We start from the raw sequence: 56,015 nt of genomic DNA, 5'->3' as shown, positions 1-56,015 counted from the left end.
AAATTCTGCAAGTACGCCCAAAAAAGGACAAACAGAATATTTGTAAACCAAAGATACAAAATACCCCAATTTATTTGGGTTTCTTTTAAAACTCTTTTTAATAAAAATCTAATTTTGCAAAACTCTCTATTAAAAAGACTCACAATCTTCACTTATTTTATTTTGTGAAAAGAAAAAATCCTTTATAATGGATAAGTCAGGTGGTAACCCGTCCAAATCCACTAAAAAGGACCAAACTCATGGACAAGATTACACGAAAAACTTCATTTGGACAATGGTTTTCGCCAATAAATCTTCAATTATTTGAAGAACAGGTGAAAACGATGAAATTAGATTACTATACGAAAAAATTAACGACAGAGTCATTTCTAAAATTACTGCTTTTTGCGCAATTGGAAGAAATCGAAAGTCTCCATGTGCTAAGCGATTGCCTTTTTGATGACCAACTTCAAAAAGGGGTCGACCTTCATTCTATTAGTATTTCACAGTTGTCACGGCGATTAAATGGTATAAACCCAGATCTATTTCAAAAACTTTTTCTTGATTTAGTCGCAAAAATTCATGCCAAAACACAATACACAAAACGGGTCATGCCTTTAAAAATCATTGATTCAAGCACGCTGCCACTTAATTTGACCAATCATAAATGGGCGAAGTTTCGCAAAACAAAGGCTGGTGTAAAGCTGCATTTGCGCCTTGTGTTTATGGAAAAGGGGATATCCTATCCTGAAAAAGCTTTGATGACAACGGCAAGAGAACATGACCGTGGACAGCTTGAAATCATGGTGGATGACAAGGAATGCATGTATGTGTTTGACCGTGGCTATCTAGACTATGAGCGCTTTGATCGTATGACGGATGACGGCTACTTCTTTCTTTCCAGACTACGGAAAAACGCTGTTATACGGGAAGTTTATGATTTTAAACTACCCGAAGATACGAGTGTTTTGTCGGATCAAATGGTATTGATTGGCACCACTCAAAACCGTGCTGAAAATGACTTTCGCCTTCTAACAGTGATGGATTCAAAAGGAAATGAACGCCATTTAATCACAAATCGTTTTGATTTAAGCGCCGAAGAAATTTCCGAGATGTACCAATCACGATGGGCTATTGAACTGTTTTTTAAATGGATCAAACAACATCTCAGCATCAAAAAATTCTATGGTCAAAGTGAATGGGCGATTCAACATCAAGTATTTATCGCACTTATTGTTTTTTGCCTACATGTTCTGGCACAAATCGAAACAAATAGTACGCGAAAAACCTTACAAATTAGCCGTTATTTAAGGGCTGCATTGTGGAAACCAGCACATATCTGGCTTCGAAAAATTGAAGGAAAAGCCATCCCTTAATAAGTAAATTGTCGTCGTCGCACAGGTCTAATTGTCAATAAATTTCCAAATAGATGGAGTCACCTTTAATTGGGTATTTACCTTTTTGGCTCTAAACAGGAAAAATAATAAAACTGAAAATTACGACAATATTTATGCAACACTAGTGGTTCCGTTTCCAATATGGAAAACTACCCGCCTAAACAGTCATCATAGTATTCAGGAAAGATATAAGGGGCGCAAAAGAAATGATCCAATTTTGCCGTGATGCCAACTTGCCCATCAGCGAAGATTCAACGTATTATGCCATTATTGAAAAACTGGAAGAAAACGAAAAAAACGCAATGAACCAGATGATTCGTCTTTATTTCCAAAACAATGGATTCCCCAAATCATAAAAAACCGGTTGATTTTATAAAATTCCAGGAATTTATGGAACGATATTACAAAAGCCTTTCCCTGACGTCGGATTTTTATCACAAATGGCTATTCGGAGACGTCAAAATCTTGTGGGAGATTTTGACGTCTGTTGTTTGATTATGGGGGAATGCCAATTAATCCTCCGCAGCCGGTGTAAATACCCGTATATGGTGGTCCGCAATGTCCATAAATAAGTAATCGTGGCGGTGGAAAATGGCTCTTGTATGATTATTCCATTGAAAATCATATTCTTTCACTTGATTGGTTTGGAATTTCCATATCCGCATCCGCTCTTCTTCCAGAAAGACACCGCTTTGATACGTTAAAGCAAAGGCAAGGACATTTCCCGTATGAAAAGGAATCTTGATTGATTTTTCCATTTTCAATTGGTGATTGAAGAAAATCAACTCATCCTTTGACGGATCGATGCAGGCATAAGGCTTGAACCGAGCAAATAGGGCATCGTACAAAAGATGATGGCGTAAAGCGAAATCTTCCAGTGAAGTGACGCCTTTCCCCGGTTCCGCATAGTTTAATATATGTTTGCCCATCCCTTCGCCGAAAACCCCTTGGTCGCTGTAGGTACAGATAACCCCATTTTTAAAAGGGAATAAATCCGAAATGCAAGGGCCTGCTTCCATTTCATCCATTAATTCTCCGGTTGGCGTATAGAAGGAAAGTATTGGACCCCGCAAAAGGCAAAAATGGTTTTCCGTCCATCGGATCATGGAATGTCCGGTTGGCAGGCGCAGGATGGTTTCGCCATTGAGCCGGACAAGATTTTCCCCTTTTCCTTTCAATAGCGCAATCACATCCCCTTTTTTGCAATCCGCATCGAGAATTTCGTAATTGGTTGTGAAAACGATTTCTTCCATTATTTGCATAAACTCAACCATCCTTTTTATGAAAAAATGAGTATTTAGTTTGATGAATCGAACAGAAAGATGCCGAAAAAAAAAATAACAATTTGTATAATGTGTAAGTTCCGACAATCTTTTCGGTTAAACGGGTTTTGGAAATATCTTAGATATTCCATATTTTGTTGTTTTTGTATTATCGTAGTTATACATAGTTTTGCATAAAAAGAAGAATTAAACTACCCTTTAATCTGAAACCGCATCGTACACAATCAATAACACTAATACAAAAAATAGATGTAGAGATGAATCAATACAAAGATATACTAGATGCGTGGATCACGATTGAGCGATTATCCGAAGCTCAATCAATAAGAAGGACCGGTCTTTTCAGCTGTTATTCCAACAATGCAGCCGTTCAAAATATTGTAAATGAAATACCTAAAACAGAAGAAATAAGTAATGAATTTCTGGAAGAACTGATTAAAGCTGATTATTTCACTGATATTGCAAATAGCCAATTAGAAAAGAATTTTTTGAAGGGAACCGGTTTAAAATCAAACAAACGAAAATTAATGATGACAATTGTTGCGCGTGTTTAGAGAAATTTAGTGTTGATTCCCCCCTTCCTCAATTAAAAAAGTAAGCGCCAGATATCCCGGGGAGGGCCTGGCGCTTTGTGTAAAGAAGATCCGTTTTCAGTTTTGTCCTTAATCATCCACATCCACTTTCAAAATTTCTCCGGTTTTTGCGTCGATTTTCACATCGATTTCTGCGGCTTTTGTTCTAAATTCTACTTTATAAATTTGCATTCCATATTCTGCGTCAAGGGACCAGCCGATTGGAGAAAGTCCTTGCACATCCCGGACTTGCGAAGCGATCGCGATGGCTTCGCTTGGATCCATAACGTTTGACAAATCCAATATTTCATCTGTTCCTTTGGTTCTTTCAAATTCTTTTTTGTCAATTTCTTTCGTCATGGGATCGATTTTGAGTTCATACTCTTTCGATTGATCAAAACCTTCGATATCGTAATACAATCTTCCATAGCCGGTTTCCAAATCAACGGATTCAATGTTGGCATTTGGATAAATATCATTAAAAATCTTCAATGCCTCTGAGAATGTTACTTTTGGATTTACGACATCAAAGTCGACGGATATACTTCCTTGCGTTGGATTTTGAATTGGATTTGTTTGGTAATTATTGTTGGGAATATTGGTATTATTCGCTCCGTTTCCAATTCCTTCCTGATTTGAGTTGCATGCGGCCAATAAAAGCAATGTGCATCCTAATACCGCGATTTTTTTAAACATAAACATCCGCTCCTTAATTTTTTATATTTTTTCAACTAGAAAACCTTTTACAACCATCATCATTAGAACCTTGTCAAAATAAAGTTTTTTACCTATCCTCCCCGGGTTCGGATTCCGTTACTGAGATGTAACTTTAACCGCTACATGTCAGTGTTTCAAAGGTTCAAACCGATACCTTTTCTCTTTGATTATCAAGATAACATTGGTTTCTGAAAATAATATGAAATATCAGGGAAACGGATCAGATAAGAGGGGATGGGACAAGCAAGCGGAACGAAAGCCGTCAATTGAGGCTGTTTTTCTTGCGCAAATCGGGTTTTTGCTCATGCGTGTTTTCATCCCGGCATGGTTTCCTGATAATACCGGATTTCTTTTTGGAGATGATTGCCTTTCTGTTTTATAATGATAAAAAAAGGAAAGAAGCGGGGGAAAATCGATGAAGTATCTGGTAACCAGTGCAACAGGCGATTTGGCGGGGAGAGCCGTAAAACATTTAAAAAATTTCGTTCCGGTTTCTGATATTGTGGTAACGGTGCGGTCGGAGGAAAAAGCCAAAGCTTTCAGGGATCAAGGGTTGGAAGTGCGGATTGCGGACTTTTTGGACAAGCCGTCATTGGTCGAAGCCTTCCAAGGAATCAATCGCGTCCTTTTTGTATCGTCCAACGATTTGGCGACACGAAAACAGCAGCATCAAAACGTGGTGGAAGCCTTAAAAGAAGCCGGGGTTGAGTATGTGGTGTATATGAGCGCTCCAAATGCGCAAAACAGCACGCTTGTGGTAGCGCCCGACCACAAGTTTACGGAACAACTCATCATGGAATCCGGCATGGATTACGGATTTGCCCGCAACAATTGGTACCTCGAAAATGAAGTGTTCATGTTGAAAGCCGTGAAAAATGGCGCTCCGCTCACTTATTCCGCCGGTGATGGCAGGGTTTGCTACGCGTTGAAGGAAGATTATGCGGAAGCGGCTGCGCGGATTTTGGCCGGAGTCGCTCCAAAACAATCCATTTATGAGCTTGGCGGCGAACCGATCACTTATGAGCAATTGGCGCAGATTGCAGAAAGAGCCCTTGGCCGGGAAGTGAAAACCAATCCGGTTTCCGATGAGGAATTTGTGAACACATTGGTGGAATTGGGCTTGCCGAAAGAAGCGGCGCAATTCTCCGTCATCGTCCAAAAGGATATCCGCAACGGATTGCTGGATGTGCCAAGCGATGATTTGGAAAAGGTGTTGGGAAGAAAGCCTGCGCCGTTTGATGAGTTTATTCGTTCAATATAATCCATCCATATAGGAATCAAAACCACGAAATGCCAAAATTTCGAGGTTTTATTAATAGCAAACTCAACCTTTTATTAAATTAATATATCTTAAGAAACAAGAATGTTTTTGAACATAAATAATCAGATGAGAATCGAAATAAATGATGGAAATCGAATATATTTAAAATGGCATCGGGAAAACGTCTTCAAGCAGAATAAAAAAGATAAGTGATGTTTGATAGCCAAAAAACTGGCCCATCCATTCCGCATTCGTAAAATTCATGAGAAATGGATGGGGCCGTCATTAATTAAATATAACTAGGAAAGATTATTCAATTTCATAACAACGCAGAATGATAATTTTAGTTTACAGCGGTTGTATTCTTTTTTCTTTCCTCTTTCCCCTCTTCCAGCTTAAATTCTTCCGCCACATCCTCGACAATGGCGTTTGTCGAGGATTTGAATTCCCTCAATGTTTCCCCGACAGCTCTTCCAAGCTGCGGCAGTTTTTTTGGGCCGAAGATGATCAAGGCGATGACCAAAATAATGATTAATCCTGGAACACCGATATTCATCATTGTTAAATCCCTCCAACATTATGAATCGTTTTGATGTATCATGTGTCCTTTCAAGTTTTTTGCATGTTTTCTCTTCATGGACCAACTAGAAATCCAGATGCTGATTTCAAACAGAAGCAATAAAGGAATGATAATCAAAAAATCCGAAATGAAATCGGGAGGAGAGATGGAGACTCCCGTCACCACCAAGATAAAATAAGCAACTTTTCTCATGTGCTTCAATTTTTCAGGGGTCACAATCCCTGCATTCGTTAAAAACAAAATGACGACCGGCAATTCGAAAACGGCTCCCACCGGAATGGTTAAATTAAACAATAAAGAAAAATACTGATTGATTCCATAAGTTTCCGTCGCCCCGATGGATTGATTAATCTTCGATAAAAATTCAAGCATCATTGGGAACAAGATAAAGTAACTGAAACCGATGCCGACGAGAAACAATAAAAACGAAACCGGGATGAAGATCATGGTATATTTTGCTTCTCTTTCGGTAAGGCCGGGTTTTACAAACAGCCAGATTTGATGCAGGGCAATCGGCAGTGAAATCAAGAGCGCCAATAGAAAGGCACATTTCAGGTAAATCATGATGCCATCCGTATATCCGAATAAGTTCCATTCCACTCCGGCCGCGGATGGCCGTTTTTTTAATAGCAGGAGCAGCTTCGGAGCAAACCAGCATCCTGCCGCAAGGGAAACGGCAAAAGCCCCGGCAACGATGATTAACCTCTTCCTTAATTCCTCCAAATGTTCAATCACGCTTTGTTCTTTGTTTTCCATTCTTTGCTATCACCCGCTTTGCAAACAAGGAACCAAATATGGAAATTCAGAATTTACTACATTAAATGAAACAATCAAGACTTCTATTCATTATTCCTCTTAAAATTGAAAAAAATTTGAACTTTCAGGTCATATATAATACTCCATATTCTTAAAATAGGAACAAAACAGAAGAATCATTGAGGAGTGGGTGAGCGGGGGGAAAATAGGAAATAAGAGGTAATGAAACGTTTAAATCTTTTTGAGTAATCGCTCAATCATTATTTGGTTCTAGGTCATCCATGTCCTGTTTCTTCACATTTAGCAGAAACTGAGGGGGATTAAGATTGGTAACGAGAAGAGAATTTTTAAAAGGCGCCGGGATTGCCATCGGGGGAATGGCATTGGGAGGCGGAATAGTTGCCGGAATTGGCAGCATGGCACATCCATCGACTAAAGAAAAGCATCATTTCAAAGAACTTCCGGAATATAACAAGGCATTGATGTTTTTCACGCCAACAGAACATGCCGTCATCGAGGCCGCCGCGGAAAGAATTTTTCCAAAGGATGAAAATGGACCAGGCGCGAAAGAATTGCTCGTTTCTTACTACATCGATCATCAATTGGCAGGCGCCTGGGGCAATGGTTCCAAAGAATATCGGCAAGGACCTTTCTATCCGGGCGAACCGACCCAGGGGTATCAAGGGCACTTGAACAAACAACAAATTTTCCGATTGGGCATTGAAGCTCTCCAAAACGAAGCAAAGAAACGATTCAACCAATCTTTCACCAGCTTGGAAGGTTCACAGCAAGATGAGATTTTACAAGCTTTTGAAAAAGGGGAAGTCGAAATCAAAGGGGTTTCTTCATCCTATTTCTTCTCGCTGTTGCGCAGTGCGACTTTGGAAGGCGTGTATGCCGATCCGTTATACGGTGGAAACCGCAATATGGAAGGATGGAGAATGAAAAAATTTCCGGGACATCAAATGAGTTTTGCAGACATTATCGATAAAGACGAATTTGTTGTGATTGAACCGCAAAGTTTACATTCCCAACATCATAAATGAAAGGTGATTGCATTTGGCGAAAGAATTGAAAAAGACGGATGTTGTGCTTGTCGGAATGGGATGGACAGGAGGAATTTTGGCGGCCGAATTGTCCAAAAAAGGCTATAAGGTTGTCGGATTGGAGCGGGGGGCCAACCGGACGCTCGCCGATTTTCAAATGATGCATGATGAGCTGCGCTTTGCCCACCGGTTTGAAATGATGCAGGACCTTTCCCAGGAAACGATTACTTTCCGGAACAATATGAAAATGCGGGCATTGCCGATGAGACAATACGGTTCGTTCTTGTTGGGGAATAACGTGGGTGGTGCCGGAACGCATTGGAACGGACAAACATTCCGCTTCTTGCCATATGATTTTGAGATATATACAAAAACTGTGGAGAGATATGGAAAGTCCAAAATACCGGAAGACATGACGCTGCAGGATTGGGGAATCACCTACGAGGAGTTTGAAAAATACTACGACATGTTTGAAAAGACCATCGGCGTATCCGGAGATGAAACACCATTGGGCGCGCCGAGATCAAATCCATTCCCTACGCCTCCGATGAAGAAAACTCCAGCCCTCGAATTATTCTTCGAAGCAGCGAAAAAATTAAACTTGCACCCATACATGATGCCTTCCGCCAATTTATCCGAAAACTACACAAATCCGGACAACATCTCGCGTCCCGCTTGCCAATACTGCGGTTTCTGCGAACGTTTCGGCTGTGAATATGCCGCAAAAGCCGATCCGCTGAATACGGTGATTCCGGTTGCGTTGAACACAGGCAACTTTGAATTGCGCACGCACGCCAATGTGGTGAAGATCCTCCATCAAGATGGAAAAGCGGTTGGAGTCAAATATATTGATACGATCACAAGGGAAGAATATATCCAACCTGCGGAAGTGGTGGGCATTACGAGCTATGCGTTAAATAATGTGAGGCTCCTGTTGATTTCAAAAATGGGCAAACCATATGATCCGAACACGGGTACAGGGGTGGTCGGCAAAAACTACTGCTATCAAACATTCGGCGCATCCGCACAGGGCTTCTTTGAGAATAAACAATTCAATTTGTATGCCGGCGCAGGAGCATTGGGGGCTTGTCTTGATGATTTCAATGGCGACAACTTCGACCATTCGGATTTGAACTTCCTCCACGGGGCCAATATTTCCATCACCCAGACCGGCAGAAGACCGATCGCCAACAATGCGACGCCTCCTGGTACGCCATCCTGGGGCGCGGAGTTTAAAAAACAATCCATTAAATATGCCAACAGTGTATTAAGCGTCGGTGCCCAAGGAGCAAGTTTGCCATACCGGCACCATTATCTCGATTTGGATCCGACTTATAAAGACGCTTTCGGCCTGCCGTTATTGCGGATCACCTTTGATTTTGAAGAACAGGATCGTCAGCTGGTGGCGTATTTAGGGGAACAAACGGAAAAAATCATGAAAGAGATGGGCGCGGACATTATTCAAGCAGGAAAAACGTTGGGGCCTTATAATATCGTTCCTTATCAATCCACCCACAATACCGGTGGCGCCATCATGGGGTCCAGCCCGGAGACGAGTGTATTGAATAATTATTTGCAAATGTGGGATTTTGAAAACGTCTTCATTCCGGGGGCCAGCGCATTCCCCCACAACTCCGGCTACAATCCGACAGATACGGTGGGGGCATTGGCATATCGCGCGGCTGAAGGAATTGATTTATATCTGCAAAAGGGCGGATTATTGGTTTAATGTTTTGAATGAGGCGGTGATTGTTTGAGTCTACCCTCCATTGGAATACCGGGACTCATCATTATTTTATTCATAGCCATCTTGTTATTTGGCCCAAGTAAATTGCCCCAATTGGGTAGGGCAGTCGGGGAAACCTTAAGGGAATTTAAAAATGGGACAAAGAAAATCGTGGAAGAGAATCAAAGAGATGAGTAAGATGGCGCGGCTACCTGGAAACGGCCAGTTTTCCGGGTGGCCTTTTTCGTTTTCAATGGATTTGGATGAGGGGAAGGCAGTTTCAATTATAGAGTTCCCTTCATTCGTGCGTATATAAACTTAATTGGTGCGGATGGTACAGCATTTAGTTCGGATAAAGTATCGATTCGTGCGTATGGTAACCCCTTTGGTGCGGATAGAATCCAAATTCGTGCATATAGAGACCCTTTTCGTGCAGATAAAATCCCAATTGGTGCGTATAGTTCCTTTTTTAGAGCGGAAGAAAATGATCCCCTCCTTTATGCGAATACAAGCCAATATTATTTCCTCTTTGGATACAAATACACATTCAATTTACATTGGAGACTGTGGTAAAATATGGTTAACAACATCGTTATCAAAGGAGGAAAAGGGTTGGATTGGAATTATTTCATTTTAGCATTGGGAATTGCGGCAGCTGGATATTTTATTGGGGAAGGTTTAAAGAATTTCAAAAGACCCGATGTACTGGATTCATTGGATGATGACGATTACGAACTGATCAATGAACGGGATGTGCATTATTTTATGGGGATTTCCAAAGAAGATGCAAAATCATTGATCCAGGAGCATCCTGACATTCCGCATATTTTGATCAATGGCAAAGTGTATTATCCAAAGGCCCAATTGCGTGAATGGTTATTGAATCTGGGGATGGAACAACAAAAATAATTTTGAATGATTCAACCAAACGATATCCAAGCCCGGCATGATGAAAAAATTATTATAGAAAGAAAGGCTGTATGTAAAGTGAATGATTGGATTACTAAAATAAAGAATAAAAAATTTATCGCATCCTTCAGCGGTGGAAAGGACAGTACGCTCGCTTTATATAAAGCCATACAAGCAGGAGAACCGGTCGGACTGATCGGGATGCTGGATGAAACGGATCACTTCTCCTACTCCCACCGATTGTCACCTGAATTTTTGGAAGCGCAAGCCCGTGCCATAGGCTGTCCCATCTTTACACGCGCCGCCAGCTGGACAACCTATGAAGAAAAGTTCATCCAGCTATTGGAGGAGGCAAAGGAAAAAGGGGCGGAAGTGCTCGTAACCGGCGATGTGGACGTACCTGACCACGGTTCTTGGCACGAAAACGTCGCGAATAAGGTGGGGCTTGATTTATGTATGCCCCTTTGGCACAGAGAGCGTCGAGAAATTGTCGAGGAATTTGTTGATTCTGGTTTTGTGGCCATGGTGACAACAGTGAATTTATCAATGGGTATGCGCATGGATGACTTGGGAAGAATATTGACCCGTGATTACATAGAGGAGCTTGTGGAACGGTCCATCGATCCATGCGGGGAAGCAGGGGAATTTCATACAACGGTGTTGGATGGTCCGATTTTTTCGGCGCCGATTCAAGTGGAAAAGTTGGACATCATTCGTAAAGATGAATATGCCTTTTTGCCGTTGAAATTGAAATAGTAATAAATATCGCATGCTTAATGCAGTTAGCAATGTCCCTGAACTTTTTGGTTATCCAAAGGGCGCTACATTTCGGTGCATCGAATTATTGCCATTTTTTCACAACATAAAACCATTCCCACCGGCGGAAACGGGCATGAAAAAATATGCAAGTTTCTGAATTTAATAAGAACCGATTTGCTCGTTTATGGCGAAAAATGGCGATTTTTGACATTCTCTGGTGTTTATGGGCTTCGGAATAAGGGAATTTCAATAGAAAGGAAGCATTTTGTCCAAATAATCAATTGAATATTTTACCTATACTTGAGAAATCTAAGATATGTGGATGAATAACGGTTTTTATTGGAGGTAGCGCTATTGAATCTCGCAGATGTGTTGATCATTGTCGGTTCGGTAATCATATGCTTCATCTTCTTAGTTTTAATCGTTATCGGATTATATTTGTATTTTATTGACCGCAGCCAAAAGCAGCATCCGGTGTTGCGCAATTATCCGGTCATCGGCAGGGCGCGGTACTTATTTGAAACAATCGGCCCCGAATTGCGCCAATACTTATTCGACCATGATACAGAAGGGAAGCCGTTTTCGCGTTTTGAATATCAAACCATTGTAAAATCCGCAAAATATAAACGCGATGTGATCGGATATGGTTCATTGCGGGATTTCGAGAAACCCGGTTTTTATATCCGCAATTCCATGTTTCCGAAACTGACGGAAGAATTGAAAATGGACAACGAAACGACGGTCAAGACAAAGCGGTACATTCTCTTGAATGAACCTTTGTTTGGCCAACGGAAAGAAGTGCTGGAAGACCATGAATCCAAAGCGTTTTTATTGCATGATGACGATGCGATCGTGATTGGGGAAAATACAAGACATCCTTTTGTGGTCAAAGGCCAGATCGGCATGTCCGGCATGAGCTACGGCGCCCTTGGAAAAAATGCGATTACCGCGTTATCCGAGGGGCTGGGCCTGGCGAAAGGAACATGGATGAATACGGGCGAAGGTGGCCTTTCGGAATATCATTTGAAGGGCAATGTCGATATCATCATGCAAATTGGTCCAGGATTGTTTGGGGTTCGTGATAAGGAAGGAAATTTCAATTGGGACGCATTGGTTGAAAAAAGCAAAATTCCGCAGGTGAAAGCTTTTGAAATCAAATTGGCGCAGGGAGCGAAAACGCGCGGCGGCCACATTGATGCCGAAAAAGTGACGGAGGAAATTGCAAGAATCCGCATGGTGGAACCTTATACTTCCATTGATAGCCCGAACCGTTTCAAAGAGTTTAATGATTTCCATACGTTATTCGATTTCATTGAACAAATACGTGAAAAATCGGGGAAACCGGTGGGCATGAAGGTGGTCATCGGAAGCCCGCATGAAGCGGAAGCATTGGCCAAGGCGATGAAAGAATCGGGAAAAGGTCCGGATTTCATTACGGTGGATGGCGGCGAAGGGGGAACCGGCGCAACATACCAGGAATTGGCCGATAGCGTCGGTTTACCGATCAAAGCCGCGTTGCCATTGTTGCAGAATGCTCTGGTCAAACATGGCGTGCGGGAGCGGGTGAAAATCATCGCTTCCGGCAAACTGTTCTCCGCAGACCGGATTGCGATTGCCCTTGCCATGGGGGCGGATCTCGTCAATATCGCCCGCGGTTTTATGATTACAGTGGGCTGCATTCAGGCATTAAAATGCCATTCCAATGCATGTCCTGTGGGTGTCGCAACGACAGATCCGGATTTGCAGAAAGCGCTGGTCATTGATGAGAAGAAATACCGCACCGCCAACTATGTCATCACATTAAGGGAAGGGCTTTTCCGCATCGCGGCCGCGTGCGGCATTGATTCACCGGTACACTTCAAGCCGGAACATGTGGTTTATAAAGATGAAAAAGGCCGGGTATATCCGTTGGAGGAATATTATCAAACGTTGTTGGAGTAATGATGGAATTGAATCATCGATCATTTGTCTGAATATTTTTCTAAAAAAATTGGCAGGTATCCCGTAAAATGTGAGAAAATAAAGAAGGCACCGTTTTAGGAGTATAAACTCTAAATCGGTGCCTTTTATAATCGGCTGCTGTTTTAGATCATTTGGTCCAAATCGGCAAATATAAGAAAATTCTGCATTTCGGCATCCTTGATCAGCATATTCACAAATCCTGTTGAGTACGGGCAATGGATGAATCTGTAATTGGAATAAAAAACCAAACATGTCATTGACACACATTTAAATTATAATTGTATATTACAATAATGTAAAAAATAGGATTTACTGTTGTTTATTATAAGATATGTTAAAGGAAATGAGGGAGAGCATTCATTTTATCATGGCTCTGCCGTTTTCATCATCGGCCTTTCAGGTGCGCTTGTGGAGGAGAATGTAGGTGTACTCGTTTCATCATGTAACTTTTAAATATGATGATTATATTTTGAAAGATTTTACTTTGGACATAAAAGAGAAAAAAATTGGAATTACAGGAAATAACGGAGTGGGCAAGACCACTTTGCTGAGGTTAATGAACGGGGAATTAACACCGGACGCTGGCGAGATTTCAATTAACGGAGATACATATTTCGTGCAGTTTGATTTGTTAAAATACAACAAATTCACTCCCCAGGATATGGTAGACTTATGCAAAACGCTGAAATCTTTTGATTGTTCCAATTATTTGGAATACGTACAAGCATTGAATCTGCTCCCTTTTATGAATACCCCGATCGGAAAATTATCAAAAGGGACTTCGAAAAAAGTGGCATTGTTATTAGGTTTTTTATCCGTAAAGCCCATTTTATTAATTGACGAACCCTTTGAATCTATCGATGAAGATTCGAACCAAAATCTAATCAGCTTATTTCATAATGAGGAACGGGGATTGGTCATTGTAAGCCATGACATGAATATGCTGAGACAATCCGTTGAAAAAATATATCGCATGGAAAATAAAGGGTTGAATTCTTGTGAAATTAGAGTTTTATAATAATTATTGCCTGATTCTATGGAATAGAGAAAAAAGGAATATTGCGAAGCAGATTTTAATGGGAGTCCTGATTTCACTTTTCTTAATTTTTATTTATCATTCAGGGGCTTTATGGGGAAATCTGGTTACAATATCGTATTGCGTTTTCATTCATATTACCTGCATGTTTGATACTGAAAAATTTTTCAGTTTCAAAGATTTTCAAATCTTAGGTTTTGAAAAGAATGATGTTCATTTCAAATTTGCCTATGTGCTGCAAAGAATACTGCTGGATGCGTTGATTGCCAATTCCATCGTCATGGTTGTCGTGTTTTTGTATTTGATCATTGCCATGAAATTCGCGGCCGCATGTTTCTTTTTGACCATCGTCATCATGAGCCTCTGTTTGATGCCAAGTTGTCATTATTGGGCATACAAAATTGGAGAGCAAGGGGTAATCGCTTCCATAACGGTTATGGTGGCCGGTTTCGTTTTGCTGATCGTCGGATGTGCGGAAAACTTTTATCCTCTAACATATTTTTTTAGCGGAAATAGTTATTTGCATTCTTTTGTTTTAATGATTGCGGCAATGATCTATATGTTTTTCTTGGATTTTTTAGTAATAAATATAACGTTGGCAATCGGACAAGGCTAAGTGCACGATTTTTCTTTTCGTGGATCAAACCGGTCAATGTATTGGTGTTTAAAGATTATGTCTTATTTAATAAAAACGTTTTCATTAACTTGATTACGATTTTTACATTATATTTTTTGATCGTTCACGGCGCGGTGGAAAGTTTAATCCCGTTTTTGACAGCGTTTATCATGGGAAGCGCCAATATGTTTGCCGCAAGAAAAAACAAACAATACAATTTAATTTCCGAAGATCCCTTTTTTCATGAAAATCTGATGCTAGAGCCTGATGTGCGGACAATTCGGTTTTCAAAGTTAAAAACGGTTTTGAGCGGCTCCTTTATTAAGATCATCTTTTGCTTCGGCCTGCTGATGTATCATGGTTTTTTTGAAGTCGTGCTTTATTGTTCGATATTCATCATTATGATCATTGGTTCTTTAGTGGAATTTATCATTGTTTATCGCAACAAAATCTCATCCATTATCATAAATAAATTTTTAGTCTATACAACAGTGATTGCATTCGGGATTTCCACGTATTTTGAAACGCATTATTTATTGCTTTACTCTTATTTGATGGCCGTACTGATTTATTGTTTGATCCATATCGTGGCAATCATGAGAAGTCCCGCAATAAATCAGGTGCATCATCGATTATTGCGTAATGAAAAGTAAAAGGATGCGACCGGTCATGAATCAATCATTGAACAATGAAAGAAATGCCAATCAGGGGAAAGGCCCGTATCGAAATTCCCGTTGGCCTTGTATTGGATTATCATCCTTCAGGTTCCAATTTAAATTAACATATATTTATTTTCATCTGAAAGGGGAAAGTATGAATGGATAGAAAGACAAAGGAAGCATTAGACATTATTGAAAAAATTAAATCATCAGATGATTACGTTTATGAACTCATCCGAAAACCGAAACGATCTGGCTGGTTCCATTTTTGGGATATGATGTTTGATTTGGTGCCGTCACTCGCGGATTCATTAAAAAACAACAAAACCGTATATTTAATCGCTTCCGATTCGAAAGGGGAAATCGTAGAAATTGAACAGGGGAACATTGTGAACACGGTGAGTGTTCCGAATTGGACAAGAGAGATGAAAGAAAATTTCAAAAAGGTAATGATTGAACAGTACGTATATAAAAAGTTTAAAAGAATTGCATGATAGAATTGTAAAGGTGAAAAAATGAGGAATCATCATTCAATAATAATAATTCTATCTCTGTTCCTTGGAATTTGTCTTATGGCCGGATGCGCTTCAACCGGGTCCAAGCAAGCGCCCGAAAAATCCGTTGAATTTCCGATTGAATCAATGGAAAAGAACTTTAATCCAAATGCTTTCAAGAAAAAATATCCGGATTATAAGTGAATGTTGAAAAAACATCCGGAATGGAAGGAATCATCATCACCAATCATGATCCGTATGATCTAAAAAATCTTCCGAATTATCAGGAATCCATTCAATACGGTTATGTAAGCTTAAATGATTAAAATAGAATAGTTTATTCAATTGACATTTTTATCAAAGATACAGGAGAATATTATTCCGCCGAATATGACGGGAAAACGAAAGAGTTGTTATATGAAGGCGGCGGTTGGAGGCCGGAAAGCGATTTTGAACATTTCATTGCGGAAAGGTTAGCCATGGTTGACGAAATAATAAAATAAAATTAATAAAGCGGATGATCTGTGTGATGCTAAAAATAAAACAGCACAAATCCAATTCGGATTTGTGCTGTTTTCCTTTGGGAGGCCTTCCGCCATTAATCTTCCTTCATCACCGCGGCCATTTCCACATCTTTCGAACGTTTGAAAGATGTTGTCAAATAGCCGATTGTGAGGAGCATGAAGGCCGCCATGTAGCCTAATAAAATGAAGTTGTTTTGCCACAAGTAGGAGATGTCTCCGCTTGAGATGGCCGCTTTGAAGGCTTGGACTGTGTAAGTCATTGGCAGCCATGCATTAACAGGCTGCAATGCATCCGGCAATACTTCCATCGGGAATGTACCGGCGCTTGTTGTCAATTGCAAAATCAAGATGATGATTGCAATGAAGCGGCCGACGTCGTCGAGCAATGTGACAAGCATTTGGATGAGGGCCATGAACACAAAGCTGACAATCACGGATGTCAGTATGAACAATGGCAGACTTTCCACTTCAAGTTTTAATACCGCCAATAAGATGAAATCTACCAATAATGCCTGCACAATGCCGACAAGGGCAACGATGCCGAACTTGCTTGCGAACCAGGTTAACGGATTTTTCGGACGGATGACCGGACGTTTGAATTCAAAGACGATGGAAAGCATGAGGGATCCGACGAATAAACCCAGGGACATGAAGTATGGCGCGAATCCGGTACCGTAGTTCGGCACTTCATGTACGGCCTCCTTATCCACTTTAACCGGTTCTCCCATCATGTCGTAAGTATCATCGTCCGCTTTCACGGAACCTGCCTTTTCCGCTCCTTCCGCGAGTTTGTCGGCAAGTTCTGTAGAACCGTCCAATAATTTGTCAGCTCCGTCTTTTAATTGGCCTGCTCCTTCCGCCAGTTTGCCCGCTCCGTCCTGAAGCTGGCCGGCCCCGGAGGATAATTGATCCATGCCGTTTTTCAATTCGCCGGCGCCGTTTGCCAATTCCACGGAACCTTTATAAAGTTTGCTTATGCCGTTTTGCAATGTTTGTCCGCCGGCAGTAATTTGGTCCAGCCCTGCAATCAATTGGTCAAAGGCGGGAGCGGTTTTGGATTTCAACTCATCTTCGATGCCGTTCGCCGAAGCAAGCAATTGCTTTGTCAACGATGTTTCAAATTGGGATAATCCTTGATGGATTCCATTGCTTACTCCGGCAGAAATTTGAGGTTCCAATTGAGCTTGCAATTGTGCTTTGTATTGGGCTTCAATCTGCTCTTTGGATGGCGCCTGGCTCGCCACTTGCGCCATAAAGGCATCGGCTTGGGCTTCGTTCATAAAGCCGTTTGCCACAAGCGCGGATTTGATTTGCGAAAGGGTTTGTGCCTGGTTTGAAACCGTTTGTTCCGCAAGTTTTCCGGATAAACCATTGACAATGCCTGCTGTAAGTTGGGATGATAACTCACTGGACATTTGGGTTTCCAATTGGTCAATGCCGGCACTGATATTGTTCACACCGCCTTTCAGTTTTTCGGAAATGCCCGCGGCCACTTGTGCCGGAAGCTGTTCTTTCATTTGTTTGATGCCATTTTCGACTTGGGAAGTTCCGGATACAAGCGCAGGAAGTTTGTCATTGACTTGTTTTAAACCATCCTTGATTTGGCTTGAACCGGAAGCAAGGGAATCCGAACCTTTCGCGGCAGTGTTGGCGCCTTTTTTGAACTCAATCATTTTGGAAGCCAACGTTGCCAAATTATCGCTTAAAGTTTTGGAACCGTCATCGAGTTTGGCGATGCCATCTTTTAATTGGCTGGCGCCATCGCTGGCCTGATTTAATCCATCCGCCAATTCGGTGATGGAATCAAACATCGTTTCCGCATAAGTTTCGATGATTTTTTTGGAGATTTCCGATTTGACTTCCTTCATCGCCGTTTCGCCGATCTGCGCTGAAAGGAAGTTGGTGCTTTCATTCGGCACGTATTTGATTTCCAATTTTTTTGGTTCATCATCCAGGATGGTTGTGGCATTTTTTGAGAAGTTTTCCGGAATTTCCACCAATAAATAGTAGTCCCGGTTTTCTAGCCCCTCATAACCTTTTTCTTTGGAGACGATATGGAAATCAAACTTTTCGCTGTCTTTAAGCTTTTCGGCCAGTTCTTTCCCGATTTCCAGCTTTTCCCCTTCAAATTCAGCGCCTTTGTCTTCATTGACGACGGCGACCGGCAAATTGTCCAGGTGGGCATAAGGATCCCAGAATGCCCAAAGGAACATTCCCGCGTAAAGCAGAGGAACAAAAGCGACAGCAATAATGGAAATTAAAATTTTTTTGTTTTTTAGCAGAAATTTGAGTTCTGCCAAAAAGGATGAGCGTTTCACATTGTTACCCCCTAGAAGTAATGACTAATTTGTTCATTTGGTCATTTTTGTGCAAAGCTATAGGGTGCTCGATGAGCCCCTTTATTAAACGAAATTCTATTTTTTTATTTACCTAAACCTTCGAAGAAATATAACCGGAACAACTTCGAAATTTCTTCTTTCTCTATAGGAGGATGTTGCTTTTCCCAGTCGAATATTAATGCTATATAGGTTTTGAGCATGACAAATGCGGTGATCTCCGGGTTGCACTCTTTGATTTCGCCCCGGTCGACGGCTTCTTGGATGATTCCTTTCATATAATCAATAACGGCTTTTTCCACCCGCTGAATGACGTCCGAAACAGCCCGTGTACCAAGTTCTTTCTCTTCTTGGAAAAGCTTGATGGTGAGCTGGTGGGACTTGCGGAATTCCAAGAGCCTCAGCAATACCCGATGGATGTTTTCTTCAAAGCTCAGATTCGGATCAACCGCTTTTTCCGCTTCGGTCTTCATGTCTTTAATAAGCGAAGTGACGATTTCATCCAATATTTCTTCCTTGCTTTTGAAAAACGTATAAATCGTCCCTTTGCCGACATTGGCGAGCTTGGCGACCTGATCCATCGTTGTGGCTTTGTACCCGAACAGGGAAAAGGATTTTTTTGCAGCTTCCAGGATCAATTGTTTTCGGTCTACCGCCACGGGTTTCACCTCGCTTTCGGAAAAATGACCAAATGAGGATTTTAGTCATTCGTTCTGAACGTCAATTACTATACCACTCATGATGGATTTTTGCAAGTTGTTTGTATGTTTCCTTCCATTTATTATGACAAAATAATTAACAAAAAAGAATGGAAAATGGGAATTCTGAAGTGGAAAGTCAAGGCGGTGATGATTATTATTTCTGAAGATTTTGGGGAGGATTTAAAGAAATAATCGGTTGAAGGGTGGATAGATGCTAATTGGAAAAATTCTTGTTTGTTAGAAAAATAAATTCCGCAACCGGATGACGCGGGAGAAGAATCTTGCATCCCTGGCCATTCTGCCAAAGTATGGATGCTGGTATGGAGCCAGGCACTGCTGGAACATTTCGTCGCAATACCGGGACGGTCCATGTATGGAGTAGCAAATATCGTGCTGCATGCAGCAGTAATCGACCGGATTTGTCGGCATTCCCGGCCCTGAACAGCCAGGTCCGCAATAACGGTAACCCGGATAGCAGATACCGAACAAAGATTTTCCTGTGCGGTACATATCCATTTCTCCCTCCATTATTTTGGTCAATATAGTATATGACAGAATTCTGATAATAATCGGGCGGCACATTTTGGCGCGGAAGATAGATTTTCATGAAGGATTCCGGAGAATGATGGGATATTTAAAACGGAAGGAAAGTAGTGTAAAATGTGGTAAATATATTTTCAAATTGATGCTATTAGGAGGAACTTTATGCCGCAACATTCTTTACGGCCCATATTGATTGGGATCTTGATTTGTTTAATTATCATTGCCTTGAAACCGTCCCCTGAATTTGATGGCAGTTCTACAGGGCAGATGGAACTGATTTCGCCGGTCGATGTGTCGACAGGGGAGAAAATTGTGGAACTGGGCAATAACCGGTTGGCCATTATTGATACGAACCTGAATTCAGGAAATCATGGCCAGGTGCTTGTCGTTGAATTCAAAGAGGATGAAAAGAGTTTTGAGGTCATCGGCAAATATAATTACCTCGAGGATTTTGAGAACATGGAAGAATAGCGGAAATTGGCAACTGATCGGGTATTGAAACATATGGAAAATGGCAAAATTTAAGTGTTGGTCGGCAAACCAACACTATTTTTTATAGTTGATTTCTTTTGGTAGCATGAGAACAATATGCATCTTTTTGCGATTGATATGAACCGTTTGTATGAATCGGCGGTTAATTCCCGGTTTTTTTAGAAATGTGATAATTGCGATGAGCGAGAATTGTTGAAAAAATTGAATAAATCAATACAACGAGGGTCCACAAATTCCGTTCAAAAATGAAAACAAGGAGCACCAATGCGGTTAAAATATACCAGATAATAACAAATGATGTTTTCTTATGACCTTTATCCAATATCGTAAACCTCCAATTTCTTACAAGAAATGTGATTGCAATCATTCCGATCTTTTTCAAAAACAACGATATTGCGGTATTGAAGCCAACTCAAAAATAACACAAAGAACAAAAAAATCCTATAAGAAAATAAAAATCTTGGAAGTCTAATTCCTATGAAAACAGTGAAAACATTGATATAATTAGGTTTACGAAAATAGTAGAAAGGGTGCGTGTGGATGAACGCTTACGAAGAATACATGAAAGCGATTGTGCAGCCGATGCGCCAGGAATTGGTGGACGCGGGCTTTACAGAATTGACAACTGAAGATGAAGTGCATGAATTTATGGCGACAACAAAAGGAATCACGCTTGTCGTGATCAACTCCGTATGCGGATGTGCAGCCGGAAGCGCGCGGCCGGCTGTTAGAGAAGCCATCAAAGAAATCAAACCTGATAATTTGGTGACGGTATTTGCCGGACAAGACCGGGAAGCGACCGCCGCGATGCGTTCCTATTTTGAAGAGGTTCCGCCAAGTTCACCATCCATTGCCATTTTGCGGGATGGCCAGTTGGAATATTTTATACCGAGAGAACAAATTGAAGGCTATCCGGTGGAACAAATCCGCGACCATATTGTGGGCGTGTTGAAGCAAGCATGTGCGAAGTGATTGTCACCACAGCCGGAAGGCCGGATGAAGAATCATTCCGGTTGGCCAAACAAGTGGGCGATGATTTGCATGTGCCATTTGTGCCGAGAAAGAAACGGTCTGTGGCCAAACTTTCCGAACTTTATAAAGCGAATGTGATGGTCGCCGGGAAAAACCGGCTGGAGTATTATGGGAAAGGATCTTCCGCGCCTTTCTTCTTTCATCCCGATACGGCGGCTTTTCGTTTGAAACGGCTGCAAAGAGGCGAAACGGAGCCTTTTTTGGAAGCCTGCGGGTTGGAGATGGGCGACTCGTTTCTTGATTGTACATTGGGCATCGGCTCGGATTCGATCATCGCTTCCCATGTGGTGGGGGACAGCGGATCGGTGACGGGGCTCGAAGTGGACCCGGTCATCGCGTATATCGTCCGCCGCGGCTTGAAAGAGTATGAAACGGCGGATGCGGTGTTAAAAGGGGCGATGGAACGGATTCGGGTCATCAATTGCGAGGCTGTGGAATTTTTAAAACGGCAGCCGGATGATGCATTTGACGTGGTTTATCTCGATCCGATGTTTGAGCGGACCATTGAGGAGTCCGTCAATTTCGAATCGTTGCGGGAAGTGGGCAGTCATCACCCGTTGACGGAAGCATGGGTAAGGGAAGCCCATCGTGTTGCGAAAAAACGGGTTGTATTAAAAGCCCATTTCCGCTCCACCCATTTTGAAGAATTCGGTTTTGAGCGGAAGGTCCGGTTAACGTCGAAGTTCCATTTTGGAGTATTGGAGAAACGTTGAAGCATCGATTGAAAAGGGCGAACAGGGCAGTTCGCTCTTTTTATTTTGCAGTGACCCCCTTTATTTCACAAAATTGCCATGTTCGGAAATGCTTCCATTATTTTTGTAAGCGTATGAGTAAAATTATTGTGGGCAAAATTTAACCCCCTCATTTGTTGAGGGAACGTTAGAACGCTCAACAAATGAGGGGGCCACCAAGAAAAGCGCGGTAGTTAATAAGCAAATAACATGAAAAAGAGGGGTACTCCTTGGTAGAATCTTAGTCAACCAAAACTAAATCACAAACAAAGGAGTAACCCCTCATGCAAAAGAATAACACAGTATATCCAAATTTAAAACAGATTGAGCAATTAGTTTGGAGGCAATTACAGGAAACCTTCTCAGAGGTCATGAAAACACTATTAGAGGACATGGACAAGCAGATTGCTGAAGAACGAAATAAAAAGCGTTATCGTCTACTCGATAAGCGTACTACCACTATTATCAGTCTTTTTGGCGAAATAAAGGTGAAACGGAACTACTACCGAGACAGGGAGAAAGGTGAATATGTCTATCTGCTTGATCGCTTTTTGGAATTCGAAGGGACAGGCTCCTTTAGTCCGCTGATAGAAGAAGCGGCTCTAGAGCTTGCCATTACGGGGCCATCCTATCGAAAGGCAGAACGCACGCTTGAAACACTTTTAGGATACCGAGTGATTAGTCACGAAGCTATACGTCAACACCTGTTACAGATTGAAAGTATCCCAAAAGAGCGACAGCCTGTAAACTATCCTGTCCTATTCGTGGAAGTAGACGGCCTATATGTGAAACGTCAAGGAAAAGGAAAACGGGGCAAGGAAGAAAAAATTGCAGCGGTTCATCAGGGCTGGGAAATCAACGGAAAACGAGTAAGTTTGAAAGACAAACGCCATTTTATTCACCGTGGGAACCAGCCATTTTGGGAGGCGTTTGAGGATTTTCTCATTGAAAACTTCGAGTATGACCCAACTGTCCATAAGCTAGTAATAAACGGGGATGGTGCCGGATGGATTACAGCCTGTCGAGACCATTTTAAAGGCAGGGCATTCTTTTCAATTGACCGTTTTCACGTGGCAAGAGATATTCGCAGCTTATTCCGTAAGCATCCTCGCTATCGCCAAATGCAAAAGGCACTAGCTTCCTATGACAGTCAGAAACTACTTACGGAATTAAACAGTGCTGTTGGAACACTAGAGACAGAGGATCAGGAAGAACGTCTTGACCAATTGATTCGTCAACTAGAAAAATATCCTGAAGCCCTCGGGGATTACCGGAAGTGGCTCCAAGAACAAGGTATTGACACCAAAGGAATGCGTCCAATGGGAAGTGCCGAGGGAACAATGAGTGTCTTCGCAAAAAGACTCAAAAATGGACGTAGCTGGGTAGAAAAAGGCGTAAGTGCCATGATTACTAGATTGGTGGCTTTCCTAGACAATCTGGCATTGAAAACATTATTTGGGAAAGTCGAAAGATGGACAGAAACCAAGGGAGAAAAGAATCCTCCGAAACATTATGTTGAAAAGGTGACAAGCACAGTTGGAGAAGCCACAAGAGACAATCTCCTATACTTGAAAGGTAAAGCCAATACTCCCATATACAAAGCCCTAAAAGCACTGACTGGTTTTTAAAAAAAAAGAAGAATTTTTTACCAAGAGAGTACCCTGAAAAAGTGAATTCGCTTTCAAAAAATAGCAATTAAAAAAGTTGCCCACAAATACTTGACTCAATCTTTGTAAGCTATCTATTTGAAAAAAAATCCAATAAAGTCGTATCGTAAAAGTAAGGTTAATTCTGTTTGGGAGGAAATTATATGAAAGAGAAATATAAAGATTTATTCACCCCTTTTACATTTCCGAACGGTGTAACTTTGAAAAACCGCATCGTCATTGCTCCAATGACGCACTGGTCATCCAATCCGGACGGTTCGGTTTCGGAAGTTGAATTAAAATACTACGCCCGGAGATCTTCGGGTGTCGGCGCGGTCATTACGGCCTGCGCCTATGTCGCCGCGAACGGCAAGGCGTTCCACGGGCAGTTTTCCGCCGACCGTGATGACATGATTCCGGGTTTGCGAAAAGTGGCAAAAACGATCCAGGAGCAGGGAGCAAAAGCCATTCTGCAAATTCACCACGGCGGAAGATTATGCCCTCCGGAACTTGTGCCGAATGGAGATATTGTCAGCGCCAGCGCGGTGCCGGCTGAACGGCCGGGGGCAAAAACGCCTCGCGCATTGACCATCCCTGAAATCGAAGAACTTGTCGAGGCCTTTGGAGAAGCGACCCGCCGCGCGATTGAAGCGGGGTTTGATGGCGTGGAAATCCATGGGGCGAACGGCTATTTGATCCATCAATTTTTCTCGCCTCACTCCAACCGACGGGACGACCGGTATGGAGGCACGCTCGAAAAACGGATGACCTTCCCGCTTGAAATCATCAAGAAAGTCAAAAGCGTGGTTGCCCAATATGCGAAATCCCCGTTCATTGTCGGATACCGGTTCTCGCCGGAAGAGCCGGAAAGACCCGGAATTACCATGGACGACACCCTTGCCTTTGTGGATGTACTGGCAGATCAGGGACTGGATTATCTTCATGTTTCCTTGCACGATTTCCGTTCCACGCCGAGAGATGGCGTCGAAGACTTGAATAAAACTCGGATTGCCTATTTGCTTGAAACAATCGGTGGCCGTGTGCCGCTCATTGGTGTCGGTTCCATTATTACGGCTGATGACGCGAAGGAAGCGCTGGATACCGGGGTTGCCCTTATTGCGATTGGTCGAGAGTTGATCGTGGATCCGGAGTGGGTGCAAAAAATACAGGAAGGTCGGGAAGACGAAATCGCCACTTGCATCTATCCGGACCAGCAGGAAGAATTGGTGATCCCGGATGGCCTATGGGAACAAATCATGACCAGACCCGGCTGGTTCCCGGTAAAAGAGCGCCAATAGGTTTTACCATTGGCTGCGAAGGATGCCGCATAAAAGTTAAAATAATGAAACCACCAGATTCATCTGGTGGTTTTATTTTTTCATTCAACTTTAAGAAATCCTGTTGTTTTCTTTGATCCCCCAAAATAGAAAAAGGGCGCCAATAAGGAAAAACAACCATTCTTTTGCAAAACCCAAAATCAAAAATACCACACCGGGAACGAAAAATCCTGCGACACGCGGGTCTTTATAATGAATTGGTTTCAAATGAGTCCTCCTTTAAACATGTTTTCCATTTCTACGCCGTGCCCGACGCCTTCAATCTCTCCTTCACCCTTCTCTTCCGATAAAGCATGCTCCCCGCTTCGGCTATGTCTTCCATCATGCTTCGGTTCGCAAAGGCTCCGAAAATGATTCCGGCAACCGGTATTGCCTGGAAAAATTTCTTCCATCCAAATTGGTCGCGGAAGGAATAAAACACTTCCTGCCATCCTTTCAGCTGCTGAATCATGTCCCCGGAAGGCTTTTCATCCATTCGCGAAAGCTCTTTCAAAATCGCTTCCTTTCCGACAATATCGGCAAGGGCGAATTGCAGACATTTGACAATGAAGATCCGTTCCTTTTTGTCATTCGGGTCGTAACCATGGATGATGGCAATTTCCTGCAATGTTTTCAAGGCAAGCCCCAAAATTACCGGAACATCCACCACAAGTGTAAACAATCCTCCGACGCCGGTTGTAGCGCCCTGCACAGTGGCAAATGCCGCCCGGCTTTTTGAAAACTGTTCCGTGATCCGTTTCATCTCTTCAATCGGCAAATTCCGAATTTTTTCTAAACTGTGGATATTTTGATATGAAGACAATTTATTGATTTTATCGATGGTGGCCAATTCATTGACCAAATACTTTCCGCCTGTCTGGATGTAGCTCCCCAGTTCATCCACCAGTTCCGCGATTTTCTTTTGGATCCATTTCGGCGTCACTTTGTCCAACAATTTAAAAGGGAGCCTTCCAAGTTTTTCCCAAAAAAATAACCCTTTTTGTCGCTTTTCCCAAGTTTCGATTTCTTTCAAATATGCCAGCAATTGCTCCTTTGTTTCCAACGGTCATTCCCCTATTCGTTTTTAACTTGCATTATTTGTAGATGTTGCCTATTTATACGAACCGTGCCGCGAAAAAGTTTCGCCTAAGACAAAAGGAAAATCAATGGGAATAAAGAATATTTATAGGGAGGAGTGATATCATGGCCAAGATTTTTGTAACGAGCAAAATCAGCGAATCGGCATTGGATCTATTAAAATCTGTCGGAGAAGTGGAAGTGTGGGAGAGTGAAGAAACGCTCAACGGCGATGCGCTTTTTGAAAAAATGAAAGATAAAGATGCGGTTCTGACAATGGTAAACAATTTTGTGACCGATGATATGATCAGCCGGGCGTCGAATCTGAAAATTATCGGCAATTGCGGTGTCGGCTATAACAATATCGATATCGAATCCGCGGAAAAGCACGGCGTCATCGTGACCAACACCCCGGATGTGCTGAACGATGCCACGGCAGATCTGACTTGGGCATTGATCCTCGGGATTGCGAGAAGGATTGTTGAAGCGGACAAGTTTGTAAGGGAAGGAAAGTTTAAAGGCTGGCTGCCGCATTTGTTCATCGGCAATATGGTGTACGGCAAAAAGCTTGGCATTATCGGAATGGGACGGATTGGCACGGCCGTTTGCGAGCGGGCAAAAGGGTTTCATATGGAAGTGTACTATTATAACCGGCGCCGTCTGCCGAACGAAAAGGAAGAGGCGCTGAACGCGCGATATATGGATTTGGAAAGCCTGCTCCGGGAGTGCGACTACATCACCATTCATGCGCCGTTAAACGAGGATTCCTATCATTTGATTGGCAGGGATGAATTGAATTTAATGAAAAAGGATGCCTATTTGATCAACACATCCCGAGGACCGCTGATCGATGAACAGGCATTATACGAGCATTTGAAAGCCGGAAAGATTGCCGGCGCGGCGCTGGATGTTTATGAACATGAACCCGAGATTGTGGAAGGGATGACCGAATTGGACAACGTCATTTTGCTTCCGCATATCGGAAGCGCCACTTATGAAACGCGTACGAAAATGGCGGAGCTTGCGGCGAACAATATCGCCAACGTGTTGTCGGGAAAAGCTCCGATTACACCTGTTACGAAAATGAATGAAAGGTGAGAATATGAAAATTTTAATAGCTCCGGATTCTTTCAAAGGCTCCCTTTCATCGAGGGAACTATGCCGGGCAATCAGGCACGGTATTGAAAAAGTGGCGGAAGCTGAAGTGGTGGAAGTGCCGATATCCGACGGAGGGGAAGGTTTTCTGGAAAGCATTTGCGTTTCCAAACCGCTGCAAATGGAGTCCGTCAATGTAAAAGACCCTTTGGGACGGATAATCAGGGCGGAAATGGCGTTTGACCCGACGAGGCAAACGGCATTCATCGAAATGGCGAAAAGCACGGGTCTGACGCTTGTTTCGGAAAATGAACGAAATCCGTATCAATCCTTCAGTTATGGTGTGGGGGATTTCGTTTTGCATGGCCTGGACAAGGGATTGCGAACGTTTATCATCGGCCTCGGAGGCAGCGCCACCAATGATGCGGGAATCGGCATGCTGCTTGAACTGGGCGTGGTTTTTCTCGATGCGGATGGAAATCCGGTCCGGATTGATTCATTGGCAGACATTCGGAAAATCGCTTCTCTGGATATAAGCAGGATGGATTCGCGGCTTTTTGATTGCAAGTTTATTTTGGCAACGGATGTCAATAATCCGCTCTGCGGAAGGAATGGGGCGACGTATGTTTTTGGGCCGCAAAAGGGGATTGCCAAGAAAGATCTGCAGGGAATCGATAACATTTTATCCCATTATGGCGCGGTGCTGGAAAAGCAGTTTCAAAAGGAGTTAAAAAATCGCCCTGGAGCCGGTGCCGCTGGGGGAATCCCTGTTTCGTTCCTTGCTTTATTTGAAACGGAAATCAGGCCGGGGATTGAAATCATATTGGAAAATGCGAAATTAAAAGAGCTGCTTCCGGAGATGGATTTTGTCATTACAGGCGAGGGCAGGCTTGACCGGCAAACCTTCAGCGGGAAAGTCATCAAAGGGATCTGCGACTTGGCCAATTCTTGTTCGGTGCCCGTCATCGCCATCTGCGGCAGCATCGATTGTTCCCGTCAAGAAATTAAGAAAATGGGGCTCCTTGCGGCATTTTCCATTTGCAAAGGTCCGACTTCATTGGAAGAATCGATGAATCATGCGGGAGAACTCGCTGAGGAACTGGCGGAGAATCTTGGGGAGCTGATGGCTGGAAGAAAATAAAAAGCGCTGCCGGAGATGGAGGCAGCGCGTTAAAGAAAAAATAAAAAGCCGCATAAAAGCAGCTTTTTATTCTGCGAAACAGAATGATACCAAGTATGCTAAATAAAGAATGAATCCGATTCCAATAGTGACTGAGGCCATATTTTTCCCTCCTTGACATAGAACACAATGGTCAATTCCTTAGATATTTTACTATGAAAAAACAAATTATGAAACCTTTTTGTCGAAATTTTGTAGATAGTATTAATAGATTCGTATAAGCGAGTGATGAGATTGAAAAAGTGGCTGAAACAATCTCTTGTATTTTTGGTTGCCCTGATTACATTAGGGTTCATTCCTCCAAGCCATTCCATCTGGGAACAATTAGAAAATGGACAAGATTCGAACCGGACAACAAGTTCCGATTATAACAATATAGATGTCCAGGAAGAGACAGTTGGAGAGGCCCCTTCCGAAGAGGGACTTGCAGCTGATGATCCGATTGGTTCGATTATCCGGCTTGCGCATGAACAATCCTACATAAAATTCGGTTCAAAAATTGGTCCGGTCATCGAAGACGAATTCGAAGAAAGAATTTTCCCGGCGATGGCGCAGATCATCGCCTCCAAGCTGGATCGTTTGGACGATCAAGCCAAACAGTACTTGACAATCACCGAAAAACCCGGCGGAAATTATTCGGAAAAAATATTCCACATCGCTGATGGAAGAACGGGCAAAGATTTGCTGCGCTTCCATGTTCGCACCGAAAAGCGGCCACAGGAAGGCTATTATTATAATTTCCACTATCACACTTATGAAGATGATTACGAGTCGCACTATACCATCGGAGATATTTATTATTCCAAAAACACCCCTCCGAAATGGCTGTCGTAAAGTCATGGGTGAAGGGGGTCAATATTGGCGATTAAAGATGGGCGGCCATTGTTAATAAACAGTCCGGAAATAACAACTCCCCAAATGGACAAATACCCTTCATAAATAAGGCGAAAATTTAATAAAGTGAAGTAAAAAGTTGAAAAGAAATGGGGAAGTTATTTGAAAATCAATTGGAGAGTCAGATTCAGCAGGCATAATTTAGCGTTTATCGTCCGCTTTGTCGGGGCTTTGCTGATTCCGGTTCTGGCATATCTTGGCATACAGTTCGAGGATTTGAACAGTTGGCCGGCCCTTTGGGATTTGTTGGTTAAATTCTTGTCGAACCCGTTTTTGATCGGCCTCGCTATTGTCAATGCCATCAACATGATCCCGGATCCGACGACAAAAGGGTTTTCCGACAGCCAGCGCGCAATGACATACAAAAAGCCGGCCAAGTAAAAAAAGTGAAGCAGGATTTAAGTTCCAGCTTCACTTTTTTTGTCCTCCGGCAAGCCGTTTGCCAATCAGTCCACCTTTTCGATTTTCAGCCCTTCGATTTGCTGAATCAAACTTTTGCAATGGTCGGAACGGAACGAAAATTCCCCAAATTCTTCGTGCGTCGTGCATGTGAACCAGGCAAAATTGTTTTTGATAAAGGTCAAGTCTTCCGGCAATCGGGGAGCCACCCAGCCGTATAAATTATCCGATAATTGTTGCAGCAATTTGCAGGTGTCTTTATTCGCTTCTATCACATATACCGTCGCGGCCGGGCCTTTTGTAATGGTATTTGCCCATTTTTTAGTTTTATAGGTTTCCTTCATATAAGGACGAAATTGTTCAATGACTTCTTTGTCATACTTCAATTCTTTTCTTGTCACAAAATAGAACAGATCCGAATGGTCGCATAATACTTTCATTAACCGCCTGTAAGTCGATCCTGCGGGATTTTCGGCCAATCTCCAATATTCCACTTTATCACCCGAATTCATCTTTTTAATCGTTTTATATCCATTATATTCCAATAAATTTTTATTCCGCAATAACTTTTATAATAGTTTAAAAGTTTGAAAAAGTCAAAAAATTTTCAAATTAAATGAAAGGGTTTTGATCCTTTTTGTCGAAAATAAATAGTAACATATGAACGGAAGGAGGAAGAATGATGGAAATTTTGGTTGCCAGAGATCTGATTGTGGATGATTTGGGAAACTATTATGTTGCCTATGCCCAGGAGGACAACAAGTTATATATTACGAACGCATTCCAGTATTATTCCTTTAACCGGATTTTGAATGACGCTTTCGTGGACGACGTGGAACAAAAATATGCCAGATCGGTTGCGGTAGGCCAGTACTTCCTCGACTCGCTCAGAAACAAAATCGAAGGACTTGAAAGAAAAAATTATCCAGGAGGAATTTACAATTTAAACGAAGTAACAGAATACTATGATATTGAATATAATCCGTTCTACGAAAAAGATTTCACAGTCGCAGACCCTATTTAAAGGCACTCTCCCTTGAGGGTGCTTCTTTTTTCTTTAATCGTTTGCAATTCCCTGCGGGCGAAAGGATGATTCGCTTTTTGCCGGAAGCGGCTTCATGGGTTGCGGGAATAAAAAATCATGAAATAAAAAAGCTGATTCGGGATATGAATCAGCTTTTTGCATTAATCTGTAAAACATAAGCTTGTTAAGTAGATTACGTATAATATTAATCCGATGCCGATTGAAACTTCCGCCATTTTGATCCCTCCCGCTCAGTCTGGTTATTTATAGTTTATACTAAATATTCGGAAAATAGAAGTTTGTTGCCCGATATCGCCTTGATATTCTGTTTTATGTACGATAATTTGTTATAATTGCGGTTTCTGTTCTTTGAAAGTTCATGTTAGAAATAAAGTTTATGATTATGATATGATAAAAGTTGATTTTTTATTCATAAGGAATTGATAAATTTTATTTCATCATTATTCCATAATACAATTAGATCAATTTACATAAGACGGGAGAGTATGGATATGCGCCATCCGGAATATGCCTATTTGGATTTATTGCGATACATTTTAGACCATGGAGTGAAGAAAGAGGACAGAACGGGAACGGGTACCATCAGCATTTTCGGCTATCAGATGCGTTTCGATTTGAGCAAGGGGTTCCCTCTGCTTACCACTAAACGCATTCCTTTCAAACTCGTGGCGAGCGAATTGTTGTGGTTCATTAAAGGGGATACGAATATCCGTTATTTGCTCGAACATAACAACCATATTTGGGACGAGTGGGCGTTCAAAAAATGGGTGGAATCCGAGGAGTACGACGGACCGGATATGACAGACTTCGGTCTTCGCGCGGCACAGGACGAAGAATTTGCCAAAATCGTGGACGAGCAAATGAAAATTTTCCACGAAAAAGTGCTGACCGATGATGCCTTTGCGGAAAAATACGGTGACCTGGGGCCGGTCTACGGCAAGCAATGGAGAAGCTGGCCGGGCGTTAACGGCGAAACGATTGACCAGTTGAAAAATGTGATTGAACAAATTAAACGGAATCCGAATTCCCGCCGCTTAATTGTTTCCGCCTGGAATCCGGCGGAAGTGGAGGATATGGCTTTGCCGCCATGCCATACGCTGTTCCAATTCTATGTGGCGGAAGGAAAGCTTTCATGCCAGCTTTATCAGCGCAGTGCGGACGTTTTTTTGGGCGTGCCGTTCAACATTGCGTCATACGCCTTGTTGACGCATTTGATTGCCCGTGAATGCGGACTTGAAGCCGGAGAATTCATTCACAGTTTCGGCGATACGCATATTTATTTGAATCATTTGAACCAGGTGAAGGAACAGCTTTCCCGTAAACCGCGCCCGCTTCCGACTTTAAAAATCAATCCGGAGAAAAAATCCGTCTTTGATATCGAACTGGATGATTTGTCGATTGAAGGCTACGATCCGCATCCGACAATCAAGGCGCCTGTAGCGGTTTAAGGCAACATGGACCAAGGAGAGATTGATGATGATTTCATTAATTGTTGCTCACGACAAAAATCGCGTCATTGGATATAAAAACGAAATGCCTTGGCATTTGCCGGGCGATCTGAAATATTTTAAAGAAACGACAATGGGCAAGCCGATCATCATGGGAAGAAAAACCTTTGAATCCATCGGGCGGCCTTTGCCCGGCAGAAGAAATATTGTGATTACAAGAAACAAAGGATACCATCATGATGGAATCGAAGTGGCGTCCAGTCTGGATGAGGCATTGAGGCTTGCGGGCAATGCCGGGGAAATTATGGTGATTGGCGGAGAACAAATTTTCAAGCTGGCCCTTCCCCTTGCCGACCGGTTGTATGTGACGCACATCGACCACGAATTTGTCGGTGATACTTATTTCCCGGAATACGGGGATGAATGGAAAGTGATATCCAAAAGTGAAGTGTACGAAACGAAGGAAGGCTACACGTATCAATACGTTGTCTACGAAAGGAAATAAGCTGGCCGGTTATCTGGCTTGTTCCTGAAAATCTCCATTGGGCTTGTGGCATCAAATCTGACGGCTTGCCCGTAAACTTTCCGAATAAATAAGGGCTGTCCAAAAATGTAGGGCAGCTTTTTTTTTTTTTTTTGGAAATGTCGGTTCAATTTGCCAGACGGCTAAATAAGCTGCAATCATTCCCGATACCAATATAAAAAATATCTTTTCCTCACAATAGAAATCAATCGGCGTCCGGAGAGCATCGGCCTTCCAGACGGCTTTTTTTCAATTATCGCCTTTATGATGTGTTTAAACTTCTGAAAACGGGTAATAAGTGTTATGTCGGAAAATCTGTTATAAAGAACAAAAAATATGATTTTCCGAGAATTTTGTCGCTTAAAATATAATTCGCCGCCGCCCGAAATGAAGTATAAATCCTTTTCCCCCCTCATATCTATAAATATAGTGGGACAGTTATTGCTTAATAGACAAGGAGGAGTGCAAGATGTCAAAGGTCTTTTCTTCCTTCGAAGATGCCATTTCCGATTTGAAAGATGGCGATACGATTATCGTCGGGGGATTCGGTTTATGCGGTATTCCGGAAAAAGCGATTGAAGCCATTTTAAGAAAAGGCACGAAAAATTTGACCGTTGTCAGCAACAACTGCGGAGTGGACGACTGGGGACTCGGTCTTTTGCTGAAGAATAAGCAAATCAAAAAAATCATCGCTTCCTATGTCGGTGAAAATAAAACCTTTGAACAGCAATTTTTAAATGGCGAAATAGAAGTTGAGCTGACTCCTCAAGGCACGCTTGCGGAACGGATTCGCGCGGGGGGCGCGGGGATTCCCGCATTCTATACGGCAACAGGTGTCGGTACGCCGATTGCGGAAGGAAAGCCGACAAAAGTGTTCGACGGCAAGACGTACATCGAAGAGCGGGCCATTGTCGGGGATTTTGCCTTTGTAAAAGCTTGGAAAGGAGACAAACTTGGAAATTTGGTTTACCGCAAAACGGCAAGAAACTTTAATCCATTGGCGGCGATGGCCGGAAAAATCACGATTGCGGAAGTGGAAGAGCTGGTGGAAGTCGGAGAGCTCGACCCGGATGAAATCCACACGCCAAGCATCTATGTTCAACGCATTTTAGTGGGAGAACGCTATGAAAAGCGCATTGAAAAATTGACGACAAGAAAAGAGGAGGTTCTACGCTGATGGCTCTCACAAATCGGGAGAGGATTGTGAAACGGGCGGTGCAGGAAATCCGGGACGGCATGTACGTGAACCTGGGAATCGGGATGCCGACGCTCGTGGCCAATGAAATACCAAAAGACTACCAGGTAATGTTGCAGTCGGAAAATGGTTTGCTTGGCATCGGCCCTTATCCGACGGAATCGGAAGTGGATCCGGATTTGATCAATGCCGGGAAAGAGACGGTGACAGCCGTCAAAGGAGCCGCATTTTTCGATAGTGCCGAATCTTTTGCGATGATCCGCGGCGGACATTTGGATTTGGCTATTTTAGGGGGGATGGAAGTATCCGAAAAAGGCGATTTGGCCAACTGGATGATTCCGGGCAAGTTGGTCAAAGGCATGGGCGGCGCGATGGATTTGGTGCATGGGGCCAAACGCGTAGTGGTCATCATGGAGCATTTGTCCAAAAAAGGGGAACCGAAAGTCCGGAAGGAATGCACGCTTCCGCTGACAGGGCAGGGCGTGGTGGACCGCCTGATTACGGAACTTGCCGTATTCGATTTTACCGATGAAGGCATGGTGCTGATAGAAAAATCAAAGGATATCACATTGGAAGAACTGAAAAGCAAAACGGAAGCGGACTATATCGTCTCTCCAAATCTCGTAGAATGGTAACTGGATTTTTGATAGAAAAATTTAATTGATTTAGTCATAAAATGCTAGAAAAATAAATATATTTCTAATAGTGTGTTTCAATGTCGATTACCGAAAGGCGGTAAATAATGAAAAAAACATTGAAAGAACGGATCTTGGAAACATCGATTCAACTATTCCAGCAACATGGGTACCACGGAGTTACAGTGGACGAAATTGTGGCTGAAGCTGGCACGTCCAAAGGCGGATTCTACCACAATTATAGATCAAAAGATGAACTTTTATATGAAATCCACGATGTTTTCATTTCCTACGTCAATAAAAAAGCGGAAGAATCTTATGGAGAGAATAGGACGCCTGTGGCAAGATTGGCCGCCATCCTGGATTCGTTTATAAAAGTTTTTGATTTATACAAGCCGCATATTACGGTGTTTTATGAGGAAAGCACCTACCTGCATGATGAATTCAAGGAAATTATCAATGAGAAACGGGACCGTTTCCGAAAATTGCTGGAAACTGTCATTATTGAAGGCCAGGAAAGCGGCGATTTCCGGAAAGAATTGCCAGCAAACATTGTCACTATGTCGATCATCGGTATGGTGAATTGGACGTATAAGTGGTACAAGCAGGAAGGGCCACTGACGATAGAAGAAATCGCGGCAATTTTCAAAGATATGATTTTCAGATCGATCGTCACACCGCAAGGATATTCCGAAGCACATAATTTAAAGCAAATTATAGAAGCACAAGCGAAAATACAAACCGACTAGTCGGTTTTTGTCAAGTGGGGGGAAATGTTCATGGACTTTGAATTAACGAAGGAACAATTGATGATTCAAGAAATGGTAAGAGATTTTGCAGAAAAGGAAATTAAACCGTACGCCAGAGAAAATGATCAGCAATCCAGATTCCCAATCGAAACATTCAAAAAAATGGGTGAACTTGGCTTATTGGGCATTCCGTTTCCGGAAGAGTACGGTGGCTCCGGCGGCGACACCATCTCCTATGCCATCGCCGTAGAGGAGATCGGAAAAGCTTGCGGCGGTACAGGGCTCAGTTACGCCGCGGCCATCAGTTTGGGGGCATCGCCGATCTATTATTTCGGAACGGAAGAACAAAAACAAAAATGGCTCGTTCCGATGGCCAAAGGGGAAGCGCTCGGATCTTTCGGCTTGACGGAACCGAATGCCGGATCTGACGCAGGCGGCACCAGAACGAAAGCGGTACTCGACGGCGATGAATATGTCATCAATGGGGAAAAGTGCTTCATCACGAACGCCGGCTATGCGAGACAAATCATTGTAACAGCGGTAACAGGTGAAAGGGAAGACGGCAAAAAGATCATTACTTCCTTCATCGTTCCGACAGATGCGCCTGGCGTAACAATCCGCTGCGACTACGACAAATTGGGCGTCCGCGCTTCCAATACATGCGAAATTGTTTTGGAAAATGTCCGTGTCCCAAAAGAAAATATATTGGGCGATCCAAAGCGGGGTTATAGCCAGTTCCTGCATACATTGGACGGAGGGCGGATTTCCATCGCGGCCCTTTCGGTAGGGATTGCGCAAGCCGCTTATGAAAAGGCGTTGCAATATGCCAAAGAAAGATATCAATTCGGACAGCCGATTTCAAAATTCCAGGCCATCCAGTTCAAATTGGCCGATATGGCGATGGAAATCGAATTGGCACGCAACATGGTGTACAAAGCGGCATGGTTGAAAGACAACAAAAAACCGTTCAGCAAAGAAGCGGCTTTCGCAAAACTTTTCGCATCGGAAATGGGATTCAGGGTGTGCAATCAGGCCCTTCAAATCCACGGCGGCTATGGATACATGAAAGACTACGATGTGGAAAGACATTTGCGCGACATCAAACTGATGGAAATTGGCGAAGGCACTTCGGAAGTTCAACGACTTGTGATATCCCGTTTAATCGGTTGCTAATAAATTTCGAAGGAGGAATGGGATGGCAGATTTAGTTTACAAAACAATTGGTCAGTTGTTGGAGGAGCAGGCGGAAAAATATCCGGATAAGGAAGCGGTTGTTTATTCAGACCGAGATTTGCGACTAACGTATAAGGAATTCAATGAATGGTCCGATCAAGTGGCAAAAGCGCTGATCGCCCTTGGCATCGAAAAAGGAGACCACATCGCTGTTTGGACATCCAACGTTCCTGAATGGGTCGCTCTGCAATTTGCGACAGGCAAAATGGGCGCGCCGCTTGTGACGGTCAATACGAATTACCGGGCCGCGGAGTTGGAATATTTATTGAAACAGTCCGATTCCCAGACGCTCGTCCTGATTGAACAATATAAAGATCACCGCTATATCGATACGCTTTATGAAATTTGCCCTGAACTAAAGAATTCCAGGCCGGGCGAACTGAAATCAAAACGTTTACCGATGCTGAAAAATGTCATTCTCATCGGTGACAGCCAATATGACGGGGTTTATAACTGGAATGACGTCATCCAATTGGCGGACCAAGTTTCAGATGAAGAATTGGAGAAGCGAAAAGCTTCATTGCATTATAACGATGTCATTAATTTGCAATATACATCCGGAACGACGGGATTCCCGAAAGGTGTCATGCTGACACATTTCAATATAGTCAATAACGGCATTAATATTGCGGAATGCATGAAATTGACACCTGAGGACCGGCTCTGCATTCCTGTTCCGTTCTTCCATTGCTTCGGCTGCGTCATCGGTACGATGGCCATCGTTTCCGCGGGCGGAACAATGGTGCCGATCCAGGAATACAATCCGGTGGAAGTGCTGAAAACGGTGGAAAAAGAAAAGTGCACCGCGCTGCACGGCGTACCGACAATGTTCATCAGCGAATTGAACCTGCCGAACTTCGATGAATTCGATTTATCTTCATTGCGCACCGGCGTCATGGCGGGGTCCAACTGTCCGGAAGAATTGATGAAGAAAGTCATCCACAAAATGAACATGAAGGATATTACCATCTGCTATGGACAGACAGAGTCTTCGCCAGTGATTACGCAAACGCGCACAGATGATCCATTCGAGTTGAAAGTGAGCACGGTTGGACGGGCATTGCCGAATGTGGAAGTGAAAATCATCGACCCGAAAACGGGCGAGGAAGTGCCGCCGAATACGCAAGGCGAGCTTTGCACGAGGGGCTATCATGTAATGAAAGGCTATTACAATAATCCGGATGCGACAAAAGAAGCCATCGACGAGGACGGCTGGCTGCATACGGGAGACCTTGCCACAATGGATGAAAACGGCTATGTGCGCATTACCGGCCGCCTGAAAGATATGATCATCCGGGGAGGGGAGAACATTTACCCTCGTGAAATCGAGGAGTTCTTATATAAAAACCCGAAAATTTACGATGTGCAGATCGTTGGTGTTCCGGATGAGAAATACGGGGAAGAAGTGGCCGCCTTTATCATCCTGAAGCAGGGTGAAACTGCGACGGAAGAAGAAATCCGGGAGTTTTGTGAAGGCAAAATTTCGAAACATAAAATCCCGAAATACATTTTCTTCGTTGACAAGTATCCTATGACGGCATCAGGAAAAATCCAGAAATATAAGTTGAAAGAACAATTTACATCAAAACTTGTGCATAAATGAGATGAAGTGACAGCACATCTCTTACATGACAGGAAGGGGAACAGCGCCGATGTTTAAAAAAATATTGATTGCCAATCGCGGCGAGATTGCAAGAAGAATTATCCGCACCTGCAAAAGATTGAACATTCAGACAGTCGCAGTGTATTCGGAAGCGGACAAGGATTCCCTGTTCGTCCGCGAAGCCGATGAGGCATACGAAATTGGCAAGCCTCCCGTCGCCTTGAGCTATTTAAATATCGACAAAATCATTGAAACGGCGAAAAAAGCGAATGCGGAAGCAATCCATCCGGGCTACGGATTGCTTTCCGAAAATCCGAATTTTGCGAAACGCTGCGAAGAAGAAGGAATCGTGTTTATCGGGCCCAAACCGGACGTCATTGCGGCAATGGGCAGCAAGCTTGAAGCCCGCATCAAAATGAAGGAGGCGGGTGTGCCGATTATTGAAGGCGTCAATGTCGTCATCGAAAGTGTGGAAGAAGCGTTGAAAGAGGCGGAGCAAATCGGCTATCCGCTTATGCTGAAAGCGTCCAGCGGTGGCGGCGGCATCGGCATGCAGCGGATTCACAACCAGGAAGAATTGGCGAAAGCCTTCGAAGGCAATAAAAAACGCGCTCAATCTTATTTCGGTGACGGCACGATGTATATCGAAAAATATATCGAAAACCCGCACCATGTGGAAGTGCAAATCCTGGCGGATGCCCATGGCAATGTCGTGCCGCTGTTTGAACGGGAATGTTCGATCCAGCGCCGGAACCAGAAGGTGATCGAAGAAGCGCCATCGCCGACGATTTCGGATGCGACGCGGGAAAAAATGCTGGAAGCGGCCGTCCGCGCGGCAAAATATATTGGATACACAAATGCGGGAACATTCGAGTTTTTGGTGGATGACAAGGAGAATTTTTACTTCCTGGAAATGAATACCCGCTTGCAAGTGGAGCATCCGGTGACGGAGGAAATCACGGGAATCGATCTGGTGGAGCAGCAAATCCGGATTGCCCAAGGGCTTCCGCTCGAAATTGCCCGCGAATCGTTGAAAATAAATGGACATGCCATTGAAGCGCGCATCTATGCGGAAGATCCGGTGACGTTTTATCCTTCCCCTGGCGTAATCGGTTCTCTGCAATTGCCTGAAGGCGAAGGCGTCCGCAATGATTGCGCAGTGGAATCGGGGGCGCAAGTGACGCCATTCTATGATCCGATGATCGGGAAGCTGATTGTCCATGGAAAAACTCGGGAAGAAGCGGTCAAGCGTCTTGTGGAAGCATTGAAGTTATATAAAGTTGAAGGAATCAAAACCAACATTCCGATGCTATTGAAAATTGCGAGTCACGAACAATTTATTAAAGGAAATATTACAACCAGCTTTGTGGAGCGATATTACTTGCCCGAAGTTCAGGTGACGAAATAATTCAACGGGGAAGGATGCGGATGGTTTGTGCAGGTTTGTTTCTGTGGAAAGTGACAAAGCTTATGCATGAGTGAAGAGCATCGCACAAGCAGGGCACACCAACCGCATTTTCCCCAGTTAATTACAATTTGAATACCAGTTTTTTCAAAATATTTTCGGAGGGATGATCATGATGTCAACAATAGTGAAAGCAAATATGGCAGGAACAGTTTGGAAAATCGTTGTATCAGAAGGAGAGCAAGTGGAAGCGGGACAAGATGTGGTTATTTTGGAATCCATGAAAATGGAAATTCCGATTGTGGCGGAAACTTCCGGAACTGTCAAGAAAATTTTTGTGCAAGAAGGCGATTTTATCAACTTGGATGACGATATTATCGAAATCGAATAGGGGGAAAAGGATGAAACTTCCAGCCAAAGTGACCATCAAAGAAGTCGGTCCAAGGGACGGTTTGCAGAACGAGCCAAACTTTATCGAAACAAAAGACAAAGTCGATTGGATCAACTTGTTGAATCAAACCGGTTTATCCTACATCGAAGTATCCTCCTTCGTTCATCCGAAGTGGATTCCCCAATTGGCGGACAGCGAACAGGTGCTGAAATCCATCAGGCGGAAACCCGGCGTGACTTACGCTGCCCTTGTGCCGAATATCCGCGGACTTGAGCGGGCGCTGAACTGCCAAGTTGATGAAATCAGCGTCTTCATGTCCGCCAGTGAAGGCCATAACCAAAAAAACATTAATAAAACGATTGATGAGACGTTTCCTGTATTAAAAGAAGTGGTGGATGAAGCGAAAAAAGCGAATCTGAAAGTGCGCGGCTATGTATCGACGGTCATTGCCTGCCCTTATGATGGGCCGGTGGAGCCTGAACAGGTGCTGAAAGTCGTTGACCGCCTTGCGGAAATGGGCGTATACGAAATTTCATTGGGTGACACAATCGGCGTCGGCGTTCCGACTCAAGTGGAAAGATTGCTTGAAACATTGCTGAAGCATTTTCCGCCTCGACTGTTTGCAATGCATTTCCACGATACAAGAGGAACGGCCCTTGCCAATGTGCTGAAATCCTTGGAAATGGGCATCACGGCTTTCGACAGTTCGTTAGGAGGCCTTGGAGGATGCCCTTATGCAAAAGGCGCGTCCGGCAACGTTTCCACGGAAGATTTGAACTATCTGCTCACAGGCATGAACATTGACACCGGTTTGAATCCGCAAGCATTGATTGAAGCGGCTTTCTTCATCGAAGAAAAACTCGGCAAGAAATTGCCATCCAAACAGATGGTAATTGCCAGAAACGAAAGGAGCGCGAACATTGACAACGCTCGTACAGTTTAAGGAAATCGAAAAAGGCATCGGTTTAATCACCCTGAACCGTCCGGAAGCGGCGAATGCATTATCCCTTCAATTATTGAAGGAACTCAATGAAACGTTAAACGACGTCGCCAAAAACCGGGATATCCGTGTCGTTTTAATCACCGGCAGCGGGGAAAAAGCCTTCTGTGCCGGCGCGGATTTAAAAGAGCGGAAAACGATGAATGAACAGCAGGTGCGGGAAACGGTCCGCCTTATCGGCAGCACGGTGAACCAGGTCGAAGCGTTGCCGCAACCGGTCATAGCCGTGATGAACGGTGTGGCCTTTGGCGGAGGATTGGAGCTTGCTTTGGCCTGCGACATCCGCGTGGCCAGCACGGAAGCGAAAATGGGATTGACGGAAGTGTCTCTCGGAATTATCCCGGGAGCGGGCGGGACGCAAAGGCTTCCTCGCCTGATTGGCGTCGGCAAAGCAAAAGAATTGATTTTTACCGCCCGAAGAATTTCTGCCAATGAAGCTCTGGAAATCAATCTTGTCAATGCGGTGTATGATAAAGAGCAGCTGTTGGAGAAAGCGACGGAATTGGCATTGGAGATTGCGAAAAATGCGCCGTTATCTTTGATCCAAGCAAAGGTGGCCATCAACAAAGGTATTGAAACGGATTTAACCACGGGGCTGAAAATCGAGGAATTGGCATACAACGAACTGCTCCACACCGAAGACCGCATGGAAGGGCTGGTGGCTTTCCAGGAAAAAAGGCAGCCGCAATATCAAGGAAGATGACATTCCTGTGACGCAAAAGAACACAAAGGAGGAATCATCCATGAATGATACAGAAACAAAAAAAACACACGCGGATTTATTGGAAGAAATCAAAAAAGGCGGCCATGAGAAATATCATCAAAAGAATAAAGAACAAGGAAAATTATTTGCACGCGACCGGCTAAAATTGCTTCTTGATGAGGGAGAATACATCGAGGACGGCATTTTCGCAAACTGTGCCGCTGGTGATTTGCCGGCGGACGGCGTAGTGACAGGAGTCGGAAAAATCAATGGGAAAACGGTTTGCTTTATGGCCAATGACTCCACGGTAAAAGCAGGATCGTGGGGCAAGCGGACAGTAGAGAAGATTATACGCATCCAGGAAACCGCGGAGAAACTGGCTTGTCCCATCATTTATTTGGTGGACTCCGCGGGAGCACGGATAACGGACCAGGTGGAAATGTTCCCTGGCCGCAGAGGGGCGGGGCGCATTTTCTATAACCAGGTGAAACTCTCGGGGAAAGTGCCGCAAGTTTGTTTATTGTTCGGCCCTTCCGCAGCGGGAGGCGCATACATTCCTGCATTCTGTGATGTGGTCATCATGGTGGAAGGCAATGCTTCCATGTATTTGGGTTCGCCGCGCATGGCCGAGATGGTCATCGGGGAGAAAGTGGATCTGGAAACGATGGGCGGAGCAAAAATGCACTGCACGGTTTCCGGCTGCGGAGATGTGCTTGCCAAAACAGAAGAAGAAGCCATTGAGTATGCCAGAAAATATTTAAGCTATTTCCCTGGAAACTTCCGGGAAAAGCCTCCGGCGGCGGCACCGAAGCTTCCTGCAAATTTTGAGAAAACAATTGAAGAAATCATTCCAAAGAATCAAAACGTTCCTTTCAATATGTATGATTTAATCGACCGCATCATTGACGAAGGTTCTTTCTGTGAAGTGAAGAAGCTGTTTGCAGCTGAACTCATTACAGGTTTTGCGAGAATCGATGGACAAGCGGTAGGCATTGTTGCGAACCAGCCGAGAGTCAAAGGCGGGGTATTGTTCCATGATTCCGCGGACAAAGCGGCGAAATTCATCAGCCTGTGCGATGCGTTCAACATCCCGCTGATTTTCTTGGCGGACGTACCAGGTTTTATGATTGGTACGCAAGTGGAAAGACAGGGCATCATCCGTCACGGCGCCAAAATGATTTTTGCCATGAGTGAAGCGACAGTGCCGAAATTGACGGTTATTGTACGGAAAGCATACGGTGCAGGATTGTATGCGATGGCCGGTCCCGCTTTTGAACCGGATTGCGTGATTGCGCTGACTACTGCTCAAATCGCCGTAATGGGCCCGGAAGCGGCGGTCAATGCGGTGTACGCGAACAAGATTGCCCAGTTGCCAAAAGAGGAGCAGCAAGCTTTTATCGAGCAAAAACGCCAGGAATACCGGGAAGAAATCGATATATATAAATTGGCTTCCGAATTGATTGTCGACGATGTGATCGAACCGAATCAATTGCGGGAAGTGTTGACTGCACGGCTTCATGCATATTCATCCAAATATATGGTATTTTCTGAGCGCAAGCATGGCGTCAGCCCGGTATAATGGGGAAAATGTACGGAAACAGAGCGAGAAAAGCGTTTCGCTCTGTTTTTTTATTTTCTCTAAATGCAATGATCCCAGTCTTTTTGGAAAGGACCATCCATTTGTCATCTATTTGAAAAATGGCCGTATGGGGAGAAGCGCCTTTAATAAAGCAAATAGTTTTCTATTTCCAAAAATTTTTCATACAATTTATAATAAAGTTTGCCAAAATAAAGTATATTTTATAGAGTTTGAAGCATACTAAAAAATTAGTGCAGATTGAATCACTATTCATTTTTTGATAGGAGTGTCATAGAATGAATGTTTGGAAAGTCGCCTTTTTTACATTGTTGGGTTCAATTGTTTTATTGGTTGCATTTGTGATTTATTGGGCGACTTCACCAGGAGATACAGCGATACCGGCTCCACAGGCATCGGAAGTTGAGCCTGAGGACAGTGTCCTCTATGTGGAAACGACGGCAAAGGATTTTGAAAAATTGGCGATTAGATATATAAAGAAGGAATTAAAAAACTCGTCGTTGCCTGTGGAATTTGAAGTAGATGATACCGTTCAGCTCTCAAGCGAGATTGTTGCATTCGGTTATAATGTTCCGGTTACCATGAAATTCAATCCGGTCGTCAATAATCAAGGCAATATCCATTTAGTCCAATCGGAAGTGAACGTCGGAAGTTTAAACCTTCCTCCTTCTGCGGTATTAAAATTATTGAGTCAGGCTGTGAAATTTCCTGACTGGATGATCGTTCGGCCGGATGCCAAAGAAATTTTTGTTGATTTATCCAACCTAACTTTGGCTTCCGGCGCAAAAGTGAAAGCGAAGGAAATTGATTTAGAAAATGATCGAATCCAATTGGAAATCGTGATACCAAATAAGTAGGAGTGAGTAAGATGGCCAAGGAACTTGCTACGTTTGCCGGCGGGTGCTTTTGGTGTTTGGTAAAGCCGTTTGATCGGCTGGAAGGAATCGAAAAAGTCGTTTCGGGCTATACGGGCGGACATGTGGAAAACCCGACTTATAAACAAGTTTGTTCAGGCACGACGGGACATGTGGAAGCGGTGCAAATCACCTATGATCCGGAAGTGATATCGTATGAAAAATTAGTGGACCTTTACTGGAAATTAATCGATCCGACCGATTCGGGAGGGCAATTCCACGATCGGGGCGAATCATACACAACGGCCATTTTTTATCATAATGAAGAACAGCGGAAAATTGCCGAAGAATCAAAAAAACGTTTGGAAGATTCCGGAAAGTTTGATAAGCCGATTGTCGTAAAAATCCTTCCGGCGAAAACTTTCTACCCTGCAGAAGAGTATCATCAGGATTTTTATAAGAAGAACCCGATCGATTATGAACGCTATTTTATCGGTTCGGGAAGGGCGCACTTCATCAAACGGCATTGGGGGGATATTGGTGAATAAGGAAGAACGGTTAAAGGATCTGACGCCGATGCAATATTATGTGACGCAACAAAACGGAACCGAGCCGCCGTATCAAAATGAATATTTCAATCATTTCCAGGAAGGCATCTATGTCGATGTCGTTTCCGGGAAGCCGCTTTTCAGTTCAAAGGACAAGTTTGACGCGGGTTGCGGATGGCCAAGCTTTTCCAAACCCATCCATCCCGATGAAATTGTTGAAAGATTGGATACTTCCCACGGTATGCGCCGAATCGAAGTCCGAAGCAAAACAGCCGACTCCCATTTGGGGCATGTATTTCCCGACGGCCCGCGTGAACTTGGCGGGCTCCGCTATTGCATCAACTCCGCAGCCCTGCGGTTCATTCCGAAAGAAAAGTTGGAGGAAGAAGGCTACGGCGAATATGCAAAGCTTTTTGAAAAAGAATAAATAAAAAAGATGATCCGGCTTGGGACGGATCATCTTTTTATTTTATAGCGAAAGATTGATTTAATCAGGTTTTTTGAGGGTATTTTTATATATCGTTCTTCCTGATTTTACTTTTTGAACGGTTACTTGCACATCGATGGAATCCTCAGTCAATGGGATAACTCCCTGATTTTCTAATTTTTTCCACACTTTTACATTTTTCCTGTACAATGATTCTGACAGGCGGTAGACATCGCAATTCTTTTCCAACCCCTTTTTATAGGTCTCCGTTACCGCCTTTTCAATGCCTTTTTCAACCGCTTTTGCAATGGCATCCTCGCTGACATTGATATTATAGCTGCTTACCAGGGCATCCGCTGATATGTCGATCTGAAACTTGACGTCAGTCCCCTTGACAATAGGCGTAATTTTCCGTTTCATATTTTTAATGGTAAAAGTAAAATCGGCATCACCGATTTTGGTTGTCACATAACCCGTAATGGATTCATTGGTCATAAATTGCAGGCCATTGGCGTCATCCTTTATTAAATACCCTTTAAATTCCTTCGGTGTCACGAGGGCCACCCCTTCGATATGAAAAGTGGTATCCGGTCCTGAAACCGTATTCCAATTATGTTTCACTCTTACATAAGGAATTTTCACTAAATGGTTCGGCTCGTTCAAATGGATAATCAGTTTCCGGACATTCATCGGTTCGATGAAAGAGTCCTGTTCGTAGGAGTTTAACGGGTTGGCCAGTTTTGTCAGCGTAATGGCTTTTTGCAGAAGCGGTGTTTCCAAAAAGAATTGTTCCAGCGGTTCGTTCGTTGCATAAATCCATGTTTGATATCGGGTATTGATATATCTGGAGAAGGAATTTAATACTTCATTGAGTTTTTCTTCCTGTTTCAGCAGCTCCTCGCCGAAAACAAGAAAGGTCAGATGCCCAAAGAAGATTTTTTCATCTACGCTGCGGATCATTTTCGCAATGGCTTCATCCACCGTTCTGCCGGTGCTGAGTCCCACTTCCGACTGCATCATGTCCTGGTTGATTTGTTCGGATCTTGCCACATTGGCGAAACTGACAAGTTGCATGTAGAAATAAAACTGGCCGTCTTTATAATCGAGTCCAACACCATGCAAATAAAGCATCCGGGCATTTTCTTCCGAATCCCAGCATCCCGTCAACAGAAACAGATTGGCAAGCAGCAAGAAATATATCATGTATTTTTTCATTGCAGTCCCTCATTGCTTGTTCTGGTGTCATCTTTTGTTTTCAGCATTCCCGGTCTTCGTTTATATTGGTTTGGAGTCAGGCGCATCAGGGTTTTGCCGATGGACGACCAGCTTAGTTCCGCGGAAAAATTTAAATAAGGCACTCCGAACACCCGCATGTTTGCCATGTATAAAAGGAGCAAAAACAGGCATATGAAAAAGCCGAACAATCCAAAAAAGGCAGTCACGACAATAAAAATGAAGCGGATGATGGAAATCAAAGTCAACAGCGACTGATTGGCAATGGTGAAAGTCGCGACGAAGGATAAAGCGATGATGACCAGCATTGACGGGCTTGTAATGCCGGCCCGTATCGCAGCGTCCCCGATAATGAGTCCGCCTACTACGCTGATGGTGCTTCCGATGGCCGTAGGGAATCGCATCGCGGCTTCCCGGAACAGTTCAAACATGATTAGAAGAATAATCATTTCCAATGCTGCCGGGAACGGCAGACCCCGGTTCGAAACTACCACTGTTGCAAGAAGCTGCAGCGGCAATTGATTTTGATGAAAAGTCGTCAGTGCCAGCCAAAAGGCGGGAAGGATGATTCCAATTATGATGCCGACTATTCTAAGCAATCTTTCGAAAGCGCTGAACAAAATCGGGTATTCAAAATCTTCCCCGGTTTTTAATAGGAAAAGAAAATTGACAGGCGTAATAATAGCATAGCTAACACCATCAATCAGAATCACAACCCGCCCCCGGACCAGCGAATGTATCGCGAAGTCGGGCCTGCCGGTATCATTCGTCCATGGCAGCAGCCATCGTTTTTTATCAATATGTTCAACGAGTGAATCTCCGTTCAACACAACATCCGTGTCAATCTTTTCTATCTGTTTTTTTATTTCCTGTACAATCTTTGTATTTGCGATATCTTGCATATATAAAACGGCCACGGTTGTTTTGGATCTGGCCCCCACGGAGATTTTTTCCACACACAGGGAGTTGGTCGGCAATCTTTTCCGGATGAGCGCAATGTTGGTGGCGAGATCTTCAATGAAGTTGTCCCTCGGGCCTTTGATGGCGATTTCCATTTTTGTTTCTTCCGGCTGGCGGTTCGGTTTTTTGGCGATATTGCATGTGAGGAGTAATTGCGATTCATTCAAGAAAATCGCCAATTTCCCGGAAAATACTTCCAGTATGATTGTTTCTTTGTCTTCAAGTTTCTTCAGTTCCGGAAACGGCATTCTTAACAATTGTTCTTCGTTTAACCCGCCTTCCGCCTTTTCAATGAATTTTTCCATCGAGGGCAAAATATATGAAAACAGGATTTGATTGTCGACCATGTCTTCGCAAAAAATGAATGTAAATGACACACCATGAATTTCAAAAGGGAAAAAAATTACGTCCTGGGCTTTTTGGAACAGCCCCCTCAAGGTTGTCAGGCTGATGGTTGAAGTCTCATCCAGGTTCATTTGCCATCACTACTTTCATTTCATATTTTGTTGAGCTGTTTTTTTATCGAAAAAGGCGATGATAATCAGCACAACAGAAAGAATGAAAATAAAAATAAATGTAAAATGGAGCAAATAGTAATTATTTAATAATAGGAAGAGATCGTCTTTCATAAGCAATAAAGATAGATTCAATATCAAAAAGGGCGGCATCAAATGCAGCCAGATTTTCTTCGGCTTTCCTGTGTAGTTTAGTATGTCACAAACAATAAATAATATGATTCCCACACGGATGAACGTTCCCGAAAGCCACTGATAAACGGACAAAAAGTCCATATGTTCGATGAACCGACCAATAGAAACCAGCGCCCATTCTTCGTATGCGGGAAAATGTTGTCTTGCGGCTTCGTCGGGGCCGAATTCTACAATGGCGCCGATTAAAGGGCCAAGGGTCAATCCGACAAACCAAAAAAAGATGATGCCGATATGATGCCATTTTAAAGGTTGTTTAAAATAATGCTGCAGGAAAAGGAGCAAAAACAATTCAATGAATCCGGATGCCGGAAAAATCATGGCCTTTATCACCGGCCCCATGCCATGCTCCAGAATTGGAAACATCAGTTCGTGATTTTTCACTTGAAGATTTGTAAATGATGCGTAGAAACCGAAAATGATGACGAAAAAGAGGATGTTGGCATTCACGCTTGCAATAGTCTGAATATTGGTGGATGCCAAAAGGAAACAAGCAATTGTATAAATGATAATTAATAAAACAACCGGCGTATTTTCTAAAAAGCTGGTAGTCACCCAAAGGATAGTTTCCCTCAATGTAAAAGCGGCGAGCAAATAAGCCAGAATGATAACGCTGAATAGAATGATTTTCGAACCCCATTTGCCGGCCCGTTGTGCAAGCCAGTCTTTTAGCGGTTGACCTCGAGATTTTTTTTGTATATAAAGAATCCAAAGAATCCAAGGAAATATGATAATCCCGGTTAAAATCACCGAAATCCATCCATCCCGTTTAGCCGTTTCCAAAATCGGAGAGATGACTGTTACATGATTTTTTAAACCGATTGAAGTCAGACATAGAAATATGACATGAAGAATGCTGATTTTGCATGAATTGCCCACATTCTCATCTCCCAGTCGTTCTTAGATGTATGTTAGTTTATCCAATTTAGTGTAAAATAATTAACATTCACCATTGTTTGAAATAGAGGAATGTTTTATCAATAATTTCTATATGATACAGATTAAATATGATGTGATGAGGTTTAGTCGGAAATTGACATAGAAATGGGGGAAATGTATGTATCAAAGTTTTTATCAATTTGCTCTATCTTACCGTGGGGGAGATGCATCCGACCCGAAAACAAGATTTGCGGAGAAAATGTTTCAGGACCATAGTTTTCCAAAGGTGAGCAGTTCTTTTGAAGAGCTTTCAAGCTATATTGAGACATTGGCGGATGAGGACCTGTCCACCCAAGCTTTTGACGAATTGTGGGAAATTTATCAGACAAAATTTCTTGAGGAATAAATATCATTGCATAATTCTTGAAAAAAACGTATATTTTAGTTTGAATAAACCGGAAATGAGGGAAGGCCATTGAGTATTCATATTAACGCGAAACAGGGAGATATAGCTGAGACGGTTCTATTGCCGGGAGACCCGCTGCGCGCGAAATATATCGCCGAAAATTTTCTTGAAAATGCTGTATGCTACAATGAAGTGCGGAATATGCTGGGGTTCACCGGCACCTATAAAGGACACCGGATTTCCGTTCAAGGAACGGGTATGGGAGTACCATCCATTTCCATATATATTACGGAATTGATGCAAGAGTACGGGGCAAAAAAATTGATCCGCGTCGGCACTTGCGGCGCCATCCAAAAAGATGTAAAAGTGCGGGATGTCATTTTGGCGCAATCCGCTTCGACGGATTCCAAAATGAATGAAATTATTTTTAATGGCATCGATTATGCACCAACGGCCGATTTTGATTTATTGATGAAAGCGTATCAGGCGGGGGTGAAAGCCGGTCTGCATTTGAAAGTAGGAAATGTGTTCACGGCGGACATGTTCTATTCCGATGAACATCAATATGAAAAATTGGCGCGTTACGGTGTGCTGGCGGTGGAAATGGAAACGGCCGCACTGTATACATTAGCGGCAAAGTTTGGAAGACAAGCCCTTTCCGTGTTGACTGTTTCCGATCACATTTTGACCGGCGAACTGACAACTGCAGAAGAAAGACAGACAACATTCAATGACATGATTCAAGTGGCGTTGGAAGCCGCCATCGGGGCATAGGCGCTAAAATGATTGATGGCTGTTCCTTTCAACGAATCTAATAATATGTTGACTGTCATAAAAAATTGACAGTCTTTTTCTTTTCGTCGCTGCTTGAAACTGTTAATATGATATTGGCGTATAAGAAAGTGTATATGAGAGTGGTGAAAATTATGGAAGAACAAAATCAGCAAGAGAAGGAAACGCAACAGCAGCAAAATCAGCAAGGGAAAGCAACTCAGCAGCAGGAACAAAACAGACCTGCCGCAAGATATATCCGTTTGAAACCGTTCAATTTTATTATGTTGATGGTTTTGACGATTATTTTCACATCCGGCTTGACGATTTTTGCCTTGACGTTCGGTGATAAAAAAGTCGTTGAGGTTACGGCTGACCGTGAAGAGTTTTCCCAACTCTATGACGCTTTTGATGAACTGAAAGAAAAATATTATAAGGAAGTTGATGATGAAAAACTTATTCACGGCGCCATCAACGGCATGTTTGAGGCACTCGATGATCCATATTCCGATTATATGGAAAAGGATGAGGCAGAGCAATTTAATTCCGATTTGTCATCCAGCTTCCAAGGCATCGGCGCCGAAATTCAGGAACGGAATGGCAATATCGTCGTAGTGGCGCCAATCAAAAATTCTCCTGCGGAAAAGGCGGGGTTATTGCCTGAGGACGTGATTGTCTCCGTCGATGGCAAAAGCCTGCAAGGGATGAGTGCGACGGAAGCGGTGCTCTTGATTCGCGGGAAAAAAGGCACTCCGGTGACATTGACGATCAAACGCGGAAATTCAGAAGATTTAATTGAAATGACCATCATCCGGGACGATATTCCGATTGAAACCGTTTACGGGGAAATGGGAGATGATAAAATCGCCCACATCCGGATTACGACCTTTAGCGAAAATACGTATGAAGAATTGAAAAAACTTTTGGAGCAATACGAAGCGGATGGCATGAAAAGCATAGTGTTGGATGTGCGGCAAAATCCTGGCGGCTATTTGAATGCCGCGATTGAAATTTCGAACTTGTTTGTGGATGAAGGAAAACCGATAGTCAAATTGCAAAGCCGCGAAGGGAAACCTGAAGTCGTGTTGAGCGAAGCCGGAAAAAAATATAAATATCCGATTGTGGTATTGGTCGATAATGGAAGTGCTTCGGCTTCCGAAATAATCGCAGCTGCGCTGAAAGAATCCGCGAATGCGACGATTGTCGGCACGAAAACATTTGGCAAGGGAACGGTTCAAACAGTCACTCAATTGCCGGATGGTTCAAATCTTAAGTATACGACAGGCAAATGGTTGACACCAAAAGGAAATTGGATTCACGAAAAAGGAATTTCACCGGATGTGGAAGTGCCATATCCTGACTACTATAGTGCAACATATATTGATCCGAAAACGGTATTGCAAAGAGGCACTGTCTCAAGCTTTGTGAAATCGGCGGAATTAATTCTCGATGCATTGGGATATAATGCCGGTAAAATCGATGAAACTTTTGATGCGGCAACGGAAGCGGCCGTGATCCAATTCCAAAGAGATCAAGGGCTTGAACGCACCGGTAAAGTGACCGGCGATACAACGTATGCGTTGATGGATGCATTAAGGGATAAAATCCAAAAGGACGATCCACAAGTACAAAAAGCAAAAGAACTGCTTCAAAAACAATAAGATTTTTCCGAGGGAGCTGCATTCTTTCATTGAATGCCAGCTCTTTCTTTTGAATTGGAGGATAGAAGAATGAAAGACGTTTATTTATTCAGCGGATTTTTGGGCAGCGGGAAAACTTCCATGCTTGTAGACGTATTGCGGCAATGTAAAGAGGAAGGGTTGAAACCGGCTGTCATCATGAACGAGCTGGGGGAAATCCCTTTTGATTCCAGGGCGGTGGATGTTGAGGTGCCGTTGAAAGAAATTCTTGACGGCTGCATTTGCTGCACCGGCGGCGAGAAGACGGAAGCGCAAATACAAACTTTGCTGCACGAAGCCGATTTTGACGTATTGATCATTGAGACGACGGGCGCCGCCCATCCGGTGGAAGCGCTGGATGCGGTATATTCCCCTTTGTTTGCCGATCGGTTGAACATCAAAGGGATCGTCACGGTGGCAGACAGCCGCAGATGGCTGGAGAGGGAAGGGCTTTCTCCTCAGGCAAGAAGCCTCTTTTTGGAACAAATCAGACATGCCCATCTGATTCTTGCCAATAAAAGCGATTTGTTAACGGAAGCGGAAAAGGCAAGAGTGGTTTTCGAATTGCAGGGATTGAATCCGAATGCGATGATTTTGCAAACTGTCCACGGAAGGGTTCCTTTGAAATGGTTAAAGGCCATGCAGGCGACTGCGGGAAAGATGGAAATCAGTCCGGCAAGAATCGGGCACCATCTGCATCTGGGTTCCCGTGTAATCGAATTTACGCGTCCGTTTGCCTTGGAAGAATTTGAAGAATGGGTGAGAGGGTTGCCGGATACCGTTTATCGGATGAAAGGATATGTTCCAATCGAAGGGATGGCTTATCTGATGCTTTTTCAATATGCTTACGGACTGATCCACAATGGCTTCCTGAATATATGAAAATGCCGCCAAAAATTGTGGTGATCGGGGAAAATGTGCAATCTATTCAAGTTATTGGGGACAAGATGCTTTGAAAATGTAAAATTTGTAAAAGGAATGTCTTAGTTTAATCAATTGAATTGGTTGTCAATAGTTTTTTTCTAGCAATATATTTTTATGTTGTCAATCATTGTAAGATATTTTGTCTTTGAATCTATTTAAATAAAGGGATTGTCATTATTTTGATTCTTTTCCAGGGTATGGACCATTTTTTACATTTTTTCTCCCTTATCATGGAAAGTGAAGGGAGAGTGGAAATATGAAAAAATGGTTCATTACGGTTTGTGCATTGTTTTTGTTTGCTGTGGCGGTGCCGCAAGCCGGTTCGGCGTCTTCAATGGAAGAGCCTTCCGGGAAAGCGTTGCAACCGATTGAAAAGATTGTACTTAAATGGGAACATGGCATTCTTGCAAAAAAGTCGCAGGAGCCGACTCTGCCGGGAACAGCAATTTTAAAGCAGCTGACATTGGCGATTGAACAGGCAAAAAATCAATTGGAATCAATCATTTCAAGGTCACTGATCGCACAGCAAGAAAAAGAATGGGACAATCCGCGGGAAGAAAGAAAAGTCCAGCAACCAACTTCTAAATCCCAGAAAATTGCGGGAAAACCAAAACAACAAGAGGTGCCGGTTTCCGATGGGGGGACAGAATCAACTTTCAATAAGCAAAAGGCAACTGGAAACCGATCCGAACAAACCGATGACTATTTAGAATCCCGTCAAACCAATGAAGCAAAACATGCAGCCCCTTCTGCTCCAATCCTGCAGGCGGAAGCGCCTCAGGCAAAAGAAGAAACATCAACCGGTTTGCAAGTATCCGAATTTGAACGCCAAGTAGTGGAGTTGACAAATGCGGAACGGGCAAAGGCGGGGTTGAAGCCTCTTGAGATGTACAGTCCGTTGATGGCTGCGGCTAAAGTAAAATCGCAGGATATGGCCAATTTGGGATACTTCTCTCATACCAGCCCGACATATGGCAGCCCGTTTGATCAGATGCGCGCGGCAGGCATCCAATTCCGCGCGGCAGGTGAAAACATCGCGCAAGGCCAAAGAACGCCTGAACAGGTGGTGAACGCCTGGATGAACTCGCCGGGACATAGGGCGAATATATTAAATCCAAATTATACGCACATCGGTGTAGGTTTTGCGGAAAACGGATACTATTGGACACAACAATTTATTCAAAAGTGAAATAGGAATTTCTATAAAGGATTTTGAAAAAGAGCGGAAAAGGGATTCGCTCTTTTTTTTTTAAGAAATTGTATGGATGAAACGGGCAGCTTGTTGAAGTTGGCCATCTTGTACGGATTGAAAGCAAACTCGCGGGGATGAATCAAATTATTGAAGATTAACTCCAACATTTTGACATGCACCAAAAAAAGCGGTTCAGAGCATTGTTTCTGCCGCACTTTATGATAAAATCAGTCATGGACGCATAATGTGAACAAGAAGTTGAAACATTCAAGAAAGCAGTTTTATGAGAATAGGGGAATTCATCGTGAGCAAAAAAACAATCGTTTTAACCGGAGGGGGAACCGCCGGACATGTTTCGTTGAACGAGGCGATTATTCCTGCTTTGCAAGAGGCGGGATATTCCGTCCATTACATCGGTTCCCGCAACGGCATAGAGAAGGAATTGATAACAAAAAATTTTCCCGAAATTCCTTACCACAGTATATCGAGCGGAAAATTAAGAAGATATTTTTCCTTGAAAAACTTTACCGATCCTTTCAGAGTATTGGCGGGAATCGGCCAAGCTTATGCGGTTTTGAAAAAAGCAAAGCCGTCCATCGTCTTTTCCAAAGGAGGGTTCGTTTCAGTCCCTGTTGTCATTGCCGCCAAATTATCGAATATTCCGGTGGTCATCCATGAATCCGACGTGACGCCCGGGCTTGCCAATAAATTGGCCCAGCCATTTGCATCCCATATTTTTACCGTTTTCCAGGAAACGTTAAATTATTTGCCAAAAAATAAAGCGACTTGTACAGGTTCCGTCGTACGGGAACAGCTGTTCAAAGGGAATAAATTGAGGGGCTTGAAACTTTGCCAATTTGCCCCGGGAAAACCGGTGCTGCTTGTCATGGGCGGCAGTTTAGGTTCCGTAGTATTAAATGACGCAATCCGGAGCAATTTGAGTAAATTGCTGGAAAATTTCAATATCATTCATCTTTGCGGAAAAGGGAATATGGATCCTCAGCTTTCCGATATCAAAGGCTACAAACAGTTCGAATATGTTACAAAGGAATTGCCGGATTTGATCAGCGCTTCGGATTTTGTCGTGTCCCGCGCAGGTTCCAATTCCATTTTTGAATTTTTGGCATTACAAAAACCGATGCTTTTGATACCGTTATCTTCGGCAAAGAGCCGGGGGGATCAAATCTTAAATGCGAAATTGTTCAAGAATCAGGGATTTGCGGAAGTGCTGGAAGAGGAGCAATTGACAAAAGAAACCTTTATGGAGGCCCTTCAAACCTTGATCCAAAAGAAGGACGCCATTTTAGGGGCGATGTCGAAAGCGGAAAGACCGAAGACGCCAAAAGAAATGGTGGAGTTAATTTTGCAATACGAGAAATAATGAAAAACACCAAATCATCTTTTTGTTTGATTTGGTGTTTTTTAATTTATATAACCTGTTCTTCCGTATTTTCCTGTTCATTGGCCATTACCATGTAAAACAGATCCCGCGGTATTTTATATAAATCATATTTTGCTTCTCCGGAATTGATTTCCTCGTACAAGCTCGGATGCAATTCGTTCGCACTGATGACGTACTTCAATTTTAAGGAGGCCCGCTTGGATTTTATATTTTCTTTGCGTATTCGCAAGAAGACTGTATGGAAATTATGTTTAAAAAATATTTCGTTCAAAAATTCTTTTTTCGCCAATTGATTGTATCCTTTTCCTTGATAGGGTGCGCCAATCCAAGTTCCCAGAAATCCTGCACCGTCTTTTATGTCGAACAGACTGATCGTTCCAATCGGTTGGCCCCATTCGTCGAGAATCGTTCTGGAAATCGTCTTGCCCAAAACTTCTTCTTCGATGATTTGTTTTGTAATGAACAAATATTCCTCTGGGCTGTACGCCTTGTGACGAACATATGGGAATACCGACGGATGAATCATCAATTGGTACAATTCATTCGTTTCAAACAAGTCTCGCGGTTTTAGCATATTAACGCCTCCTTTTTTTGGGTTATATTGAAAAAAATTCCAAAAACAGAAGAATAAATCATTCGCCGTCTTCATCAATTTTCATTTTATGTTGCATCCACAAGTTTTTCCAATATAATTCTGATTGTTTGCCCGGTATATCTTTAACATTAATATACCTCGAATAGTCGGCATTTTGTTTTAAAAAACGCGGGATTTTCTGTGTAAAGTTTGT

58 protein-coding genes and 2 pseudogenes are annotated in these 56,015 nt (G+C 43.2%); 46 read left to right on the top strand and 14 right to left on the bottom strand.

All coding sequences use genetic code 11. The annotated features are described in order from the left end of the window. Positions 1-239 precede the first annotated feature (239 nt). Entirely contained in the window at positions 240-1,355 is a 1,116-nt protein-coding gene (locus tag FKZ59_RS09780) for an IS4 family transposase (RefSeq protein ID WP_141602574.1), read from the top strand. Positions 1,356-1,582: 227 nt separating this feature from the next. Further along, the gene (locus FKZ59_RS14760) at positions 1,583-1,732 is read left to right on the top strand and encodes a hypothetical protein (protein WP_181733255.1); all 150 of its coding nucleotides are present in this window, start codon (positions 1,583-1,585) and stop codon (positions 1,730-1,732) included. A 156-nt stretch (positions 1,733-1,888) separates the two neighbouring features. Here FKZ59_RS14760 and FKZ59_RS09775 read toward each other — a convergent pair whose 3' ends face one another. After that, positions 1,889-2,638, bottom strand: coding sequence for a hypothetical protein (locus FKZ59_RS09775; protein WP_141602573.1), 750 nt, complete (start codon positions 2,636-2,638; stop codon positions 1,889-1,891). A 278-nt stretch (positions 2,639-2,916) separates the two neighbouring features. On the opposite strand from FKZ59_RS09775, the gene FKZ59_RS09770 reads away from it, so the two are divergent. Further along, on the top strand, positions 2,917-3,213 hold the full coding sequence (locus FKZ59_RS09770) for a hypothetical protein (RefSeq protein WP_141602572.1): 297 nt from the start codon (positions 2,917-2,919) through the stop codon (positions 3,211-3,213). A 108-nt stretch (positions 3,214-3,321) separates the two neighbouring features. On the opposite strand, the gene FKZ59_RS09765 is transcribed toward FKZ59_RS09770, so the two are convergent. Beyond that, positions 3,322-3,927 carry a PepSY domain-containing protein gene (locus tag FKZ59_RS09765; protein WP_181733254.1) on the bottom strand — a complete coding sequence of 202 codons (606 nt, stop codon included), beginning with the start codon at positions 3,925-3,927 and terminating at the stop codon, positions 3,322-3,324. Between the two features lie 436 nt (positions 3,928-4,363). Between FKZ59_RS09765 and FKZ59_RS09760 the strand changes: the two genes are divergently transcribed. Next, on the top strand, positions 4,364-5,209 hold the full coding sequence (locus FKZ59_RS09760; RefSeq protein WP_141602570.1) for an SDR family oxidoreductase: 846 nt from the start codon (positions 4,364-4,366) through the stop codon (positions 5,207-5,209). Positions 5,210-5,552: 343 nt separating this feature from the next. Here FKZ59_RS09760 and tatA (FKZ59_RS09755) read toward each other — a convergent pair whose 3' ends face one another. Then, positions 5,553-5,768, bottom strand: coding sequence for a twin-arginine translocase TatA/TatE family subunit (tatA, locus tag FKZ59_RS09755; RefSeq protein ID WP_141602569.1), 216 nt, complete (start codon positions 5,766-5,768; stop codon positions 5,553-5,555). Positions 5,769-5,786: 18 nt separating this feature from the next. Then, positions 5,787-6,545 (bottom strand): twin-arginine translocase subunit TatC, encoded by a 759-nt coding sequence (gene tatC / locus FKZ59_RS09750; RefSeq protein WP_141602568.1) that lies wholly within the window; start codon positions 6,543-6,545, stop codon positions 5,787-5,789. A 326-nt stretch (positions 6,546-6,871) separates the two neighbouring features. Here tatC and FKZ59_RS09745 point away from each other — a divergent pair, with 326 nt between their 5' ends. The 11 genes from FKZ59_RS09745 to FKZ59_RS15120 all read left to right on the top strand — a co-directional run bounded on the left by FKZ59_RS09745 (position 6,872) and on the right by FKZ59_RS15120 (position 16,078). Then, positions 6,872-7,591: a gluconate 2-dehydrogenase subunit 3 family protein gene (locus tag FKZ59_RS09745; RefSeq protein WP_246045859.1), complete on the top strand. Its 720-nt coding sequence runs from the start codon at positions 6,872-6,874 to the stop codon at positions 7,589-7,591. Positions 7,592-7,604: 13 nt separating this feature from the next. Continuing rightward, positions 7,605-9,320 carry a GMC family oxidoreductase gene (locus FKZ59_RS09740; protein ID WP_141602567.1) on the top strand — a complete coding sequence of 572 codons (1,716 nt, stop codon included), beginning with the start codon at positions 7,605-7,607 and terminating at the stop codon, positions 9,318-9,320. A 24-nt stretch (positions 9,321-9,344) separates the two neighbouring features. After that, positions 9,345-9,515 carry a twin-arginine translocase TatA/TatE family subunit gene (gene tatA / locus FKZ59_RS09735; protein ID WP_096550910.1) on the top strand — a complete coding sequence of 57 codons (171 nt, stop codon included), beginning with the start codon at positions 9,345-9,347 and terminating at the stop codon, positions 9,513-9,515. Positions 9,516-9,929: 414 nt separating this feature from the next. Beyond that, a complete protein-coding gene (locus FKZ59_RS09730; protein ID WP_141602566.1) occupies positions 9,930-10,226 on the top strand; it encodes a DNA-binding protein in 297 nt (98 codons plus the stop codon). 6 nt (positions 10,227-10,232) lie between these two features. Beyond that, positions 10,233-10,982, top strand: coding sequence for a Dph6-related ATP pyrophosphatase (locus FKZ59_RS09725; RefSeq protein ID WP_141602565.1), 750 nt, complete (start codon positions 10,233-10,235; stop codon positions 10,980-10,982). A 357-nt stretch (positions 10,983-11,339) separates the two neighbouring features. Beyond that, positions 11,340-12,926, top strand: a complete 1,587-nt coding sequence (locus FKZ59_RS09720) for an FMN-binding glutamate synthase family protein (RefSeq protein WP_141602564.1) — start codon at positions 11,340-11,342, stop codon at positions 12,924-12,926. A gap of 487 nt (positions 12,927-13,413) precedes the next feature. After that, complete coding sequence (locus FKZ59_RS09715; RefSeq protein ID WP_408057484.1) at positions 13,414-13,965, top strand: ATP-binding cassette domain-containing protein; 552 nt, start codon at positions 13,414-13,416, stop codon at positions 13,963-13,965. Positions 13,966-14,128: 163 nt separating this feature from the next. Next, on the top strand, positions 14,129-14,599 hold the full coding sequence (locus tag FKZ59_RS09710; protein WP_181733253.1) for a hypothetical protein: 471 nt from the start codon (positions 14,129-14,131) through the stop codon (positions 14,597-14,599). Between the two features lie 44 nt (positions 14,600-14,643). Then, positions 14,644-15,252, top strand: coding sequence for a hypothetical protein (locus tag FKZ59_RS09705; protein ID WP_181733252.1), 609 nt, complete (start codon positions 14,644-14,646; stop codon positions 15,250-15,252). A gap of 164 nt (positions 15,253-15,416) precedes the next feature. Then, complete coding sequence (locus tag FKZ59_RS09700) at positions 15,417-15,752, top strand: hypothetical protein (RefSeq protein ID WP_141602560.1); 336 nt, start codon at positions 15,417-15,419, stop codon at positions 15,750-15,752. A 200-nt stretch (positions 15,753-15,952) separates the two neighbouring features. Next, positions 15,953-16,078, top strand: coding sequence for a hypothetical protein (locus FKZ59_RS15120; protein ID WP_281279213.1), 126 nt, complete (start codon positions 15,953-15,955; stop codon positions 16,076-16,078). Positions 16,079-16,350: 272 nt separating this feature from the next. Here FKZ59_RS15120 and FKZ59_RS09695 read toward each other — a convergent pair whose 3' ends face one another. From FKZ59_RS09695 to FKZ59_RS09685, 3 genes are all read right to left on the bottom strand, one after another. Further along, positions 16,351-18,594 carry a YhgE/Pip domain-containing protein gene (locus tag FKZ59_RS09695; RefSeq protein WP_141602559.1) on the bottom strand — a complete coding sequence of 748 codons (2,244 nt, stop codon included), beginning with the start codon at positions 18,592-18,594 and terminating at the stop codon, positions 16,351-16,353. A 104-nt stretch (positions 18,595-18,698) separates the two neighbouring features. After that, the gene (locus FKZ59_RS09690) at positions 18,699-19,271 is read right to left on the bottom strand and encodes a TetR/AcrR family transcriptional regulator (RefSeq protein WP_141602558.1); all 573 of its coding nucleotides are present in this window, start codon (positions 19,269-19,271) and stop codon (positions 18,699-18,701) included. A 279-nt stretch (positions 19,272-19,550) separates the two neighbouring features. Beyond that, positions 19,551-19,829, bottom strand: a complete 279-nt coding sequence (locus FKZ59_RS09685; RefSeq protein ID WP_246045858.1) for a Parvovirus coat protein VP1-like protein — start codon at positions 19,827-19,829, stop codon at positions 19,551-19,553. A 189-nt stretch (positions 19,830-20,018) separates the two neighbouring features. Between FKZ59_RS09685 and FKZ59_RS09680 the strand changes: the two genes are divergently transcribed. The 5 genes from FKZ59_RS09680 (at position 20,019) to FKZ59_RS09660 (ending at position 25,055) form a co-directional block, all read left to right on the top strand. Continuing rightward, on the top strand, positions 20,019-20,327 hold the full coding sequence (locus tag FKZ59_RS09680; protein ID WP_141602557.1) for a hypothetical protein: 309 nt from the start codon (positions 20,019-20,021) through the stop codon (positions 20,325-20,327). A 561-nt stretch (positions 20,328-20,888) separates the two neighbouring features. After that, on the top strand, positions 20,889-21,320 hold the full coding sequence (locus tag FKZ59_RS09675; RefSeq protein ID WP_141602556.1) for a BrxA/BrxB family bacilliredoxin: 432 nt from the start codon (positions 20,889-20,891) through the stop codon (positions 21,318-21,320). Beyond that, positions 21,308-22,093 (top strand): class I SAM-dependent methyltransferase, encoded by a 786-nt coding sequence (locus FKZ59_RS09670; protein ID WP_141602555.1) that lies wholly within the window; start codon positions 21,308-21,310, stop codon positions 22,091-22,093. The genes FKZ59_RS09675 and FKZ59_RS09670 overlap by 13 nt, the downstream gene beginning before the upstream one ends. 302 nt (positions 22,094-22,395) lie before the next feature. Continuing rightward, entirely contained in the window at positions 22,396-23,739 is a 1,344-nt protein-coding gene (locus FKZ59_RS09665; protein ID WP_141602554.1) for an ISLre2 family transposase, read from the top strand. Between the two features lie 182 nt (positions 23,740-23,921). Beyond that, positions 23,922-25,055, top strand: coding sequence for an NADH-dependent flavin oxidoreductase (locus FKZ59_RS09660; RefSeq protein WP_141602553.1), 1,134 nt, complete (start codon positions 23,922-23,924; stop codon positions 25,053-25,055). 90 nt (positions 25,056-25,145) lie between these two features. Here FKZ59_RS09660 and FKZ59_RS14755 read toward each other — a convergent pair whose 3' ends face one another. Beyond that, entirely contained in the window at positions 25,146-25,301 is a 156-nt protein-coding gene (locus tag FKZ59_RS14755) for a hypothetical protein (protein WP_181733251.1), read from the bottom strand. Positions 25,302-25,332: 31 nt separating this feature from the next. Then, positions 25,333-26,136 carry an EcsC family protein gene (locus FKZ59_RS09655; RefSeq protein WP_141602552.1) on the bottom strand — a complete coding sequence of 268 codons (804 nt, stop codon included), beginning with the start codon at positions 26,134-26,136 and terminating at the stop codon, positions 25,333-25,335. Between the two features lie 140 nt (positions 26,137-26,276). Here FKZ59_RS09655 and FKZ59_RS09650 point away from each other — a divergent pair, with 140 nt between their 5' ends. The 4 genes from FKZ59_RS09650 (at position 26,277) to FKZ59_RS09635 (ending at position 29,700) form a co-directional block, all read left to right on the top strand. After that, the gene (locus FKZ59_RS09650; RefSeq protein WP_141602551.1) at positions 26,277-27,248 is read left to right on the top strand and encodes a 2-hydroxyacid dehydrogenase; all 972 of its coding nucleotides are present in this window, start codon (positions 26,277-26,279) and stop codon (positions 27,246-27,248) included. A gap of 4 nt (positions 27,249-27,252) precedes the next feature. Then, positions 27,253-28,386 (top strand): glycerate kinase, encoded by a 1,134-nt coding sequence (locus tag FKZ59_RS09645; RefSeq protein ID WP_181733250.1) that lies wholly within the window; start codon positions 27,253-27,255, stop codon positions 28,384-28,386. A gap of 267 nt (positions 28,387-28,653) precedes the next feature. Further along, a complete protein-coding gene (locus tag FKZ59_RS09640; RefSeq protein ID WP_328216121.1) occupies positions 28,654-29,259 on the top strand; it encodes a YpjP family protein in 606 nt (201 codons plus the stop codon). Between the two features lie 162 nt (positions 29,260-29,421). After that, positions 29,422-29,700, top strand: a complete 279-nt coding sequence (locus FKZ59_RS09635; RefSeq protein WP_141602548.1) for a phage holin — start codon at positions 29,422-29,424, stop codon at positions 29,698-29,700. 65 nt (positions 29,701-29,765) lie between these two features. Here FKZ59_RS09635 and FKZ59_RS09630 read toward each other — a convergent pair whose 3' ends face one another. Continuing rightward, the gene (locus FKZ59_RS09630) at positions 29,766-30,230 is read right to left on the bottom strand and encodes a hypothetical protein (protein ID WP_141602547.1); all 465 of its coding nucleotides are present in this window, start codon (positions 30,228-30,230) and stop codon (positions 29,766-29,768) included. A 170-nt stretch (positions 30,231-30,400) separates the two neighbouring features. Between FKZ59_RS09630 and FKZ59_RS09625 the strand changes: the two genes are divergently transcribed. The 16 genes and pseudogenes from FKZ59_RS09625 (at position 30,401) to msrB (ending at position 45,074) form a co-directional block, all read left to right on the top strand. Further along, complete coding sequence (locus FKZ59_RS09625; protein ID WP_141602546.1) at positions 30,401-30,742, top strand: hypothetical protein; 342 nt, start codon at positions 30,401-30,403, stop codon at positions 30,740-30,742. Positions 30,743-31,254: 512 nt separating this feature from the next. Then, positions 31,255-32,211: a thymidylate synthase gene (locus tag FKZ59_RS09620; protein ID WP_141602545.1), complete on the top strand. Its 957-nt coding sequence runs from the start codon at positions 31,255-31,257 to the stop codon at positions 32,209-32,211. A 25-nt stretch (positions 32,212-32,236) separates the two neighbouring features. Next, entirely contained in the window at positions 32,237-32,716 is a 480-nt protein-coding gene (folA, locus tag FKZ59_RS09615) for a type 3 dihydrofolate reductase (RefSeq protein ID WP_181733249.1), read from the top strand. Between the two features lie 487 nt (positions 32,717-33,203). Next, complete coding sequence (locus FKZ59_RS09610; RefSeq protein WP_141602544.1) at positions 33,204-33,911, top strand: CoA transferase subunit A; 708 nt, start codon at positions 33,204-33,206, stop codon at positions 33,909-33,911. Then, positions 33,911-34,564: a CoA transferase subunit B gene (locus FKZ59_RS09605; RefSeq protein ID WP_141602543.1), complete on the top strand. Its 654-nt coding sequence runs from the start codon at positions 33,911-33,913 to the stop codon at positions 34,562-34,564. Before FKZ59_RS09610 ends, FKZ59_RS09605 begins: the two co-directional genes overlap by 1 nt. Before the next feature lie 104 nt (positions 34,565-34,668). Then, positions 34,669-35,313: a TetR/AcrR family transcriptional regulator gene (locus FKZ59_RS09600; RefSeq protein WP_141602542.1), complete on the top strand. Its 645-nt coding sequence runs from the start codon at positions 34,669-34,671 to the stop codon at positions 35,311-35,313. Positions 35,314-35,343: 30 nt separating this feature from the next. Beyond that, positions 35,344-36,486, top strand: a complete 1,143-nt coding sequence (locus tag FKZ59_RS09595; protein WP_141602541.1) for an acyl-CoA dehydrogenase — start codon at positions 35,344-35,346, stop codon at positions 36,484-36,486. 19 nt (positions 36,487-36,505) lie between these two features. Beyond that, positions 36,506-38,149: pseudogene (locus FKZ59_RS09590) on the top strand (AMP-binding protein); the annotation flags it as partial. Between the two features lie 49 nt (positions 38,150-38,198). Next, positions 38,199-39,557, top strand: coding sequence for an acetyl-CoA carboxylase biotin carboxylase subunit (locus FKZ59_RS09585; RefSeq protein WP_141602539.1), 1,359 nt, complete (start codon positions 38,199-38,201; stop codon positions 39,555-39,557). Between the two features lie 172 nt (positions 39,558-39,729). After that, positions 39,730-39,945 carry an acetyl-CoA carboxylase biotin carboxyl carrier protein subunit gene (locus FKZ59_RS09580; protein WP_141602579.1) on the top strand — a complete coding sequence of 72 codons (216 nt, stop codon included), beginning with the start codon at positions 39,730-39,732 and terminating at the stop codon, positions 39,943-39,945. A 10-nt stretch (positions 39,946-39,955) separates the two neighbouring features. After that, positions 39,956-40,888: a hydroxymethylglutaryl-CoA lyase gene (locus FKZ59_RS09575; RefSeq protein WP_141602538.1), complete on the top strand. Its 933-nt coding sequence runs from the start codon at positions 39,956-39,958 to the stop codon at positions 40,886-40,888. After that, entirely contained in the window at positions 40,866-41,648 is a 783-nt protein-coding gene (locus tag FKZ59_RS09570; RefSeq protein ID WP_141602537.1) for an enoyl-CoA hydratase, read from the top strand. Before FKZ59_RS09575 ends, FKZ59_RS09570 begins: the two co-directional genes overlap by 23 nt. Before the next feature lie 40 nt (positions 41,649-41,688). Then, positions 41,689-43,227, top strand: coding sequence for an acyl-CoA carboxylase subunit beta (locus FKZ59_RS09565; protein ID WP_141602536.1), 1,539 nt, complete (start codon positions 41,689-41,691; stop codon positions 43,225-43,227). Positions 43,228-43,523: 296 nt separating this feature from the next. Next, entirely contained in the window at positions 43,524-44,102 is a 579-nt protein-coding gene (locus tag FKZ59_RS09560; protein ID WP_141602535.1) for a YpmS family protein, read from the top strand. A gap of 11 nt (positions 44,103-44,113) precedes the next feature. Further along, positions 44,114-44,647, top strand: coding sequence for a peptide-methionine (S)-S-oxide reductase MsrA (msrA, locus tag FKZ59_RS09555; RefSeq protein WP_141602534.1), 534 nt, complete (start codon positions 44,114-44,116; stop codon positions 44,645-44,647). Next, entirely contained in the window at positions 44,634-45,074 is a 441-nt protein-coding gene (msrB, locus tag FKZ59_RS09550; protein ID WP_181733257.1) for a peptide-methionine (R)-S-oxide reductase MsrB, read from the top strand. The genes msrA and msrB overlap by 14 nt, the downstream gene beginning before the upstream one ends. Positions 45,075-45,134: 60 nt before the next feature. Here msrB and FKZ59_RS09545 read toward each other — a convergent pair whose 3' ends face one another. Genes FKZ59_RS09545 through FKZ59_RS09535 form a run of 3 tightly spaced genes read right to left on the bottom strand, consistent with a single transcriptional unit; the run spans position 45,135 to position 48,853 of the window. After that, positions 45,135-46,289 carry a Ger(x)C family spore germination protein gene (locus tag FKZ59_RS09545; RefSeq protein ID WP_141602532.1) on the bottom strand — a complete coding sequence of 385 codons (1,155 nt, stop codon included), beginning with the start codon at positions 46,287-46,289 and terminating at the stop codon, positions 45,135-45,137. Further along, entirely contained in the window at positions 46,286-47,743 is a 1,458-nt protein-coding gene (locus FKZ59_RS09540) for a spore germination protein (protein ID WP_141602531.1), read from the bottom strand. Before FKZ59_RS09540 ends, FKZ59_RS09545 begins: the two co-directional genes overlap by 4 nt. A gap of 15 nt (positions 47,744-47,758) precedes the next feature. Then, positions 47,759-48,853 (bottom strand): GerAB/ArcD/ProY family transporter, encoded by a 1,095-nt coding sequence (locus FKZ59_RS09535; protein WP_141602530.1) that lies wholly within the window; start codon positions 48,851-48,853, stop codon positions 47,759-47,761. Positions 48,854-49,031: 178 nt separating this feature from the next. On the opposite strand from FKZ59_RS09535, the gene FKZ59_RS09530 reads away from it, so the two are divergent. The 6 genes and pseudogenes from FKZ59_RS09530 (at position 49,032) to FKZ59_RS09505 (ending at position 55,206) form a co-directional block, all read left to right on the top strand. Next, positions 49,032-49,259: a YozE family protein gene (locus tag FKZ59_RS09530; protein WP_141602529.1), complete on the top strand. Its 228-nt coding sequence runs from the start codon at positions 49,032-49,034 to the stop codon at positions 49,257-49,259. A 69-nt stretch (positions 49,260-49,328) separates the two neighbouring features. Then, positions 49,329-50,033 (top strand): purine-nucleoside phosphorylase, encoded by a 705-nt coding sequence (deoD, locus tag FKZ59_RS09525; protein WP_141602528.1) that lies wholly within the window; start codon positions 49,329-49,331, stop codon positions 50,031-50,033. Between the two features lie 152 nt (positions 50,034-50,185). Then, positions 50,186-51,691 carry a lmo1851 family serine protease gene (locus FKZ59_RS09520; protein ID WP_141602578.1) on the top strand — a complete coding sequence of 502 codons (1,506 nt, stop codon included), beginning with the start codon at positions 50,186-50,188 and terminating at the stop codon, positions 51,689-51,691. Positions 51,692-51,760: 69 nt separating this feature from the next. Next, positions 51,761-52,665 (top strand): annotated as a pseudogene (locus FKZ59_RS09515) (CobW family GTP-binding protein). Positions 52,666-52,889: 224 nt separating this feature from the next. Continuing rightward, entirely contained in the window at positions 52,890-53,822 is a 933-nt protein-coding gene (locus FKZ59_RS09510; protein WP_246045857.1) for a CAP domain-containing protein, read from the top strand. 307 nt (positions 53,823-54,129) lie between these two features. Further along, positions 54,130-55,206: an undecaprenyldiphospho-muramoylpentapeptide beta-N-acetylglucosaminyltransferase gene (locus FKZ59_RS09505; protein ID WP_141602527.1), complete on the top strand. Its 1,077-nt coding sequence runs from the start codon at positions 54,130-54,132 to the stop codon at positions 55,204-55,206. 46 nt (positions 55,207-55,252) lie between these two features. Here FKZ59_RS09505 and FKZ59_RS09500 read toward each other — a convergent pair whose 3' ends face one another. Continuing rightward, positions 55,253-55,801 carry a GNAT family N-acetyltransferase gene (locus FKZ59_RS09500; RefSeq protein ID WP_141602526.1) on the bottom strand — a complete coding sequence of 183 codons (549 nt, stop codon included), beginning with the start codon at positions 55,799-55,801 and terminating at the stop codon, positions 55,253-55,255. Between the last annotated feature and the right edge of the window lie 214 nt (positions 55,802-56,015).

Origin of the sequence: Ureibacillus terrenus (assembly GCF_006569205.1) — a bacterium.
In the GTDB taxonomy this organism is placed as follows: Bacteria; Bacillota; Bacilli; order Bacillales_A; family Planococcaceae; genus Ureibacillus; species Ureibacillus terrenus.
The sequence above is the reverse complement of the archived record's forward strand: the minus strand, read 5'-3'. Positions and strand labels throughout refer to the sequence as shown.

Coding starts and splice junctions, on each gene's coding strand:
- FKZ59_RS09645 (WP_181733250.1), top strand. CDS start 27,253: ATGAAAATTTTAATAGCTCCGGATTCTTTCAAAGGCTCCCTTTCATCG.
- FKZ59_RS09640 (WP_328216121.1), top strand. CDS start 28,654: ATGAGATTGAAAAAGTGGCTGAAACAATCTCTTGTATTTTTGGTTGCC.
- FKZ59_RS09585 (WP_141602539.1), top strand. CDS start 38,199: ATGTTTAAAAAAATATTGATTGCCAATCGCGGCGAGATTGCAAGAAGA.
- FKZ59_RS09530 (WP_141602529.1), top strand. CDS start 49,032: ATGTATCAAAGTTTTTATCAATTTGCTCTATCTTACCGTGGGGGAGAT.
- FKZ59_RS09680 (WP_141602557.1), top strand. CDS start 20,019: ATGCCGCAACATTCTTTACGGCCCATATTGATTGGGATCTTGATTTGT.
- FKZ59_RS09580 (WP_141602579.1), top strand. CDS start 39,730: ATGTCAACAATAGTGAAAGCAAATATGGCAGGAACAGTTTGGAAAATC.
- FKZ59_RS09760 (WP_141602570.1), top strand. CDS start 4,364: ATGAAGTATCTGGTAACCAGTGCAACAGGCGATTTGGCGGGGAGAGCC.
- folA (WP_181733249.1), top strand. CDS start 32,237: ATGATGATTTCATTAATTGTTGCTCACGACAAAAATCGCGTCATTGGA.
- tatA (WP_141602569.1), bottom strand. CDS start 5,768: ATGATGAATATCGGTGTTCCAGGATTAATCATTATTTTGGTCATCGCC.
- FKZ59_RS09565 (WP_141602536.1), top strand. CDS start 41,689: ATGAATGATACAGAAACAAAAAAAACACACGCGGATTTATTGGAAGAA.
- FKZ59_RS09625 (WP_141602546.1), top strand. CDS start 30,401: ATGGAAATTTTGGTTGCCAGAGATCTGATTGTGGATGATTTGGGAAAC.
- FKZ59_RS09500 (WP_141602526.1), bottom strand. CDS start 55,801: ATGCTAAAACCGCGAGACTTGTTTGAAACGAATGAATTGTACCAATTG.
- FKZ59_RS09630 (WP_141602547.1), bottom strand. CDS start 30,230: ATGAATTCGGGTGATAAAGTGGAATATTGGAGATTGGCCGAAAATCCC.
- FKZ59_RS09775 (WP_141602573.1), bottom strand. CDS start 2,638: ATGCAAATAATGGAAGAAATCGTTTTCACAACCAATTACGAAATTCTC.
- FKZ59_RS09675 (WP_141602556.1), top strand. CDS start 20,889: ATGAACGCTTACGAAGAATACATGAAAGCGATTGTGCAGCCGATGCGC.
- FKZ59_RS09560 (WP_141602535.1), top strand. CDS start 43,524: ATGAATGTTTGGAAAGTCGCCTTTTTTACATTGTTGGGTTCAATTGTT.
- FKZ59_RS09660 (WP_141602553.1), top strand. CDS start 23,922: ATGAAAGAGAAATATAAAGATTTATTCACCCCTTTTACATTTCCGAAC.
- FKZ59_RS09545 (WP_141602532.1), bottom strand. CDS start 46,289: ATGAAAAAATACATGATATATTTCTTGCTGCTTGCCAATCTGTTTCTG.
- FKZ59_RS09670 (WP_141602555.1), top strand. CDS start 21,308: ATGTGCGAAGTGATTGTCACCACAGCCGGAAGGCCGGATGAAGAATCA.
- FKZ59_RS09620 (WP_141602545.1), top strand. CDS start 31,255: ATGCGCCATCCGGAATATGCCTATTTGGATTTATTGCGATACATTTTA.
- msrA (WP_141602534.1), top strand. CDS start 44,114: ATGGCCAAGGAACTTGCTACGTTTGCCGGCGGGTGCTTTTGGTGTTTG.
- FKZ59_RS09710 (WP_181733253.1), top strand. CDS start 14,129: ATGTTTGATACTGAAAAATTTTTCAGTTTCAAAGATTTTCAAATCTTA.
- tatC (WP_141602568.1), bottom strand. CDS start 6,545: ATGGAAAACAAAGAACAAAGCGTGATTGAACATTTGGAGGAATTAAGG.
- FKZ59_RS09540 (WP_141602531.1), bottom strand. CDS start 47,743: ATGAACCTGGATGAGACTTCAACCATCAGCCTGACAACCTTGAGGGGG.
- FKZ59_RS09770 (WP_141602572.1), top strand. CDS start 2,917: ATGAATCAATACAAAGATATACTAGATGCGTGGATCACGATTGAGCGA.
- FKZ59_RS09595 (WP_141602541.1), top strand. CDS start 35,344: ATGGACTTTGAATTAACGAAGGAACAATTGATGATTCAAGAAATGGTA.
- FKZ59_RS09520 (WP_141602578.1), top strand. CDS start 50,186: ATGGAAGAACAAAATCAGCAAGAGAAGGAAACGCAACAGCAGCAAAAT.
- FKZ59_RS09665 (WP_141602554.1), top strand. CDS start 22,396: ATGCAAAAGAATAACACAGTATATCCAAATTTAAAACAGATTGAGCAA.
- FKZ59_RS09780 (WP_141602574.1), top strand. CDS start 240: ATGGACAAGATTACACGAAAAACTTCATTTGGACAATGGTTTTCGCCA.
- FKZ59_RS09685 (WP_246045858.1), bottom strand. CDS start 19,829: ATGGATATGTACCGCACAGGAAAATCTTTGTTCGGTATCTGCTATCCG.
- FKZ59_RS09700 (WP_141602560.1), top strand. CDS start 15,417: ATGGATAGAAAGACAAAGGAAGCATTAGACATTATTGAAAAAATTAAA.
- FKZ59_RS09725 (WP_141602565.1), top strand. CDS start 10,233: ATGATTCAACCAAACGATATCCAAGCCCGGCATGATGAAAAAATTATT.
- FKZ59_RS09650 (WP_141602551.1), top strand. CDS start 26,277: ATGGCCAAGATTTTTGTAACGAGCAAAATCAGCGAATCGGCATTGGAT.
- FKZ59_RS09610 (WP_141602544.1), top strand. CDS start 33,204: ATGTCAAAGGTCTTTTCTTCCTTCGAAGATGCCATTTCCGATTTGAAA.
- FKZ59_RS09765 (WP_181733254.1), bottom strand. CDS start 3,927: ATGTTTAAAAAAATCGCGGTATTAGGATGCACATTGCTTTTATTGGCC.
- FKZ59_RS14760 (WP_181733255.1), top strand. CDS start 1,583: ATGATCCAATTTTGCCGTGATGCCAACTTGCCCATCAGCGAAGATTCA.
- FKZ59_RS09605 (WP_141602543.1), top strand. CDS start 33,911: ATGGCTCTCACAAATCGGGAGAGGATTGTGAAACGGGCGGTGCAGGAA.
- FKZ59_RS09510 (WP_246045857.1), top strand. CDS start 52,890: ATGAAAAAATGGTTCATTACGGTTTGTGCATTGTTTTTGTTTGCTGTG.
- FKZ59_RS09575 (WP_141602538.1), top strand. CDS start 39,956: ATGAAACTTCCAGCCAAAGTGACCATCAAAGAAGTCGGTCCAAGGGAC.